Below are 56,771 nucleotides of genomic sequence, written 5' to 3'. Positions count from 1 at the left end.
AACGCGGGCGAGATGATCAAGAAGCAGACGCTGATCTACAACCGCACGCGTCAGGCCATGATCACCAAGGAACTCATTGAGATCATCTCGGGCGCGGAAGCCCTCTGAGGCTCCGCGACCGGAACGCACAGCTTGAAGGGTAGGTTTACGATGGCGAACACCGCAATCCCCGGCGCCGGCTCCAACAAGGTCGGCAAGATCACCCAGGTCATCGGCCCCGTGGTCGACGTGCAGTTCGACGGCCACCTGCCGGAGATCCTGAACGCCCTCGAGACCAAGAACAACGGCGCCCGCCTCGTCCTCGAGGTCGCCCAGCAGCTCGGCGAGAGCACCGTCCGCTGCATCGCCATGGACACGTCCGAGGGTCTCACCCGCGGCCAGGAGTGCACGGATACCGGAGAGCCGATCAAGGTGCCGGTCGGCATGAACACCCTCGGTCGCATCATGAACGTCATCGGCGAGCCGATCGACGAGGCCGGACCGGTGGTGTGCGACACCTATCGCGCCATCCACCAGCCGGCCCCCTCCTACGCCGACCAGTCGACCGAGGCGCAGATCCTGGTCACCGGCATCAAGGTGGTGGATCTGCTCGCCCCCTACGCCAAGGGCGGCAAGATCGGCCTGTTCGGCGGCGCCGGCGTCGGCAAGACCGTGCTGATCATGGAGCTGATCAACAACATCGCCAAGGTGCACTCGGGCTACTCGGTCTTCGCCGGCGTCGGCGAGCGGACCCGCGAGGGCAACGACCTTTACCATGAGATGATCGAGTCGAAGGTCAACATGGATCCGAAGGAGCATGGCGGCTCGGCCGAGGGCTCCAAGTGCGCGCTGGTCTACGGTCAGATGAACGAGTCGCCGGGTGCCCGCTCGCGCGTTGCGCTCACCGGCCTGACCATCGCCGAGCAGTTCCGCGACGAGGGCCAGGACGTGCTGTTCTTCGTCGACAACATCTTCCGCTTCACCCAGGCGGGCTCCGAGGTGTCGGCGCTTCTCGGCCGCATCCCGTCGGCGGTGGGCTATCAGCCGACGCTCGCCACCGACATGGGTGCGCTGCAGGAGCGCATCACCACCACCAACAAGGGCTCGATCACCTCGGTCCAGGCGATCTATGTGCCCGCCGACGACCTGACCGACCCGGCGCCCGCTGCTTCGTTCGCCCACCTCGACGCCACGACCGTGCTGTCCCGCTCGATCGCCGAGAAGGGCATCTACCCGGCCGTGGATCCGTTGGACTCGACCTCGCGCATGCTGTCGCCTGCCATTCTTGGCGAAGAGCACTACGATGTCGCCCGCCGCGTGCAGCAGACCCTGCAGCGCTACAAGGCGCTCCAGGATATCATCGCGATCTTGGGCATGGACGAGCTGTCCGAGGAGGACAAGCTGACGGTCGCCCGCGCCCGCAAGATCGAGCGCTTCTTCTCCCAGCCGTTCTCGGTGGCCGAGGTGTTCACCGGCTCGCCCGGCGTGCAGGTGCCGCTCGAGGACACGATCAAGGGCTTCAAGGGCTTGGTGAACGGCGACTACGACGACCTGCCCGAGGCGGCCTTCTACATGGTCGGCACCATCGAGCAGGCCCAGGAGAAGGCCAAGAAGCTGAAGGCGGCCTGACGCGCCGTTAAGCCCCTCCCCTTGCGGGGAGGGGCCGGGGTGGTGCCGAGCGAGGCCCGGCGGTTCCTTCTGCACCACCCCCACTCCTAACTTCTCCTCGCGACGGGGAGGAGCATGTGTCGCGGTTCCGGGATCGTCCTGAGATGGCCACCTTCCACTTCGATTTCGTCGGCCCCGAGCGGACGCTGTATTCCGGCGAAGTCTCCGCCGTTCAGCTGCCCGGTACCGAGGGCGAGATGACCGTGATGCCGGGCCATGCGCCCGTGCTGACCTCCCTGCGCGTTGGTGTCATCGTGGTCACCGAGAGCCAGGGCAACGGCAAGCGCATCTACGTCCGCGGCGGCTTCGCCGATATCGGCCCGACCGCCGTGACCGTGCTCGCCGAGCGCGCCGCGCCGATCGAGGAACTGACGCACGAATCCCTCGACAAGGACATCGAAGCCGTCGAACTGCAGCGCGACGCCACCGAGGACCTGCAGAAGCGCGAGGAGTTGAACGGCCAGATCGTCCAGCTCCAGGAGACCAAGGCGCTCCTGAAGCTCTGAACCGAGCGTCCGTCGCCGATTCGGCGGCGAGAATGCCGCGGCATCGAGGATCGAGGCGGGACTGCCGTCTGCAGGTCTTCTCAGGGATCACGTGCGCCGGCCAGTGCCCGAGCCACCAGATCCGCCCGTGACGCTGGTCCTGCCGGGCATCCGCGTTCCAGCCAGAGCTTCCGCGCCGCAGCCAAGCCGCGGCCGATGGCCGGACCGGGGGGCATGCCCGCCGCAACCAGGTCCGCCCCCGCGAGCGGAAAGCTCGGCGCACCGCCCTCCCTTCTCAGCTCCTGAAGCGCCCGTCGCGCGTCATGCGTTACCGCCGGTCGCGGCTCGCCATCCAGGATCGACAGCGCCGCGGTCAGGAGCTGCAGGCCATGCTCGGCGGTGAGCGCCCGCGCCGCCCCGGCATCGATCACCGCGCGACCGTGGAGATCCGCCAGCGCGTCCGCATAGTCGGTCAGCAGGCCGTGCTCCTGCTTCGACAGGCGCAGCCGCCCGCGCAGCCGATCCGCGTCGTGCCGGCTGCCGACCGAGAGCGCCCCGAGACGCATTACCGGCGGCAGCGCTGCGGCCTCGGCGCGCTCGAGCCGCCCGAGTTCGGCGACACCCCCGGTGATCCGCTGGAGCAGGCCGGTCGCGCCGAGGATCGCGATCATCGGCGGTCCTCCGGCAGCGGCCAGCAGCTTGAGGAATTCGGCGCGCACACGCTCGCGGGACAGATTGTCCAGGGCATCCCGGGCGGCCACACAGGCGGCGAGTGCCGCGAAATCCGGCGGCCCGGCGCCGAACCGCGCGTGGAAGCGGAAGAAGCGCAGGATCCGCAGGGCATCCTCGCGGATGCGGGTCGCGGGATCGCCGATGAAGCGCACCCGCCGCGCCTCCAGGTCGGCGAGGCCGCCTACCGTGTCGTGAAGTCGCCCGTCGGTCCCCAGCGACAGCGCGTTCACAGTGAAGTCCCGCCGCTCCGCATCCCGCGCGAAGTCACCCCCGAATCGCACGACCGCGCGGCGCCCGTCGGTCTCGACATCCTCCCGCAGGGTCGTGACTTCGATCGGTCCCTCTTCGGTGACCAGGGTGATGGTGCCATGCTCGATCCCGGTGGGCACCACCTTGAGATCGGGCACCTTGCGGGCCGCGGCCATGACCGCCTGCGGCAGCAGCGTCGTGGCCAGATCGATATCGGCCGATTGCGTCCCGAGCAGCGCGTCGCGCACGCAGCCGCCGACAAGGCGGGTCTCCGCGCCGGGCACGTCGAGGACCGACAGGGCCACGCGCACGCCCGGGCGATCGAGCAGCTCCGACAGCGCGCTTGGATCGACCGCCCGGGTCATCGGAAGCCGCCCGGCACGAGGCGGCCGTTCTCCATATGCGCAGGCACGTAGCCGCCGGCCCTGCGCTCCGAGAACAGGCCTTCGTAGACGAGGGTGCCGATCACCACCGCGAGGCCCGCGAGGACCAGTCGCACGAGGTGCGGATCCCAATGGACCCGGCGCAACGGGTTGCGACCCACCAGCACGAGGTAGACCAGGAACAGCGCGAAGGGGATGAGGAAGAGGCCGAACTCTTCGAGGATGCGGCGCAGCATGTCGATCCGTATCCTCAAACCACCGAGCGGCGGGCGTTCACCGAATCGGGCTCCGCATCCGGGTAGAGCCGCTCCCGTAGGTTGTTCAGGATTCCGGCGGTGACACCCCAGATCAGGCGCTCGCCGAAGGTCAAAGCGTAGAACCAGCGGGTGCGCCCCTGCCATGCCCGCGAGCGCAGGAGGTAGCGATCCCGGTCCATCAGCACTGAGAGCGGCACCTCGAACACGTCCGCCACCTCGGTGGGATTAGGCCTGAAGGTGGCCTCGGACGCGACCAGGCCGATCACTGGCGTGACCAGGAAACCGGTCCCGGACAGGTAGGGGTCGAGATAGCCGAGGAGGCGCACGGCCGCCGGAGGAAGCCCGATCTCTTCGTGGGCCTCCCGCAAAGCGGCGTCCGCGGGTCCGGGATCGGACGGATCGATCTTGCCGCCCGGCAGCGCGACCTGCCCGGAATGGTCGCGCAGGTTGGCGGCGCGCTGCGTCAGCACCAGGGTGGGGCCGTCCGCGCGGAACAGCACCGGCACGAGTACCGCGGCCTGCCGGTGCGGGGGCTGCGGGATCAGTTCCGCGCCATCGGGGTCGAGGCTGTGGTCGCCGCGTGGGTTCGAGGTCGGATCGTCCGGGCCCGGCGGGTCCGGCGACAGGCTGGACGCGGCGCGGGCGAGGAAATCGGCGAGCGGGTCGCTCACGCGGCTTCGGCCGGCGCGATGGTGTGGAACGTGCCTCCGGCCCATAGTCCGAGCCAGCGCCGCCCTGCGACGGTCCGTTCCTCGGCCAGTTCGACGAGATCGTAGGTGAGCGCGCGGGTCACGAGCGCCCAGAGACTTCGGCGGACGTGGAGATAGGGCTTCAACGCACCGTCCGCGCCCTTCTCGAAGCGCAGCGCGTGCTCGGAATCGACGCTCACGAGATCGTCGACATTGGTCCGGAAAGAGATCCTGCGCCCCTCCCCGGTACCGTCAACGGCCATCTCCACGGCGACGAAGGCCGCGTCGTCGACCGTAATGCCGACACTCTCAACGGGCGTGACGAGCACGGTGCGCCCGTCCGGCTCATGTCGAAGGATGGAAGCGAACAGCTTGACCATCTTCTCCCGCCGGATCGGAGATCCGTTATGGTGCCATGTGCCGTCCGCGGCGATACGGATGTCGATGGGTCCGCAATACGGTGGATTCCAGCGCTCCACCGGCGGGAGCCCGCGTTTCGGCAAGTCGCCCAGGGCCGCGCCGAGGCGGCTCAAGGTCGGGTCGGGGGCGGGATCCTCGCTCATGCGCCATAGATAGCGCCCTGCGGTGCCGGCAGCCACGGCCGGAGCGCCGCTTGAGCCTCCGTTGTCGCCCGCGCTCCGAATCGGGTAGAGGCCGGAACGACCCGCCCCGACGTGCGCCCGGCCCACTGCAGAGACGCGCAGGAGATCGAGGATCCTGGGCCGGGTCCGACGGCACCGCGATCGGGAATGGCCTTATGCCGGCCCGGCGCCCTGCGTGTTCACGTAGACCGCGTAGAGCGACTGGCTGGCGGTCATGAACAGGCGGTTCCGCTTCGGGCCGCCGAAGGTGAGATTGGCGCAGACCTCAGGCAGGCGGATCCGCCCGATGAGCTGACCTTCCGGCGACCAGACCGTGACGCCGCTATAGCCGACGGTCCGGCCCGCGTTGCTTGCCGCCCAGAGGTTGCCGTCGACATCAGCCCGCATGCCGTCCGGCCCGCACTTCACATCGTCCACCATGCAATCCGAGAACAGGCGCTTGTTCGCGAGCGAGCGCCCGTTTTCGACGTCAAAGGCGTAGATCTCCCCCTTGCCGCCGGGGCCGGTATCGCCCGGGCCCTTGCCGGTGGACGAGACGTAGAGCGTCTTGTGGTCGGGCGAGAAGCACAGGCCGTTCGGGTCCGGCAGCTGATCCTCGGTGAGCACCCGGTCGATCCGGCCGGTCGGGTCGATGCGATAGACCGCGTTGGGCAACACGCGCCGCGCGGTCGGGAAGCCGGCCGGTTGTCCGAGCCGTGGGTCGAGGCGTCCCTGCGCGTTCGACGGGCCACCGGCTTCGTCCGGCATACCCTCGTACAGGAACCCGCCGTAGGCGGGATCGGTGAACCAGTACGATCCGTCCGCATGCTGGACGATATCGTTGGGTGAATTGAACGGCGTGCCGTCGAAACGATCGGCCAGGACCGTCGCGGAGCCGTCGAGTTCGTAACGCACCACGCGCCGGGTGACATGCTCGCAGGAGAGCTGGCGCCCCTGCCGATCGAAGCTGTTGCCGTTCGCATTGTTGCTGCGCACACGGAAGATGCCGACGTGGCCATCCTCCTCCAGCCATCGCATCTGGCGGTCATTCGGGATGTCGCTCCAGACGAGGTACCGGCCGACGCCGTTCCAGGCGGGTCCCTCCGTCCAGAGGCCGCCCGTCCAGAGGCGGCAGATTGCGCTGTTGGGAACCACGTAGGATCCGAAGGCCGGATCGACGGAGATCACGTCGGGATCCGTGAAGTAGGTTGTCGGCGCAGCCCCGGGCCGGAAGTCGCGCGGCGGCTTCGTCACCGTGCTCGGCGGTTCGTGCTGCCCGAATGCCCTGGTGGACGTCGCCAGGACGGCGCCCGCCCCTGCGAGGATCGCGCGGCGCGATAGGGGTGCTGACCCGGCGAAGGCCTCGACCGGCGGCGCATCGTCCTGCCGCTGCAGCATTGTCTCTCCCCCTTACTCGAAGGCTTCTTCCCCCGGCGGAGGGACGTTTTTGGGGCAATATGTCGCGTGACGCTGCGCGATCAACCGGGTCGTCGTCTCAAGATCTTCCAGACGCCGTCTGCCGACGCCACGAGGCGTTCCCCGTCCCGGACATCGCCGCGCATGAAGACCATGGACCCGGTGCGCTTGACCACCTGCGGGCATATCGCGATCCAGTCGCCGAGGCGGCCGACGTCGATGAACTTCATCTCCAGTTGGATCGTGACGCAATTGGCCCCATCGGCGGCGCGCATCGCGGTCTGGCCGAGGGCGCGGTCGGCGAAACTCATGACCATGCCGCCATGGACCACGCCGATCAAGTTGGCGTGCTTCTGTTCCGCTCGAAACGCGTAGGCGCCGTCCGCGGCGCGAATATACAGCGGTCCGACATGGGCGATGAAGCCACTGTCCTCCACCGGCGCCCAGCCCTCTGCCGCGGGATCGAAGGCCTTCGTGTCGGTCGTCATCACGTTCCGTCCCTATTGCCGATGCGGTTGCGGTCGGTTGTGGGGTGCTTCAAATCCGGCGGAGTCTCAGGTCCCGCGCGGCTTGACCCGCCGCGTCGGCGCCTCGGCGAGCGGGTCCTCCGGCCAGGGGTGCCGGGGGTAGCGCCCCCGCATCTCCGCCCGCACGGCTGCCCAGGAACCGCGCCAGAAGCCCGGCAGATCGCGGGTGATCTGGATCGGGCGCTGAGCCGGCGAGAGCAGGTGCAGGACGAGCGGACGGCCCCCGGCGGTCGGATGCCGGTCGAGCCCGAAGAGTTCCTGCACGCGCACGGACAGGACCGGCTCGTCTGCATCGTAATCCACCGGGATGCGCGAGCCCGTGGGAACCTCGACATGGGTCGGCGCCTGCGCGTCGAGCCGGGTGCGGAGTTGCCAGGGCAGCGAGTCCTGCAAGGCCCGGGCGAGGTCGTCGGCGGTGACGGCCGCCAGCGAGGTGCGGCCCTGGATGGTGGGCGCGAGCCACGCCACCGCGATGTCGGCGAGGGCAGCGTCCGTGAGGTCCGGCCAAGCATCGCCCTCGGCGGCGTGCAGGAACCGCACCCGGGCACGCCATTGCGACAGCGCGGGCGTCCAGGGCAGTCGGTCGATGCCGAGCCCAATGATGCCGCGGACCAGGATCTCAGCGCTCGCCGGATCGGCCGGGACCGGCAGCGGCCGCTCTCCGAGATTGACCGACCCGAGCCGGCGGACTGCTCGGGCGCGCAGGGCTGCGGCCTGCGGATCGAAGGTGACTTCGGTGCGGGCCTCGATCCGATCCGCGAACAGCCGCTCGATCGCCTCGGCGTCGATGGCGGCCGCCGCCAGAATGCGGGCGTTCCCGGCTGCGCCCACGAGATCGGCGATCACCAGGTAGCTCTCGCGGGCGAGCGGGCTCGCCGGGTCGAGGCGCCCGGCCCGGCCGTTCGCCATCACGAACTCGCCCTCGCGGCCCCGGGCCCGGGCGACCCGGTCCGGATAGGCGAGCGCCAGCAGCGGGCCGGCTGCGGCGGGCCCGGCTTCCTGTCCGCCCCCCGCGATCCGCGCCCAGTTCTGCGCGAGGCGGCGCATGTCCATGGCCCGGCCGCCCCGGTCCCGGCGGAAGCGCGCGGCACGCTCATCAAGGTCGATGCCGTCACCCCCGAGGCCGCGCTCCACCAGGACCGCCGCGAGGTCCGCGGCCGCGCCGGCTTGGCCGGTCCCGGCCGCGACCGTCACCATCCGGGCGAGCCGCGGGGGCAGCGGCAGAGCGCGCAGGCGCAGGCCGGTCTCGGTCAAGCGCCCGTCGGCATCGAGCGCCCCCAGGGCAGCGAGCATCGTGCGGGCCTCCGCGAGCGCGGGGGCCGGTGGCAAGTCCAGGAAGGCGAGCGTTCCCGGGTCTGGCACACCCCAGGCCGCGCAGTCGAGAAGCAGCCCGGCCAGGTCGGTCGACAGGATCTCCGGGCGGGTGAACGGCTCAAGGGCGTTGGTGCCGGCCTCCGACCACAGCCGCCAGCACAGGCCGGGCTCGGTCCGGCCCGCGCGCCCCCGGCGCTGGTCGACCGAGGCGCGGGAGGCCCTGGCGGTCACCAGCCGGGTCAGACCGAGGCCGGGCTCGTAGACCGGCACCCGCGACAGCCCCGAATCGACCACGATCCGGACGCCCTCGATGGTCAGCGAGGTCTCGGCGATGCTCGTGGCGAGCACGACTTTGCGGGTGCCGGGCGGGGCCGGGGCGACGGCACGGTCCTGCTCGGCCGGAGTGAGCGCACCGTAGAGCGGGGCGAGCTGCACCTCCGGGCCGACCTTCTCGGCCAGGAGGTCGTGCGTCCTGCGAATCTCGGCCTGTCCCGGCAGGAACACCAGCACCGACCCCGGATCCGCCCGCAGGGCGCGCAGCGTGACGTCGGCCACCGCCTCCTCGATCCGCCGGTTCGGGTCGCGCTCGAGATAGCGGGTCTCCACCGGGAAGGCCCGGCCCTCGGACGCGACGACCGGCGCATCGCCCATCATCCGCGCGACGCGGGCGCCGTCGAGGGTCGCCGACATGACCAGAAGACGCAGATCCTCGCGCAAGCCGCCCTGCGCGTCGAGGGCCAGGGCGAGGCCGAGATCGGCATCGAGGGAGCGTTCGTGGAACTCGTCGAACAGGACCGCGCCGACACCCGAGAGTTCGGGCTCTTCGAGGATCATGCGCGTGAAGACCCCTTCGGTCACCACCTCGATGCGCGTGCGCGCCGAAACCTTCGAGCCGAGCCGCACGCGCAGGCCGACCAGGCCGCCGACCGGCTCGCCGAGCGTCTGCGCCATGCGGGCGGCGGCGGCCCGGGCCGCGAGGCGGCGCGGCTCCAGCAGGATGATCTTGCGCCCTTCGAGCCAAGCCGCCTCCAGCAGGTCGAGGGGCACCCGCGTGGTCTTGCCGGCACCGGGGGGCGCCACCAGCACGGCAGCGTTCCGGGTGGCGAGAGCGCGGCGCAGGTCGGGAAGCGCCGCCTCGATCGGAAGCGCGATGGAAGGGGCGGACATCGCATCCGCTGATGGCCCGGCCGGGCGCCGGGCGCAACCACCCGGGCTGAATGGTGACGCTCGCCCGCGATCGATACCGATCTGGTACCCGAGGCCCTGGCTCTCGGGGCGCGCAGCCGCGATCGTGATCCCAACAACCTGGGAGTGAAACGATGAGAGTTTGCCGCGCCGTGATCGTCGCAGTGCTGGCTGCCCTGCCGGCCGCCGCGATCGCGCAGGACCGCCTGCCGACCATTCCGCCCCAGGACTACACCCCCGAGCAGAAGCAGGCGGCGGACGCGTTCACGCAGGCCCGCGGCAAGCCGCCGTTCGGCCCGTTCGAGCCGCTGATGCACTCGCCCGAGGTGATGACCCTCGCCCGGTCGATGGGTGACTACCTGCGGTTCAAGCCGAAGATCGGCACTACGCTCTCGGAGCTGGTGATCCTGCTCACCGCCCGCCGCTGGACGCAGGATTACGAGTGGTACGTCCACGCTCCCATCGCCGAGAAGACGGGGATCGCCCCCGCGATCATCGCGGCGATCCGCGACGGGCGCCGGCCCGCGCAGATGAGCGAGGACGAGACGATCGTCTACGATTTCACGACCGAGTTGCAGGAGTCCAAGCGCGTCTCGGACGCGACCTTCGCCCGCGCCGAAGCGCGTTTCGGCAAGAGCGGGATCGTCGATCTGGCGGCGATCTCCGGCTACTACACCCTGCTGGCTATGGAGCTGAACGCGGCGCGCTATCCGATTCCCGCGGATGGACAGCGGCTGCCCCGAATGCCCGAGTGAACCGCGCTATCCACAGCCTGCGCGCAGCCCGATCCTCGTTATCCACAGGGTTGGGCGGTTCGTGAGGGCGTGCCCGCGGGGGCGTTGACCAAACGTTAACCATTATGGCTTGTTCTCTTTTCGTTCCAGGGCGCAACGAAGGAGACCTTGATGCTGACCCAGGCGATTGCCACCCGAGAGGATCACGCCTGCCCCGTGGAGGCGATCAGTGCTGCCTATCTCGGCTTCGCCGGCGGCGACGCCGGCATCGCGCTCCGTTGCGCAGTCGCCGATGCCCTGTCGGACCTGATGGATGCCGAACGGCGCACCCGCGAGCGCAGCCGTCTCATCTCGCGCGGCTATGTCCGGGAGGCGCCCGGTACGGAAGACGACCGCGCGAGCTGAACGAGCGCTGCAGACGCGCTTCAGGTGCCGTGCAGCGCGGCTGTGGGATGTTGTCTCCCGTGATCCGGGGCGCCGCGGCGACCCCGCGCTTCATTCGGAGACAGGTCATGAAACGCATCGCTCTGCTCTCGGCCGCCGCGCTGGTCGGCGCGGGCACCCTGGCCTCCTCGGCCGCCGAGGCGCGCGGCGGCGGCGCCATCGCGGCAGGCCTCATCGGCGGCTTTGCGGCCGGCGCCCTGCTCGGGGCCGCGGCTCAGGCCCACGCGGCGCCCGCCTACGGCTATGCCGATTATGGCTACGCGCCCGCGCCGGTGGTGGTGCGGCCGGCCCCCGTCTATCGCGCCTTTGAGGACGACGGCCCGGTCTACGCCACCCGGCGGGTCGTCACCTACGATCGGGTGCCGGTCGGCTACGGCTACGGCTACGCCCGCCGGGCGTGGCATGACGATTGGGGCTACGACCACGGCTACGGCGGCCGCCGCGACTGGTGAGCGTGACCGGCTCGCGCGCCTGTACGGGGACGCGAGCCGTTCTTCGACGCGGGCGTCACCGCGCGCAACGGCGTGTTCATTCCTAGCGCGCTAATGTCCCGTAGGTTGTGACGGGATCGCGGACGGATGTCTCTGGTACTTTGCGAAGTCGACCGCGGCGCTTCGAACGATCTTCGCCTTTCCGACATCCTGGCGGCTCTGAGCCATGCCCTCGATCTCACGGAGGGACAGCCGGCGGGCCACTGCGTGCGCGCGACCTTCATCGGGATGCATGTCGGACGCGCGCTTGGCCTCCCGACCCGTGAGCTGTGGGAGCTCTACTACACGATCATGCTGAAGGACCTGGGCTGCTCCAGCAACGCGGCTCGGATCTGCGCCCTCTACCTGTCCGACGACATCGGCTTCAAACGCGACTTTAAAACTGTCAGCGACAGCCTGCCGAAGGTGCTTGGCTTCGTGTTCTCGCATACTGGACTCAAGGCCGGCTTGGCCGAACGTTTCCGGGCCGTGCTCAACATCCTCCAGAACGGCGGCACGATCGTCGACGACCTGATCCAGACCCGCTGCCAGCGCGGCGCCGAGATCGCCGCGCGCCTGCGCTTTCCGGCCGCCGTATGCGCGGCGATCCACGGGCTGGACGAGCACTGGAACGGCAAGGGACGCCCGGATCATCGCGCCGGGCCGGAGATCCCGCTCTACGCCCGCATCGCCCTGTTGGCGCAGGTGGCGGACGTATTCCACACCGCTGCCGGCCCCGCTGCGGCCCTTGCGGAGATCCGCAGCCGCTCCGGCACGTGGTTCGACCCGCATGTCGTCGCGTGCTTCGTCCGCGCCACGGCTGCGCCGCACTTCTGGGAAACGCTCGGCTCCGGGGACGTCGAGGCGGCGGTCTCGGCGCTAGAGCCGGCGCAGAGCCTCATCGTGGTCGACGAGGACTATCTGGACGACATCGCCCGGGCTTTCGCCCAGGTGATCGACGCCAAGAGCCCCTTCACCTCCGGTCATTCCGAGCGCGTCGCCGTCTATGCCGACATGGTGGCCGCCGAGCTCGGCCTCGACGGGCAGCGCCGGCGCTGGCTCCGGCGGGCCGCGCTCCTGCACGACATCGGCAAGCTCGGCGTCTCGAACGCGATCCTCGACAAGGCCGGCAAGCTCGATGACGACGAGTGGCGGGACATGCGCGCCCATGCGCTCCTTTCGGAGACGATCCTGACCCGCGTACCGGCCTTCCGGGACTTGGCACGGATCGGCGGCGCCCATCACGAGCGCCTCGACGGCCGGGGCTATCCGAGAGGGCTCAAGGCGGAGGAGATCGCCCTGGAGACCCGGATCGTCTCGGTCGCGGACGTGTTCGACGCGCTCACCGCGGACCGGCCATACCGGGCGGCGATGCCGCTGCCGAAGGCGCTGGGCATCATGCGCGCCGACCTCGACACGGCCTTCGACCCGTTCTGCTTCGCGGCGCTGGAGCGGGCGCTTGCCGCGATCGAGGGCGATCTGGCACGGGCGGCCTGACGGCGATCCTGACACCGACCATCGACGATCCCATGCTTGTTCACGACGGCGAGACCCGCACTCCCAAGGCCGACCGAAACCTTGCGCTGTCCCTGGCGGCAGTGGCCGGCGCGCTGAACACCGCAGGGTTCTATGCCGCCGGCCTCTATGCCTCGAACATGACCGGCAACGTCTCGGCGATCTCCGACCGGATCGGAACGGGCGATCTCGCCCTGGCCGCGCAGGCTCTGCTGCTCGTCCTCCTGTTCGTCCTGGGATCCGCGTCCTCGACCCTGCTGATACGCCGTGGCCGCCGCCGCGCCCGCCAAGGGGCCTACGCATACAGCGTCTGCACCGAGCCAGCCCTCCTCGCCGTCATCGGGCTCGTCGCGCTGCCGCTACAGGAGCCGGCCCGGGGGCAAGCCCTCGTGCTCGGCCTGAGCTTCGCCCTCGGGCTTCAGAACGCAGCGGTGACGAAGATCTCGGTCGCCCGCGTCCGGACCACGCACGTCACCGGCATGATCACGGACATCGGCATCGAGCTTGCGCGCTGGCTGGACGATGGCGCGCGCGATCCCGGCGGACTGAAGCCCCACGATCCCCAGAAGCTGCGGCTTCATCTGCAGACGGTGGGGGCGTTCCTCGTCGGCGGGCTTGTGGGGGTCGTGGCCTATCGCCTGATCGGCGTCACGCTGCTGTTCGCGGCAGCTGCGATCCTGACATGGCTCGCTGTCCCCGCGATCGGAGCGGCCGATTCGGTGCGCGCGGAATAGGGTCTGTTTCTCAAGCGCTGATGTCGAGGAGCTTACCGGTCATGCGGTCGGCGGTGCGCGCCACGGCGGCATTCAGCGCGAAGGACGTCTGCGACCCGATCAGGTCCGCGGCGGCGCTGGACAGGTCGACTTGCGCAGCCGGCGGCAGGGCGGTGTCGCCGACCCGGGCGCCACTGGCGGCGATGGTCCGGGCGGCCGTCCCCAGCCGGTCGGTCGCCCGGGTCATGCCGGCGGTCGCGGTCTGTAGGGCGTCGATCATCGTGGCATCTCCCGTCACGGACGCTGCCACGGAAGACGGGAAGCAGAGGTTTCGGGTTTCGCTCGCATTCGAGCGATCGCGGCCTTTCCGGCGCTTCGATCGCCGCAGAGGCCGGAGCGGTCAGCGGGCGCCACGGTTGGTGCTGGGCTGGTGCGGACGGCGGGACTCGAACCCGCACGGCCTTGCGGCCGCAAGATTTTAAGTCTCGTGCGTCTACCGGTTCCGCCACGTCCGCCCGCGGCCTTCGGTACCCGCGCAGCCCTGCGCGATCAAGCCGGAGGCGTCCAGCCGTAGAGCCACGCGTAGCGGTCGCGCATGCCCTCGGGGCCGAGGCGGGCCATCACGGCGTTGCGGGCGAAGCCGACGAGGCGTCCGGCATGATAGGTCCGGCCATTGGCGCGGGCGGACTTCTGCACGCGCCGCACCCGGGCCGTCCGGCTCTCCGCGAAGGTGGCGAGCGCCGCGGGCACGTTCGCGTGGTCGGCGAGGGCGCCTGTGAGAGCGGCGGCATCCTCGATCGCCAGGGCGGCGCCCTGGGCGAGGTAGGGCAGGACCGGGTGCGCGGCGTCCCCGATCAGCGCGACCCGGCCGCGGGCGAGCGGGCGGGCCACGGCCCGGTCGGCCAGCGACCAGACCAGCCAGGAATCGGGCAGACCCAGGAGATCGCGCAGCGGCCCGGCGCAGCCGCGGAAATGGGCTCGCAGGACAGCGGGCTCTCCGAGCCGGCCCCAATCCTCGTCGCCCACCGCCTCGGGTACCACCGCCACGACGTTGAGGGCGCGGCCACCCCGCACAGGATAATGCACCACGTGCCTGCCTCGCCCGAGCCAGAGGCCCGTCGCCGGGCCGCGCAGCGCCTCCGGCACCGCCTCGCTGGGCACGAGCGCCCGCCAAGCGGCGGCGCGGCCCGGCCTGAGCGGCGCCGCATCGAGATGGGCGCGCAGACGCGAATGCAGCCCGTCGGCGCCGACCACGAGGTCGAAATTCGAATTCTGCGCACCGCTGCCGCTCTCGGCCGTCAGGACGATGCCCGTCTCTCTCTCGGCAAGGCCGGTGACGGCACGACCCATCATCAGGCGGATGGCCGGGCGACTGCGCAGCGCGTCGAGTAGTAGGGTCTGCAGGTCGGCGCGGTGGATCACATAATAGGGCGCGCCGAAGCGCTGCTGCGCCTGTGCGCCGAGGGTCACACCGCCGATGCGGCGGCCGCTGTCGAGCGCGCGCACGTCGACGGCCGGCGGCTCGCTCGCGGCCCGGCGCAGGGCGGCCGAGAGGCCGAGACCGGCGAGCACACGGCTCGCGTTCGGCGAGATCTGGATCCCGGCACCGACCTCGCTGAAGCCGGTCCGGCGCTCGATCACCGTGACGGCGTGACCGGCATCCGACAGCGCCAGAGCGGCCGTGAGGCCGCCGATCCCGGCTCCGACGATTCCGATATCCAAAGGAGGTCGACTGTCGGAGGGCAAGGGCGGACGCGCTACTCCGCCGCGGCCGGGGCGGCGTCGTGCCAGACGCAGGCCTGCGGATCCGCCTCGTCGGCCTTGAGGCCGGCACGGTAGCGATACAGCGTCGAGCAGTACTGGCAGATGATCTCGGTCTCGGCGCCCATGTCGAGGAACACGTGCGGGTGGTCGAACGGCGGCAGCGCGCCGATGCACATGAATTCCTTCACGCCGACCGTGATCACCGGCACGCCCGGCTCGTTGTGGAAGTGCGGTACCGCCTTGCCTGCCATACGGCCCTCGCCTGCCCCGCATCCGACCGCAGGGCGAATCTGCCCGGCGTTCCCGGGCGCCTCGCGGCCGCTTATGCCGCCAGCCCCGCGGCCGGCGCAAGCCTCACCCGACCGGCCAGATCCGACTCCGGCCCGCGCGCCGCTTGGCCTGCCGCGCCCCGCACCGTACATAGAGCGGGCACCCGATTTACGACGCCGCAAAAAGTCCCGCCGATGCAACAGGAACAGGCCAGCGCGCAAGGCGCGCGCCGCGCCCCGGAGCCGCCGATCTACGGCCCGGAGGGCTTCGAAGGCATGCGCCGGGCCGGCCGCCTCACAGCCGAGGCCCTGGACGTTCTGATGGAGGCGACGCAGCCCGGCGTCACCACGGAGGAACTCGACCGCCTCGCCTACACGTTTGCCATGGACCACGGCGCCTATCCGGCGTCGCTGCTCTACCGCGGCTATCCGAAGTCGATCTGCACCTCGATCAACCACGTGGTCTGCCACGGTATCCCGAACGACAAGCCCCTGCGCGAGGGCGACATCGTCAATCTCGACGTCTGCCTGATTCTCGATGGCTGGCACGGCGATTCGAGCAGGATGGCCTATGTCGGCGAGGTTCCCCGCAAGGCGCAGCGCCTGTGCGAGATCACCTACGAGGCGCTGATGCGCGGCGTCGCGGCGGTGAGGCCCGGCGGCTCGACCAACGATATCGGTCGGGCGATCCAGACCTATGCCGAGAGCGAGCGCTGCTCGGTGGTGCGCGATTTCTGCGGCCACGGGTTGGGTCGCACGTACCACGACGCGCCCACGATCCTGCACTACGTCGAGGCGAGCTACGACGTGCCGCTCAAGCCCGGCCAGTTCTTCACCATCGAGCCGATGATCAACCTAGGACGCCCGGCGGTGAAGGTGCTGGCCGACGGCTGGACGGCGGTGACCCGCGACCGCTCGCTCTCCGCTCAGTTCGAGCACACCGTTGCGGTCACCGAGACCGGCGTCGAGATCTTCACGATCTCGCCGAAGGGGCTGCACCAGCCCGTGAACCCGGCCGCCTGATCGGCCGTGACGCCGCTCCCGGATGACGGAGAGACGGGGTCGTTCGCCGACAGCGCCGGGGCCGCTCCGGCTCCGAAGGATCCGCCGCACTATCATGGCCATCGCGAACGGCTCCGGGAGAAGTTTGCGATGTCGGGCGGCGAGGCGCTGCCCGATTACGAACTGCTCGAGCTGGTCCTGTTCCGGGCCATCCCCCGGCGGGACGTGAAGCCGCTGGCCAAGGCACTCGTCCGCAGATTCGGCAGCTTTGCCGAGGTCGTGAGCGCCGAGCCGGCGCGCCTTATGGAAGTGGAGGGCGTGAGCGCCGGCGTCGTCTCCGACCTCAAGGTGATCGAGGCGGCGGGCCGCCGTCTCGTCCGGGGCGCAATCCGCGAGCGCGAGCTTCTGAACTCATGGAGCGCGCTCAGCGAGTATCTGCGCGCCACCATGGCGTTCGCGCCGCGCGAGGAGTTCCGCGTCCTGTTCCTCGACAAGCGCAACCACCTCATCGCCGACGAGGTGCAGGGCCGCGGCACTGTCGACCATACGCCAGTCTATCCCCGGGAGGTCGCCTGCCGCGCCCTCGAACTCTCGGCGACTGCGATCATCCTGGCCCACAACCACCCCTCGGGTGACCCGACTCCCTCGGCGGCCGACGTGGCGATGACCCGCGCGATCGTGGAGGTCCTGGCGCCGCTGAAGATCGTCGTGCACGACCACGTGATCCTAGGTCGAAACGGTCATGCCAGCCTAAAAGGCATGAAACTCATCTGATCCTCCAGGCGACTTGAGCGTTGTCGAGCGCGCGTATAGCCCTGGAGGCGTGGCGCGTCTCTTGCCTCAAGAGCGGGAGCGTTAGGGAGAAGCGGAATGGCTTTGACGGCCTTCGACGAGATGAACGGGCTCGGCAACGGCGCCACCGACCCGGCTGCCGTCCGCGACGCCTACGGCAAGCTGAAGACCTGGCTGGAGACCACGCCGCCCGAGCACTTCAACACCCGCCGGAGCCAGGCGGAGCTGCTGTTCCGCCGGATCGGCATCACCTTCGCGGTCTACGGCGACAACGAATCCACCGAGCGCCTGATCCCATTCGACATCATCCCGCGTGTGATCACCAAGCCTGAATGGGATTTCCTGGAGCGCGGGCTCAAGCAGCGCGTCACCGCGATCAACCTGTTCCTGAAGGACGTCTACGGCGCCCAGGAATGCATCAAGGCCGGCATCATCCCGGCGGATCTCGTCTACAGGAACGCGCATTACCGGATGGAGATGCGCTCCTTCCGCGTCCCGCACGATCTCTACGTGCATGTGGCCGGCATCGACATCGTGCGTACCGGGGAGAAGGACTTCTTCGTCCTTGAGGACAACGCCCGCATCCCGTCCGGCGTCTCCTACATGCTGGAGAACCGGGAGGTGATGCTGCGGCTCTTCCCGGACCTGTTCTCCAAGCACCGGGTGGCGCCGGTGGAGAACTATCCGGACGCGCTGCTCGCAACCCTGCGGAGCCTCGCCCCGGTCTCGGCCACGCGCGACCCCACGGTGGTCCTGCTGACCCCCGGCCGCTACAACTCGGCGTTCTATGAGCACTCGTTCCTGGCCGACAAGCTCGGTGTCGAGCTGGTGGAGGCCTCCGACCTCTTCACCAAGGACGACGTGGTCTACATGCGCACCACCGAGGGACCGCGCCGCGTCGACGTGATCTACCGGCGCCTCGACGACGATTTCCTGGACCCGCTGGTCTTCCGTCCGGACTCGGTGCTCGGCGTGCCTGGCCTGATGAACGCCTACGAGCGGGGCTCCGTGACGCTCGCCAACGCGGTCGGGACCGGCATCTCGGACGACAAGGCGGTCTACAGCTACATGCCGGAGATCGTGAAGTTCTTCACCGGCGAGGAGCCGATCCTGCACAACGTGCCGACCTATCGCTGCCGCGAGAAGGATGCCTTCGCCTACGTGATGGACAACCTCGGCGAGCTGGTGGTGAAGGAGGTCAATGGCTCCGGCGGCTACGGCATGCTGGTCGGGCCGCATGCGAGCAAGCGCGAGATCGAAGATTTCGCCAAGAAGCTCAAGCACGCACCAGACGGTTTCATCGCGCAGCCGACCCTGTCGCTCTCGACCTGCCCGACCTTCGTGGCCTCCGGAGTCGCCCCGCGCCACGTCGACCTGCGGCCGTTCGTGCTCAACGGCGCCGATCAGATCCGCATCGTGCCCGGCGGGCTCACCCGGGTCGCGCTGAAAGAGGGGTCTCTGGTGGTCAATTCGAGCCAGGGCGGTGGTACGAAGGACACCTGGGTGCTCGACGCCTGAGGCTTACGACGTTCGAGCGATCCGCGGCGCGGCCTTCCGGGTCCGCACGACTTGGCTGAGGACAAATGCTCTCCAGGACTGCCGACAACCTCTTCTGGCTCTCGCGATACGTGGAGCGCGCCGACTTCGTCGCGCGCATCCTCGACGCGGCCCATCGCCTGGCCTCGCTGCCGACGAGCTACGGCGGCGGCGAGACCAACGAATGGGAATCAGCCCTGGCCTCGGCCGGCGATCCGGAGCTGTTCAAGCCGCATTACAGTGTGGTGAACGCCGACACGGTCTGTGACTTCCTGGCGTTCAGCCCGCACAACCCATCCTCGATCCGCTGCTGCATCGAGGCGGCCCGAGAAAACGCGCGCTCGGTCCGCACCGCGCTCACCACGGAGATGTGGGACGCGATCAATGGCGCTTGGCTCGAGCTGCGCAACTACGCCGGCAAGGAGCTGAGCCGCGACGAGTTCGGCCGTTTCCTCGAATGGGTGAAGACCGTCTCGCTGACCTTCGACGGTTCGGCCTTCCGCACGATGCTGCGCAACGACGCCTTCTGGTTCACCCGGCTCGGCACGGCGATCGAGCGCGCCGACAACACGGCCCGCATCCTGGATGTGAAGTACCAGATCCTGCTGCCCCACGACGAGACGGTGGGTGGCAGCCTGGACTACTTCCAGTGGACGACGATCCTGCGCGAGGTCTCCGCCTTCAACGCCTACCATTGGGTCTACCGCGAGAGCGTGAAACCGCTGCTGGTGGCGGATCTCCTGATGCTCAACAAGCAGATGCCCCGCTCCTTCGCCAACTGCTACGGCGTGATCGTCGAGTATCTCGACCTGATCGCCGACGCCTATGGCCGCCGGGGCCCGAGCCAGCGCCTGGCCGGGAACATGCTGGCCAAGCTGGAGAGCGAGGATATCGACCGCGTGTTCGCCTCCGGATTGCACGAGTTCGTCGAAGCGTTCATCGCCGAGAACAACAAGGTTGGCGAGGCCATCGCCAAGCAATATCTGGTCGGCTGACGAAGACGGGCAGGCACGGCGCATGCGCATCCGCGTGGTCCACGAGACAATCTACACCTATGAGCAGCCGGCCCGCGGCCTCGTCCAGGTCATGCGGCTGACGCCGCGGGACCACGACGGGCAATATGTCCGGACTTGGCGTATCGACACCTCGATCGACGGGCGCCTCACCGCGCGCGAGGACGGGTTCGGCAACATCGTCCATTGGTTCACGCCGGACGAACCCGCGGACGCGCTGACCATTCGGGTCACCGGTGAGGTCGATACCGAGCACACCCATGGAATTGTTCGCGGCACGGTTGAGCGCCTGCCGGATGAATTCTACCTCCGCGAGACGGACCTCTGTGCGGCGAGTCCCGAACTGCACGCTTTCGCCGAGGCCGTGGCGAAGGACGGCGAGCCCGCGCCGCTCGCGATCCTCCACCGCCTGCTCGGCACCGTTCCCCGGGCGGTGGTCTACGAGCCGGGCCCGGCCGCCAACGGCGTGCCCGCCGGGCAGGCGTTCGCCGCTGGTAAGGGGATCTGCCAAGATCTGACCCACGTTTTCATAGCCGCCGCTCGCCATCTCGACATCCCAGCCCGTTACGTGGCGGGCTATCGCGCGCGCGACGATGGCGAGGCGGATGTGGAGGCCCCGCACGGCTGGGCCGAGGCCCTGGTGCCGGACCTGGGCTGGGTGGCGTTCGACCCGTGCTACGAGGACGCCCCGTCGGAGGGCTACATCCGCGTCGCCACCGGCCTCGACTATCTGGGTGCGGCACCGATCCGTGGCAGTCGCACCGGAGGCGGGACCGAGACACTGGACGTGAAGCTCCGGGTCGAGCAAGGCAGGGCCGCCGTGCAATCCTGATTCCCGAGACCGATCCCCGGCTGTACGAAGGCCGGGGGCGACCCGCGAGAGCCGAAAACCCATGACCTACTGTGTCGGTGTCCTCGTCGAGGATGGGCTCGTGATGGTCGCCGACACCCGAACCAATGCGGGGCTCGACGACATCTCGACCTACCGCAAGCTGCACCACTTCAACGTGCCGGGCGAGCGCGTGATGATGCTGGCGTCGGCGGGCAACCTGTCGATCACCCAGTCGGTGCTGAGCATGCTCGAAGAGGGGGTGCCGGGCGAGGAGGGAGAGCTGGCCCAGAAGCTCATCGAGGCGCCGACGATGTTCCAGGCGGCGCAGCTGGTGGGCCGCGCCATCCGGCAGGTGCGGGCGATCGAGAAGGACGGGTTCGAGGCGGCCAACATCCGGTTCTCGATCTCGCTCCTGTTCGGCGGCCAGATCGGCGGCGACACCATGCGCCTGTACCTGATCTATTCAGCCGGCAACTTCATCGAGTGCAGCACCGACGCGCCGTTCTTGCAGATCGGCGAGCACAAGTACGGCAAGCCGATCCTCGACCGGGCGGTGAAGTTCGAGACCGAGCTCTACGACGCCCTGAAGGTGAGCCTCGTCTCGATGGATTCGACCATGCGGTCGAATCTCGGCGTCGGCCTGCCGATCGACATCGCGCTCGTGCGCCGCAATGCCCTCGACCTCGAAGTGAACCACCGGATCGAAGCCGGCGAGGGCTATTTCCACGACCTGCGCGAGCGCTGGTCGGCCGCTCTCCGGGCCGCTCACCGGGCGATCCCCCGGCCGCCCTACGGACCGGCCGCGGCCAAATAGGCGTCCGGCTGCCCTCCCGGGTATCGGTGGCGCGGGGCATGTCGATCGATTCGTGCTGCTCCCGGTCGGCCATCCGCTGACGACCAAGTAATCGGTTGTCCTCAGGGGTTTCCCGAGCGCTCGATCTCGGCAATGTCCCAGGCGCCGAGGAGGGCGCTGGCGGCGGCGGCCGGATCGGCGGCGCGCATCAGTCGGCCCATCACCGCGACGGAGGCTGCACCCGCATCCCGGCAGGCGGGTGTCCGGTCCGGCGTGATACCGCCGAGCGCGACCACGGGCAGGCCGGCGCGCCGAGCCGCCGCTATGCTCTCAGGGCCGAGGGCCGGGCCATAGCCGGGCTTGCTGTCGGTTGGATAGACGGGGCTCAACGTCACGTAGTCGGCGCCGGCCTCCGCGGCCCCGTCGGCCTCGTGCGGCGCGTGGATCGAGACGCCGATCAGCGCTCCCGGCCCGAGCGTCGTGCGTGCCGCCACGATCGCCTCGGGCCCAGTGCCGCCGCCGAGATGCACGCCGCCGGCCCCGAGAGCAAGGGCGAGGGCAACGTCGCCCCCGACCGCGAGGGTCCCGCCCGCCGCGTGGACCCGGTCGGCGATCGCCGTCGCGAGTTGCCACCGCGCCTCTGGCTCCATGTCACGGTCGCGAAACCAGACCCACCGCCCCCCGCCATCGAGGATCGCTTGCACGGTCTCTGCCAGAGGCCGCGGATGCCCGTGCCGGTCCGTCACCGCCAGCAGGCGTGACGGCAGCGTGCTCACGAGCCGACCAGCCCGAGCTGCGGGCTCGACGGGTCGGCCCGGCCGCGTCGCGGGATGCGTCCGGCGAGATGTGCGTCGCGCCCGGCCTCGACGGCATGCCGCATCGCACGTGCCATCCGTACGGGATCGTCGGCCTTGGCGACGGCCGTGTTGATCAGGCAGGCGGCCGCGCCCAGCTCCATGGCGATCACGGCGTCGGACGCCGTGCCGATCCCGGCATCCACGATCACCGGTACGCCGGCTCGGCGGCAGATCAGCTCGATATTGGCGGGGTTGGCCACGCCCATGCCCGATCCGATCAGCGAGCCCATCGGCATGATCGCGGCACAACCGATATCCTCGAGGCGCCGGCACACCACCGGATCGTCGTTGCAATAGGGCAGGACCACGAAGCCCTCGTCCACGAGATGGCGGCAGGCCTCGATCAGCTCGGAGACGTCCGGGTAGAGGGTCTCGCGGTCGCCGATCACCTCGACCTTGATCCAGGGCGTGTCGAGGGCTTCGCGGGCGAGTTCGGCCGTCATGATCGCGTCGCGGGCGGTCTCGCAGCCCGCGGTGTTCGGCAGGAAGCGCTTGCCCGCGAGGATCCGCACCGTGTCCGAGCCGTGGCCCTGGAGCGAGACTCGGCGGATCGAGGCGGTCACCACCTCGGCGCCGGACGCCTGGACGGCATCGCGCATGATCGCCTGAGTCGGATAGCCCGCAGTGCCAATGAACAGCCGCGACGACAGACTCACTCCGGCGATGGTGAGGCTGTCCTCCGCGGGCCCGGCATGCTGCGGCGTGACACTGTGGTCCATGCTCAACCTCCCTGCATGGCGCGGACGATCTCGATACGGTCGCCCTCGGCCACCGGCGTCCGCTCCCAGTCCCGGCGGCGCAGCACGCGGCCGTTCAACGCGATGGCGACCCCCTGCGGGCTCTCGATGCCGCTCTCCTCCGCCTCGACGCGGAACAGGGCTTCGACAGTCTCGACCGCGCGCTCGCGCGGCTCGCCGTTGACCATAAGCTTCATGCCGAGGCCCTCCGGGCCTCCGGGCGCTCGAAGCGCGCCCGGGTGAAGGGTCGGGCGACCTCCGGCAGGGCGCCGCACGTCACCAGTTCGGCGACCGCCTCGGCGGTGACGGGGGCGAGCAGATAGCCGTTGCGGTGATGGCCGGTGGCGGCGACGAGGCCCGGCGCGAGTTCGTCGATGATCGGCGCGTCGTCGTCCGAGGTCGGGCGGTAGCCGCTCCAGACGGCCTCCACCTCCATCTCCTCGATGCCCGGCAGCACCCGCCGCGCGCCCTCCAGCAGCGCATAGAGGCCGCCGGCCGTGACCCCCGGCCGGAAGCCGCAATCCTCCACGGTGGCGCCGACGATCAGCTGACCGTCGCTCTTCGGGGCCATGTGGACCTGCTCGGTCCAGACCATCCGGTTGAGCGTGCCGGTCCGGACGGTGGTGCGCAGCGCCAGCGCCTGGCCCTTGAGCGGACGCACCGGCAGGGCGAGCGCATCCGGGAGCAGGCCACCCTCCCCGCTCCAGGCGCCCGTAGCCAGAACCACCGTGTCGGCCACGACGGTCCGGCCCTCGGCTCCAATGCCCGTAACCCTGCCGCCCGACCAGTCGAGCCCGGTCACGGGGGTGCCCTCCACCAGGGTCACGCCTGCGCGCCGGCAGGCCTCGGCCAGCGCGGCCATGACGAGGCGCGGATCCACCTGATGATCCAGCGGGCAATGGACGCCGGCCGTGACGGACGGGCGCAGGCCGGGCTCCAGCCGCCGCACCTCGCTCCCCGGCAACCACGCGGCGTCGAGGCCGGAGCGACGCTGCAGGTCGTATCGAAAGCGCAGGCGCTCGACCTCGTCGCGGCCGATCGCCAGGACCAGGGTCCCGTCCGGCCGGTAGTCGATCGAGAGGCCCGATTCCGCCTCCAGCGCGTCGCGAAAGCCCGGCCATTGTCGGAGCGATTCGAGAGCGAGCGGCAGCAGCGGGTCCGAGCCGGGCTCGTGCTCGGCGGCCGGCGCCAGCATGCCGGTGGCGGCCAGGCTCGCGCCGGCCCCGATCGTCGCCCGCTCGATGACGACCACCGCGCGGCCCGCGCGCGCCAGCCGCCACGCGATCGACAGGCCGATCAGCCCGGCCCCCACCACGACGATGTCGGCGCGTGCAGGAAGCGCGGTCTGCAGCGCGAGGCCCGGAGGGCTGCGGCGGCGTCCGATGGGTGAATCTGGGAGGTCCAAGGACAATGTCGTCTCCGCGGGATTCCGTCGCGGAAATCGGGCCGTGCGCTTCGGTGAGAAGCTGTGGCCTGCCTCTGAGGCGGCCGCGGTCCAATCCCTACGCCGGTATGAGCCGGATCAGGTTCGAAGGATTTCCGCGCCGCAGGTCCTGACGGACGTGCCAGCGGTTTCTCAGCCCCTTGCCGGGGATCTCCCTGGAACGGAGACAGATTTGGTCTTCCGCGCCGCGTGGGTCAACCCCGGCGTTGCGCGGTTGAGCCCCGTCAGTTCGGGGGGCGGGGCCGGAGGAATTTCGGGCGGAACACCGCCATGGGCTCCCGGAACCCATCGAGTACGTGTTCACCGAGAGGAACCGGGTCCCCCCAGAGGAAATCCACGAATGGCTTTGACATCAGAAGCGGCTCGCCGAGCAGCCGGTTCAGCCGGGCGATCCGGCTCGCGAGGTTCACGTCCCGACCGATCACCGTGAAGTCGAGCCGGGAGCCGGAGCCGACATTGCCGTAGGCGGCCTCGCCGTGGTGGAGCGCGATCCCGGCGGCCACCGGCACCGAGAACTGATGCAGCGCATTGGCCTCGTCGAGGGCTGCGAGGGCGTTCTGGGCGGCCGTGAGCGCGCCCTTGGCGGCCCCGCCCAGGTCGTCCCCGGATTCACGGAAGATCGCCAGCAGGCCGTCGCCGAGATACTTCAGGACCTCCCCACCCTCCCGCTCGATCGGCGGCACCAGGCAATCGAAGAACACGTTGAGCAATCCCACCGCCTCCTCGGGGGTCATGTCGGCGGAGGTCCTGGTGTAGTCGCGCATGTCGGCGAACAGGATCGCCGAGCGGATCCGCGTCACCTGCCCACGGCGGATGTCGCCGGCTAGGATCGCCCGGTGCGGCTCGTCACCGACATAGAGCCGCAGCACATGATCGAGCTGCTTGTTGAGGACGCGCATCTCCGCCACGGCGGCCAGCGCCGGCATGACGAAGCGCAGGATCGCGATGTCCTCGTCGCGGAAGCCCTCCGGCACCTGGGTTGCGAAGGTGATCCCGTTCTTGGTGCCGTTGGTGAAGAACAGCGGTGCGACCACGTAGTGCGTGTAGCCCCCGGCCTTCAGGTCCGGGATGATCGCGTAGGCGTCGTCCGGCGTCTCGGACAGGTCGAGGATCAGCCATTCGCCGGTCTCGTGGACCGTGTGGAACGGACTGTTGAGGTAGGCCTCCTGCGAGCGGCTCCCGTGCGGGAACAGGCGCATGCTGGTGCCGCCGTCCCGGGTCCAGACCCGGCCGACCCCGGCATACTCCGAATGCAGGGTGTCGATCGCCGTGGAGGCCCGATCGACCGGCACACCGACGGCGATCAGCCGCTCGGCCAGACCGGACAGCATGTCTTCAGCGTTGGGCATCCGGGCGCCCTCGCCCAGCAGCCAGTCACGGATCCCCACGGAGGGCTGAAGCGCACCGAAGGGAACGTCGTCGGCTTCGGAGCCGTCCGCGAAGGCCGTCGGCAATCCGGGCGTTGGCGGGCGGCGTTCGAGCATGGCGCCAAGGTGGGTGCCGCGCAGCGTCCTGGCAACGCGGTCGGGGGAGAGGCGCCGCGAAAAACCGCGACGGGGGCTCAGTTGTCCAGGAAGCTCCGGAGCTTCCGGCTGCGCGAGGGGTGCTTGAGCTTGCGCAGGGCCTTGGCCTCGATCTGGCGGATGCGCTCGCGGGTCACCGAGAATTGCTGGCCGACCTCTTCGAGAGTGTGGTCGGTGTTCATGCCGATGCCGAATCGCATGCGCAGCACGCGTTCTTCGCGCGGGGTCAACGACGCCAGGACGCGGGTCGTCGTCTCGCGCAGGTTACTCTGGATCGCCGCGTCGATCGGCAGGACGACGTTCTTGTCCTCGATGAAGTCACCGAGGTGGCTGTCCTCCTCGTCGCCGATCGGCGTCTCGAGGGAGATCGGCTCCTTGGCGATCTTCAGGACCTTCCTGACCTTCTCGAGCGGCATCGCCAGCTTCTCGGCCAGCTCCTCCGGGGTCGGCTCGCGGCCGATCTCGTGCAGCATCTGGCGCGACGTTCGGACGATCTTGTTGATCGTCTCGATCATGTGCACCGGGATGCGGATCGTGCGGGCCTGGTCGGCGATCGAGCGGGTGATCGCCTGCCGGATCCACCACGTGGCGTAGGTCGAGAACTTGTAGCCGCGGCGATACTCGAATTTATCGACGGCCTTCATCAAGCCGATGTTGCCCTCTTGGATCAGATCCAGGAACTGAAGGCCCCGGTTCGTGTACTTTTTGGCGATGGAGATCACGAGGCGCAGATTGGCCTCGATCATCTCCTTCTTGGCCTGCCGGGCCTCGCGTTCGCCCTTCTGGACCATGTTGACGATGCGGCGGTATTCGCCGATCTCCAGGCCGGTCTCGGAGGCGAGGTCGAGGATCTGGGCGCGCAATTCGGCGACCTGCTTCGAGCCCCGCTCGACCAAGTTCTTCCAGCCCTTGCCGCCGAGGGTGCCGACGCGCTCCATCCAGTTCGGATCGAGCTCGTAGCCCTGGTAGTGGCGCAGGAACTCGTCGCGAGCCACGCCGTGGCTCTCAGCGTAGCGCATCAGCCGGCCCTCGTGGCCGATCAGCTGCTTGTTGATCGAATAGAGCTGGCCGACCAGCGCCTCGATGCGGTTGTTGTTGAGCGACAGCGACTTCACGTCGGCGACGACGATGTCCTTCAGCTCGATCTGCCTCTGGTCCTGGGCGGGGGTGTTCTTCTCGCCCGCCGCCTTGCGCTCGGTGCCTTCGGACTGGAATTTGCGCAGCTTGCGGTAGTTGGCGGCGATCGCGTCAAACGTTTCCAGAACGCGCGGCTTGATCTCGGCTTCCATCGCGGCGAGCGAGACGTTGTTCTCGAGGTCGTCCTCATCGTCGCCGCCCTCCGGGGGCGCCGGCGGCTCGGCATCCTCGGCCCCTTCCTCGCCATCGGCGATCTGTGGGGCGTTCTTGCCGTCCGGGCCGGCATAGGTGGCCTCGAGATCGATGATGTCGCGCAGGAGGACCTTGCCCTCCACGAGCTCGTCCCGCCAGATGATGATCGCCTGGAAGGTGAGCGGGCTCTCACACAGCCCGGCGATCATCGCCTCGCGGCCGGCCTCGATGCGCTTGGCGATCGCGATCTCGCCCTCGCGGGAGAGCAGCTCCACCGAGCCCATCTCGCGCAGGTACATCCGCACCGGATCGTCGGTGCGATCGGTCGGCTCCTTCGTGGTCGTGGCGACCGTGACGGCGCGGGCCGGCGCGACCTCGGCCACCTCGCCGCCCTCGGCCTCCTCCTCGTCGCCGTCGGCGCCGTTCGCGGTCTTCTCGCCCGCGGCTGTCTCGTCGGTTTCCTCGGCCTCGACGACGTTGATGCCCATCTCCGACAGCTGGGACAGGACATCCTCAAGCTGATCGGGGTCGGACTGACCCTCGGGCAGGACCTCGTTGACCTCCTCGTAGGTCACGTAGCCACGCTTCTTGGCGAGCTTGACCATCCGCTTGACCGAAGCATCCGTCAGGTCGAGGAGCGGCCCGTCGGTCTGCTGCTCGGGGGCAGCGTCCGTCTCGTCCCGTTCCGTTGCCTTCGTCGCCATGATCAGCCTATTGTTTCGGATGCGGCGCGCTGCGGAGGCCTGAGATAGGCCGGTCCACGCCGTTGGCGCCGCGATAGTGAGAGTGGCCCCGGATTGCTCCGGTCGCCCTGAGTCGTCGGTTTCCGTATGCAAGCCTTAGGCTTGACCGATTGTTAACTATGGCGGGTCGCTCCCCGCCGCCACCGCCATCGCACAGCCATCATGCAGCGGTCGAGTCGCTCGACACCGGCTTGTCGGCTTCAGCCTCGGCGGCGATGACGGTCTCCAGCCTCGCCTTGACTTCGCACAGCCATGCCCAACCGGCATCAGTGGGATCGTTCTCAAACGCCTGCCGTGCTTGACGAAGTTCGCTATGTAGCGCGCCAGCCTGCCGGTGCAAGATCATCGCCTGTCTGAGTGCGTCCGCACGCTGCTGCGGATCGGCGTGCGGCGACAGCGTAATCCGGTCCCGTGAACGCGCGAGGGTGAGAATTCGCTCGGCCGCCTCAGCGAGGCCCGAGCGTGTGATGCGGTTTTGCAACATCTCGACGTCCGTCTGACTATTTTCGGCGGCGCAGGCGACCAGGACCGACAGGACCGCCCGGGCATCCGAATCCTCGAAGTCGAGTTCCGCGACCTCGTCACCGAATTCTACGAGCATCTCGGGGTGGACCAGCAGTGTGCCGGCGATCACCGCCTCGCGCACCGGCGCCGCCCCGGAGAAGCCCGCAGAGGCGGTCATTGAGGCGCTGGGGCTCCCGGTGATGCGCGGTGAGACCGGCTCGCCCGGTCGGACGAAGCGGCGGCCCTGGCTTTTCCCACCTGGACCGGATGCCCGCGCGGCGCGCGGCGACAGGGTACGCAGCCGTTCCTCGATATCGTCTCGGTAATAGCGCCTCACGGTTTCGTCGCGGATCGTCGCCACCGTGGCACGGAGCGTCTGCGTCAGGCCGGCACGACGTTCAGGCGTGTCGGCCGATCCGGATTCCAGCGCGCGGCGCCAGAGAAGCTCGGAGAGCGGCACGGCGGCATGGAGCACCTGATCGATTGCCGTGGCGCCGCCCGAGCGCAGCAGGTCGTCCGGATCCTGTCCGCCGGGCAGCAAAGCGATTCGCAGCGACCGGCCGGGTTCGAGGAGCGGCAGGGCCAGATCGAGCGCCCGGAATGCCGCCCGCTGGCCGGCCTTGTCGCCGTCGAAGCATAGGATCGGCTCGTCGGCGTGGCGCCAGAGCAGAGCGAGTTGCTCCTCGGTGAGCGCCGTGCCCAACGGTGCCACCGTCTCGGGATGGCCGGCCAGCGTCATCGCGATCACGTCGACGTAACCCTCGACCGCGATGATCGAGCTGCGCTCGTGCGCTGCCTTGCGGGCGCCGTGGAGGTTGTAGAGCGTGCGGCCCTTGTGGAAGAGCGGCGTCTCGGGCGAGTTCAGGTACTTGGCGCGCACCTCCTTGGACAGCGCCCGCCCCCCGAAGGCGACGACCCGGCCACGGGTGTCGGTGATCGGGAACATCACCCGGTCGCGGAAATAATCGTACGGGACCGAGACATCCTCGCCGCCGGCCAGAAGGCCCAGCTCGAGCATGAGCGCCTTGTCGACGCCTTGCCCGGCGAGGTGGTCGCGCAAGGCATAGCGGTCGTTCGGCGCGTAGCCGAGCCGGAAAGCCCGCTGCGTCTCGTCCTTAAGCCCGCGGCGTTCCAGATAGGCGCGGGCCTCGCTGCCCCGCCCCGCCCGCAGCCGCTCCTCGAACCAGCGAGCGGCCATCTCCATGACCTCGATGGCACCGGCGCGCTTCGTCTCGGAAGCGCGGGTATCCTCCGTGGGCGCAGGCAGGCTGACGCCTGCCTCGCCGGCCAGCCGCTCGACGGCCTCGGGGAAGCTCAGACCCTCGGTCTCCATCAGGAAGGAGAAGATGTCGCCGTGCTTCGAGGACGAGAAGCAATGATAGAATTGCTTCTGGTCGTTCACATAAAAGGACGGCGTCTTCTCGGCGTTGAACGGTGACAGGCCGCGCCACTCGCGGCCGGCCTTCTTGAGCTGCACCCGTCGCCCGACCACGGAGGAGGCCGGCAGCCGGGCGCGGATCTCTTCCAGGATGTGGGATGGGTAGCGCACGGGGCCTGCGGGTCGATTGTCTGACCCCGAGATATAGCGTGTTGCGGGTACGGGAGTCCCGGATGCCTTTGCCGGCCTGAAATCCACCAGGGGATTGCGTGGAGAAATGCCGGCCGCCGATCATCCGGTTCGATGGCCACCGCCTAAGCTGCGCCGTCCAAAGCCTGGCCACGTATATGCGTTGACTGGGCCCATGCCGAGGTGGCCGTGCCTCCACGCAAGGAGCCGGCCTCGATCCGGCTGGACACCGACGTGCTCGATTTCTTTCTGGCACGTCGGTGCCGCTGCCAGAGCAGCATCGACGCGGTTTTGCACAGCGATGTAAAGGCGCGGAACGACCGCTAGCGCGGCGGCTTGAACCTCAGCCCTTGGCCGCGAGCGCCGCCTTCACCAACCCGCTCGCCTTGGCGAAATCCATGCGGCCCGCGAAGGTGCCCTTCAGCGCGGCGATGACGCGGCCCATGTCCTTGGGTCCGGCCGCGCCCGTCTCAAGGATCGCGGCTTCGACGGCGGCCCGGGTCTCGGTCTCGTCCATCTGCTTGGGGAGAAACCCCTCGATGATCGCGATCTCGGCGCGCTCGTTGCCGGCGAGTTCCGGGCGTCCGCCCTGCTCGTACACCGCGGCCGATTCGGAGCGCTGCTTGATCATCTTCTGGAGAAGCGACAGGATCTCGTCGTCCGTCGGCGGCTCCTTGCCAAGGCCACGGGCCTCGATGTCCTTGTCCTTGAGGGCGGCCTGGATCATCCGCACGGTGGCGAGCTTCTCCTTGTCGCCGGCCTTCATGGCCTCCTTCATTTCGGTCGTGAAGCGCGCGCGCAGCATCTCGGTAAACCTTCCAACGGGCTAGACGGGCTGGCCTGCGGTTTGCGGGTGTTGAGCCTTGTCGGCCTCAGGGCCACATTGACCCCATCGCGGGCCGCTCGCTAAGAGCGCCGCACACGATCATGCCGACTGCCGAGAACGCCGCACCCCGGCGCCTGCCTTCGGCCGGACATAAGCGAGACCGACCCGATGCTGCAAGACGCCGCGCACGCACCCGAGCCCTGGGCGGAGCCCGTTGCGACGGCCCTGCTCGTACTCGCCGACGGAACAATCCTGGAAGGTTTCGGCATCGGCAAGACCGGCATCGCCGACGGCGAAGTCTGCTTCAACACGGCGATGACCGGATACCAGGAGATCCTGACCGATCCGTCCTACGCCGGGCAGATCGTCACCTTCACGTTCCCGCACATCGGCAATGTCGGCACCAACGACGAGGATCTGGAGAGCCTGGAGGCGGCCCCCGCCTCGGGCGTGCGCGGTACCGTGATCGCTTCGGCGGTGACGAAGCCGTCGAACTGGCGCTCCTCGTCGCATCTTGACGGCTGGCTCAAGGCCCGGGGCATCGTCGGTATCACCGGGGTCGACACCCGTGCGCTCACCGCCCGCATCCGCGACCACGGCATGCCGAACGCGGTGATCGCCAACGACCCGGAGGGCCGCTTCGACCGCGAGGCCCTGAAGGCGCGTGCGGCGGCGCTGGCACCCATGGAGGGGCTGGACCTCGTGCCGCCGGTCACGAGCCGCGTGCGCTCGGAATGGTCGGAGACCGTCTGGGCGCTGGGCGACGGCTACGGCAAGCGCGCCGCCGGCGACGGCCTGAAGGTCGTGGCGATCGATTACGGCGTGAAGCGCAACATCCTGCGCCTCCTCGCCCAGGCCGGCTGCGATGTGACCGTGGTGCCGGCTACCACCAGCGCCGAGGAGATCCTGGCGCTGAAGCCGGACGGCGTGTTCCTCTCAAACGGCCCCGGCGACCCGGCCGCGACCGGTGCCTATGCGGTTCCCGTGATCCGCAGGATTCTCGACGAGAAGGTGCCGACCTTCGGCATCTGCCTCGGTCACCAGCTCATGGGCCTCGCCCTCGGGGGCCGAACCGTGAAGATGGGTCAGGGCCATCACGGCGCGAATCATCCGGTGAAGGACAAGACCACCGGCAAGGTCGAGATCGTCTCGATGAACCACGGCTTCGCGGTGGATCCCGCGAGCCTGCCGGCCAGCGCGGTGGAGACCCATGTCTCGCTGTTCGACGGTTCGAATTGCGGCCTGACGCTGACCGATCGACCGGCCTTCTCGGTACAGCATCACCCGGAGGCCTCGCCGGGCCCTCGGGACAGCCACTACCTGTTCGAGCGCTTCGTCGCGCTGATGCGCTCGGGTGAGCCGGAGACGGCCAGAAACGCCTGATCGTGAACGCCCGATCGGCCGGCGTGATCCCAATCGGGCCGCGCCGTAGTCACAAAATCCGCGGAATCGGTCGGCTTAAGATCCCCTCTGACGGCCCGTGAACGGTGGCGCATCCGCGCTCACCGGCGGCGGCTCCGTCGCAGGGGATTGCCGGATGACCATCGACGAGGCACGCGACGACTTCTCCCGCCTGCATCGGACTTTCACCTTCCATCTCGGCGTCGCGGCCGGCCTTTCGTGGATGACCGCGCTCTACGCAGCGGTCTACGCACCCTGGGTGCGCAACATCCGGGCGCTTATCGATCCGGCGGGCGGCCTCGATCGTGTCGAGAGCACGGTGTCCTACCTGTTCGCGATGCCCGCCGTCCTCGCGCTGGCCTGGGTCTCCCTGTATTTCGGCCGCGAGATGCTGCGCCGGGCGCAGACGCTCTCGAACGTCGCCCTCGAATTCGCCGCCGCCGCCCTGGTCGCCTTCGGGATTTTCTATCTCTCCATCGATCGCGCGATGGCCGCCCTCCACGCGGGGTTCTGAGGCGCGACGGCGCATTCGAGATCTGTCCGACCGTGATCTTCCATTGATTGCTGCGGGCGTGTAAACGCAGGGCTCAACGACAATCCCGCCACGCGCGTCCGAGAGCAGGGCCGATCAGACCCGTGCCCGATCGGGCGCGCTTGGCCTGACAAGGCCACAGATGCCCAAGCGCACCGACATCTCCTCGATCCTCATCGTCGGTGCGGGGCCGATCATCATCGGGCAGGCCTGCGAATTCGACTATTCCGGGACCCAGGCCTGCAAGGCGCTCCGCGAGGAGGGCTACAGGATCGTCCTGGTGAACTCGAATCCTGCGACCATCATGACCGATCCGGACATGGCGGACGCGACCTATGTCGAGCCGATCACCCCGGAGATCGTCGCCAAGATCATCGAGAAGGAGCGCCCCGACGCGATCCTGCCCACCATGGGCGGCCAGACTGCGCTGAACTGCGCCCTGTCGCTGCAGAAGATGGGTGTGCTCGCCAAGTACGGCGTGCAGATGATCGGCGCCACGGCGGAGGCCATCGACAAGGCCGAGGACCGGAGCCTCTTCCGCGACGCCATGACCAAGATCGGGCTCGACACCCCGAAATCGGCCCTGGCCAACGCCTCGGCCGCCAAGAAGGCGGATCGGGAGAAGTACCTCGCCGAGATTGCCAGGATCGAGGCGGCCCAGTCCGAACCGAAGGCGCAGAGCGAGGCCCTCGCGGCCTTCGAGCGCAAGTGGCAGGCTGGCGAATCCGAGCGGCGCAAGCGCTACGGCGAGCACGCCCTCGGCCAGGCCCTGATCGCGCTGGCCGAGATCGGATTGCCGGCGATCATCCGTCCGTCCTTCACCATGGGCGGCACCGGCGGCGGCATCGCCTACAACCGCGAGGAGTTCCTCGACATCGTCGAGCGCGGCATCGACGCCTCCCCGACCAACGAGGTGCTCATCGAGGAGAGCGTGCTCGGCTGGAAGGAGTACGAGATGGAGGTCGTTCGCGACAAGAACGACAACTGCATCATCGTCTGTTCCATCGAGAACATCGACCCGATGGGCGTGCACACCGGCGACTCGGTCACCGTGGCCCCGGCCCTGACGCTCACCGACAAGGAATACCAAGTGATGCGCGACGCCTCGCTCGCGGTGCTCCGCGAGATCGGCGTCGAGACCGGCGGCTCGAACGTACAGTTCGCGATCAACCCCGAGAACGGGCGCATGATCGTGATCGAGATGAACCCGCGGGTCTCGCGCTCTTCGGCGCTGGCCTCGAAGGCCACAGGTTTCCCGATCGCCAAGGTCGCGGCCAAGCTCGCCGTGGGCTACACCCTCGACGAGATCGCGAACGACATCACCGGCGGTGCGACCCCGGCCTCGTTCGAGCCGACAATCGACTACGTCGTCACCAAGATCCCGCGTTTCGCCTTCGAGAAATTCCCTGGCGCGGAGCCGACGCTGACCACCGCCATGAAGTCGGTGGGCGAGGCCATGGCGATCGGCCGCTGCTTCGCGGAATCGCTGCAGAAGGCGCTACGGTCGCTCGAGACCGGCCTGACCGGTCTCGACGAGATCGAGATCGAGGGCCTCGGCCGTGGCGACGACCACAACGCTATCAAGGCCGCTCTGGGCGTGCCGACGCCGGACCGGCTCCTCAAGATCGCCCAGGCCCTGCGGCTCGGGGTGAGCCACGAGGAGGTCCACGCCTCCTGCAAGGTCGATCCGTGGTTCCTGGAACAGATCCAGGCGATCGTGGACTTGGAGAACCGCGTGAAGGCGCACGGCCTGCCGGCCACCGCCGGCGCGTTCCGGCAACTCAAGGCCGCGGGCTTCTCCGATTCGCGCCTCGCGGTGCTCGCCAAGATGGAGGAGACCCAGGTGCGGGCCAAGCGCCGCGCACTCGGCATCCGCCCCGTGTTCAAGCGCATCGACACCTGCGCCGCCGAGTTCAAGGCGCCGACGGCCTACATGTATTCGACCTACGTGGCCCCGTTCGCCGGCACCGTGGCGGACGAGGCGCGGCCGACGGACGCCAAAAAAATCATCATCCTTGGCGGCGGCCCGAACCGGATCGGCCAAGGCATCGAGTTCGACTATTGCTGCTGCCACGCCTGCTACGCGCTGTCGGACGCCGGTTACGAGACCATCATGGTCAACTGCAACCCGGAAACGGTCTCGACCGACTACGACACCTCGGACCGGCTCTATTTCGAACCGCTGACCGCCGAGGACGTGCTCGAGATCATCGAGACCGAGCGGCAGGCCGGCACGCTCCACGGCGTCATCGTGCAGTTCGGCGGCCAGACGCCGCTCAAGCTCGCCCGCGCCCTCGAAGCCGCCGGCGTGCCGATTCTCGGCACCTCCCCGGACGCGATCGACCTCGCTGAGGACCGGGACCAGTTCAAGCGGCTCCTCGACAAGCTCGGGATGAAGCAGCCGAAGAACGGCATCGCCTACTCGGTGGAGCAGAGCCGGCTGATCGCCTCGGAACTCGGCCTGCCTTTCGTGGTCCGCCCGAGCTACGTGCTGGGCGGACGCGCGATGGCGATCATCCGCGACGAGAGCCAGTTCGCCGACTACCTGCTGGGCACGCTTCCGAGCCTGATTCCGTCCGACGTCGTCGCCCGCTATCCCAACGACAAGACCGGGCAGATCAACACGGTGCTGGGCAAGAACCCGCTGCTGTTCGACCGCTACCTGTCGGACGCGGTGGAGATCGATGTGGATGCGGTCTGCGACGGCCAGGACGTGTTCATCGCCGGCATCATGGAACATATCGAGGAGGCCGGCATCCACTCGGGCGACTCGGCCTGCTCGCTGCCGCCGCGCTCGCTGTCCCCGGAGACCATCGCCGAGCTGGAGCGGCAGACCACCGCGATGGCGCTGGCCCTCAAGGTCGGCGGCCTGATGAACGTCCAATACGCTATCAAAGACGGCGACATCTATGTGCTGGAGGTGAACCCACGAGCCTCCCGGACAGTGCCGTTCGTCGCCAAGGTGATCGGCGAGCCGATCGCCAAGATCGCGGCCCGGGTGATGGCCGGCGAGAAGCTCGCGAGCTTCGGCCTCAAGCGCAAGGAACTCGCGCACATCGCCGTCAAGGAGGCGGTGTTTCCCTTCGCCCGCTTCCCCGGCGTCGACGTCCTGCTCGGACCGGAGATGCGCTCCACCGGTGAGGTGATCGGGCTTGATACCGGCTTCGGCGTCGCCTTCGCCAAGAGTCAGCTCGGCTCTGGCACGCAGGTCCCGCGCTCAGGCACGGTTTTCGTGTCGGTGCGCGACGCCGACAAGTCCCGGATCCTGCCGACGATGAAGCTCCTGTCCGATCTCGGCTTCTCGATCCTGGCGACCGGGGGCACGCAGCGCTTCCTGGTCGAGAACGGGGTTCCGACCGAGAGGATCAACAAGGTCCTCGAAGGACGACCGCACGTGGTCGACTCGATCAAGAACGGCGATATCCAGCTCGTGCTCAACACGACCGAGGGTGCCGGCGCGCTCTCGGACTCGCGTTCTCTCCGGCGCGCGGCCCTCTTGCATAAGGTGCCGTATTACACCACTCTAGCCGGCGCGATGGCGGCAGCCGAAGGGATCAAGGCCTATCTAGAGGGCGATCTCCAGGTCCGTGCGTTGCAGGAATACTTTGCGGCCTGAACCTCAGGGGTCCGCTGACTTCATTTCGTGGCCCGGAGGGAGTGCTACACTCTCGGCCGGGCCTCTTCATTGTGGCGCGAGACGATGACCATAGACAAGGTTCCGATCACGGTGCGCGGCTTCGCAGCCCTCGAAGAAGAGCTGAAGCACCGCCAGCAGGTGGAGCGCCAGCGCATCATCCAGGCGATCGCGGAAGCCCGCGCACTCGGCGACCTCTCCGAGAACGCCGAGTATCACGCCGCCAAGGAGGCGCAGTCCCACAATGAGGGGCGCGTGATGGAGCTGGAGAGCATGATCGCGCGCGCCGAGATCATCGATGTCTCGAAGCTCTCGGGCAACAAGATCAAGTTCGGCGCCACCGTGAAACTCGTCGACGAGGATACGGAGGAGGAGAAGACCTACCAGATCGTGGGCGAGCCAGAGGCGGACGTACGCTCCGGCCGGGTCTCGATCACCTCTCCGATCGCCCGCGCGCTCATCGGCAAGGGCGTCGGCGACACGGTCGAGGTCACGACGCCGGGCGGCGGCAAGTCCTATGAGGTCGTCGGCGTCCGGTACGGCGGCTGAACGCAATGGCATCGCGTTCCTGGAGCCGGCTCGCCGGTCTCCTGCTCTGTGCGTGCGCGGGTGCCGCCGCGGCCGAGGATTTTCCGCCGACCGCGCAGTTCTCGGACGTCCGCGTCGACGTGCGGCCGCTGCTCGACAAGGGCGCCGGCCTGCAGGCCGAGGCTCTGGCCGCCGACCTGACCGAAGCCCTGCGCAAGAGCTTCGCTGGCCGGATCGGCGGGCGCGGCCCCCGTCTGGTGGTCGTGGTCAGCGGCCTGTCGCTGCGGCCCTATGTCGGCGGGGGCGGTCGGCTGGGCATCGGCGGCAATGTCCAGACCGATTATCTGGAGGGCGAGGCGCTCCTCGTCGGCGGGAACGGGCAGGTGCTCGGGCGGCATCCGCAGATGACCGCCACGCCGGCCAGCTACGGCGGCGCCTGGTACGACCCGCAATTCGAAGCGCGGCGTCTGGCAGCCATCGCCGATATCTACGCCCAGTGGCTCGCCCGCGACCTGCCGCGGGATTAGCCCCGGCTCATCCGCTGTGTAAGGCGTTTCCGGTGAGGAGCATGCGAAGCATCGACGCGTCGGAGGTGGGATCTGCCCCGCTCGCCCGCGCTACCCCACAGCAGGAGACCCTTCCCGAACTCTCCCGGGCTCGCGCCTGGATCGTCACCGACGGCAAGGCCGGTGACGAGAACCAGTGCGTCGGCATCGCCGAGACGCTGGGACTGACTTTCGACATCCGGCAAATCCCCGCCTCCGGCCCGTTCGGCTGGTTTGCCCCCTGGGGACCGATCGATCCGCGGCAGGGCCCGCGCCGCCGCGGCGGCGCCCTCACAGGCCCATATCCGGACCTGCTGATTGCCTCGGGCCGCCGGGCGGTGCCGTATCTCCGGTCCGTGCGGCGCGCCACCGGCGGCCGGACCTTCACGGCGTTCCTGAAGGACCCGCGTACCGGCGAGGACAGCGCTGACTTCATCTGGGTGCCGGACTACGACGATCTGCGCGGCCCCAACGTCTTCACAACCCTGACCGCGCCGCACCTCGTGACCGCAGCCCGCCTCGCCGCGGCGCGGGCCCGGCCCGATCCGCGGCTCGCAAGTCTCGACGGACCCCGAGTGGCGGTGTTGGTCGGCGGTGACAGCCGACACCTGAGCTACCGCAAGACCGACATGCTGCGCCTCGTCGAGGATCTGCGCGGCTTGGTCGATCAGGGCTGCCGGCTCATGGTGACGATTTCCCGTCGGACGCCGAACCCGCTCCGCGACGCGGTCAAGGCGCTCGCGGCCGAGACCGGGGGGTTCCTCTGGGACGGCTCCGGCGAAAACCCCTACGTGGCCATGCTGGCGCTGGCCGAGGCGATCGTGGTGACCTCGGATTCGGCCAACATGGTGAGCGAGGCGGTGGCCACCGGCGCGCCCGTGCTGCTGTTCGACCTGCCGCGCACCTATATCCGGCACCGGCGGATGTTCGCCGGTCTGGCGATCGCCGGTGCGCTGCGGCCGTTCACCGGCCGGTTGGTCGATCTGCAGTACAAGCCGATCGATGCCACGCCGGTGATCGCGCGGGCGCTCGCCGATGCCTATGATGCCCGCCGTGCGGCCGGACCGGCCTGAGGGGACGAGAGAGATGGCCCATACCCACGCCAAGCTGGTGATCATCGGATCCGGACCCGCCGGCTACACGGCTGCGATTTATGCGGCCCGCGCCATGGTCGAGCCGCTGCTGATCTCTGGCTTCCAGCCGGGCGGCCAGCTGATGATCACCACCGACGTGGAGAACTATCCCGGATTCGCCGAGGCTATCCAGGGTCCGTGGCTCATGGAGCAGATGCGGCTCCAGGCCGAGCATGTCGGCACCCGGATCGTCTCCGAATACATCACCCGGGTCGATCTCAAGCAGCGGCCGTTCCGGCTGGAGGCCGATTCCGGCGAGACCTATTCCTGTGACGCGTTGATCATCGCCACCGGGGCTCAAGCGAAGTGGCTCGGCCTGCCCTCCGAAGCAGCATTCCAGGGTGCCGGCGTCTCGGCCTGCGCGACCTGCGACGGCTTCTTCTTCCGCGGCAAGGAAGTCGTGGTGGTGGGCGGCGGCAACACAGCGGTCGAGGAGGCGCTGTACCTCGCCAACATCGCCAGAAAGGTCACGGTGGTCCATCGTCGCGACAGCTTCCGGGCCGAACGGATCCTGCAGGAACGGTTGTTCAAGCATCCCAATGTCGAGGTGCTGTGGCACCGCGAGGTCGCGGAGGTCTGCGGCGTGCAGAAGCCCGCACCGACGGTCACCCATGTCCGGCTCAAGGATCCGCGCTCGGGCGACCTCAGCGAGGTTCCGGCCGACGGCGTGTTCGTGGCGATCGGGCACCAGCCGGCCACCGCGATCTTCGAGGGTCAGTTGCCAATGCGTCATGGCGGCTACCTGTCCGTGACGCCCGGCACCACCGAGACCGACGTCCCGGGCGTCTTCGCCGCGGGCGACGTCACCGATGATGTCTACCGGCAGGCGATCACGGCCGCCGGCATGGGGTGCATGGCCGCCCTTGAGGCCGAGAAGTTTCTCGCCAACCTGGAGATCGGCGAGAGTCCCGCGCGGGCCGCCGCGGCCGAATAGGATCCCGCCTCAGCCAGACAGGGGCCGAAGGGCAGGACCGTCAACAACTTCCGAAAGCGAACGCTTGCGTCCGACCATGCGCCGGGCGCATAGGGGTTCTGACTGGGCGGGGTTGCGGCGGTTGCATGCCTATCCGGCGCCGGACGCGTCTGCTCGACGGCGATGCGGTGCAGTCCGCTCGGTGCTTCGCCCGAGGCGCGGCGCAGGTGATCCGTGCCGGGCATGGGGTGCGGGTTCGCGGTGGTGGGGGTTCTCGCCTTGGATTGGGACAAGATCCGGATTTTCCTGAACGTCGCAGAGGCGGGCAGCTTCACCAAGGCGGGCGACGATATCGGGCTCAGCCAATCGGCCGTAAGCCGCCAGATCAGCGCCCTCGAGCGTGAACTGAAAGCGCCCCTCTTCCATCGCCATGCTCGTGGCCTGATCCTGACCGAGCAGGGCGACCTTCTGTTCCGGGCCGCCCGGGACATGAAACTGCGTCTGGAGAACACCCGGGCGCGTCTGGTGGAGACATCAGAGCGGCCGACCGGCGACCTGAAGGTGACGACGACCGTGGGACTGGGCACGTCCTGGCTGTCGCAGCGGGTCGGCGAGTTCCTCGACCTTTACCCGGACGTGCGCATCGAGCTGATCCTGACCAACGAGGAACTCGACCTCGCCATGCGCGAGGCGGACGTGGCGATCCGCATGCGTCGACCGGCCCAGCCGGATCTGATCCAGCGCCGGCTGTTCACCGTGCACTACCATGCGTTCGCGAGCGTCGATTACGTCAAGCGATTCGGGGAACCCAAGAGCATCGACGATCTCGACGATCACCGCCTCGTCTCGTTTGGAGGCAATGAGCCGTCCTACCTGCTGGCCGCTCACTGGCTGGCCGATGCCGGGCGTGAGGGACGCGAGCGGCGCAACGTCCACCTGACCGTGAACAACATCGGCGCACTCCAGCGCGCCATGGAGGCCGGCGCTGGAATCGGCATCCTGCCCGATTATGCGGTGGATGGCGGCCAGCAACTCACGCAGGTGCTGCGCGATACCGAGATGCCGAGCCTCGAGAGCTATCTCGTCTATGCCGAGGAGATGCGCTCGGTTGCCCGGGTGCAGGCGTTTCGCGATTTTCTGGTCTCGAAGGCGCAACGTTGGACGTACTGAGCGTGAGATGATCCTCTCCGATCCTCCTTCGGAGACGGATCGATGGGCGCAGCGGTCCTGCTCACGATTCCTGTCGCCTCCTCCGCCACCGTGGGCGCCCGGGCGTCTGACTGCGCGGACGCTTGGTCCCGGCGAAACCTGATCGCCAAGCGAAGGACGATCGGCCGAGCTATTCCACCGGACACCAAAACAGGCGGCCAAACGGTCGCGCAAGCGCCACGCCCGCTTTGGCTGTCGTCCCGGAATCGGTTTCATCGCCGAGTCGTTGAGCGCTTCGGTGGACGATGCGCTGCCAGGGCCGTCTGTCGAGCCGCATCTGGCGGATCACACGAACAGCCGCTCGCCCTCCAGGCCCTTGTAAAGCCCCGCCACCTGCTCGCCGTAGCCGTTGTAGATCAGCGTCGGCACGCGTTCGTCGCTGCCGAGCACGCGCTCGCTGGCCTGGCTCCAGCGCGGATGCGACACCGCAGGGTTCACGTTGGCCCAGAATCCGTACTCGGACGCCTGAAGTCCCTCCCAGAAGGTCTTCGGGCGCTCAGCGGTGAACGAGACCTTCACGAGCGATTTGGCCGACTTGAAACCGTATTTCCACGGCACCGCGACGCGGATCGGCGCGCCGAACTGGTTGGGGAGCGGCTTGCCGTAGACCCCTGTGACTATGAAAGCCAGATCGTTGGCCGCTTCTGCCAGCGTCAGCCCCTCGGTATAGGGCCAGGGATAGAAGAACGCCCGTTGGCCAGGCGCCATGGCCTTGTCCATGAAGGTTTCGAAGCGAATGTACTTCGCGCCCGACGTCGGCTTGGCGAGTGACACCAGCTTCGAGAGCGGAAAGCCTGTCCACGGCACGGCCATCGACCAAGCCTCGACGCAGCGATGCCGATAGAGCCGCTCCTCCAGACCGACTTTCCGGATCAGGTCGTCGACGCCGATCTCGAACGGCTTTTCCACGAGGCCGTCGATCTTCAGGATCCAAGGCTTTGTCTTGAGCGCATTCGCGGCCGGCAACACGGACTTGGATGTTCCGAACTCGTAAAAGTTGTTGTAATCGGCGCTGAAGCGCTCGGGCGTGACTGGACGGTCGAGCGTATAGGTGGAATTGCGCTCTGCCGGATAGAGCGCTGTATCTCCAACGGCCGCGATGGCGGCCCGATTGCCGAGGAGGGAGCCGGCGGCCAGTCCGGCTGCTGCGCCGATCAGGGCGCGCCGGCTCAGGAACACGGCCTCGGGGGTGGCCAGATGCTCCGGAATCTCCCATCCGTGCCTGCGCCTGATCAACATGGCTCTCTCCTCGCCTACCACATGCGCACAACCCACAGATCGGCACGTGCCGACGGGGGTGCAAGCGTCGCAACCTCACCATTCGGCGATCGGAGCCGCTCGGTTACCGAACGCGCTGGCGCGATCGGCCGCGTCCCCGGTTACGGAGATCAGGCCTGAGGGGTTTCGTCGCGCAGGACGCGGCGCAGTACCTTGCCGACATTGGTCTTGGGCAGGGTGTCGCGCAGCACGACGCGACGCGGCACCTTGTAGCCGGTGAGTTGCGTGCGGGCATACGCCCGAAGGGCGTCCGTCGAAACGGTTGGATCCTTCAGGACGACGTGGGCCACGACCATCTCGCCGCTATCCTCGCTCGGCGCGCCCACCACCGCGCATTCGAGCACGCCGGGATGAGCGGCCAGAACATCCTCGACCTCGTTCGGATAGACGTTAAATCCAGAGACGAGGATCATGTCCTTCATCCGGTCTACGATGCGGATCTGCCCATCGGGCTCCATCACAGCGGCGTCGCCGGTGCGGAAGAAGCCGTCCGGCGTCATGGCGCGCGCCGTCTCATCCGGCCGGTTCCAATAGCCGCTCATCACCTGGGGGCCGCGTACGCAGATCTCGCCGGGCTGGCCCTGCGGCACCGGCCGCCCGGTCAGGTCCCGGATCGAGACCTCGGTGGACGGAAGCGGAAACCCGATCGTACCGGAGAAGGCCTTCAGTCCGACCGGGTTTGCGCTCACCACCGGCGAGGTCTCAGACAGGCCGTAGCCCTCGACGATGGTGTTGCCGGTCAGCGCCTTCCAGCGCTCGGCCACCGCCCTTTGCACCGCCGTTCCACCGCCGACCACGAAGTCGAGGTTCGAGAAGTCCACCGTGTCGATCTTGGGGTGGTTGATCAGCACGTTAAACAGCGTGTTCACGCCCATGAGATGCGTGAAGCGATGCCGGCTGAGGGTCTTAACCATGCCGTCGCAATCGCGCGGATTGGGAATCAGCAGGCACGATCCCCCGTTGCGCATGAACTGGAAGAAGCAGGCCGTGAGCGCAAAGATGTGATAGAGCGGCAACGCCGTGACGGCGCAGCGCCGGATGCTCGGGTCCTTCGAGTTGAACCAGACCTGCGACTGCTCGACATTGGCCATGATGTTGCGGTGGCTCAGCATCGCAGCCTTGGCGATGCCGGTGGTTCCCCCCGTATATTGCAGGAACGCCAGATCCGCTGGAGCGACCGTGACGGCGGCCTGAGGCATCCCGCTGCCCCGGCGCAGGACCGCCATGAACGGTACCGCGAGGTGTTCCGGCAGCCGAAACGGCGGCACAGCCTTCCGCACGTGGCGGCTGGCGAGGTTGATGACGCGCCCCTTCACGCCCAACCCGTCGCCCGGACCCACGAGGAGCACGCGATCGAGCGCCACATCCGCCAGAGCCCCCGCGACGGTCGCACCGAAGTTCTCCAGAACGATCAGGAACCGCGCGCCCGAGTCGTTGATCTGCTGCGCGAACTCCCGCGGCGTGTAGAGCGGGTTGACGTTGACCACCGTCCCGCCGGCCGAGAGCACGCCGAAGATCGCCACCGCATAAGCCGGCACGTTGGGCAGCATGATCGCGACCCGGTCGCCCTTCGCCAAGCCCTGCGATCTCAACCAAGCCGCGAGCGCGCGCGCCTGCCGGCCCAGGGTCGCGTAGGACATGGTCGAACCGAAGCAGAACATCGCCGGCCGGTCCGCGAATGCGGACATGCTGGTCTCGAACAGGTCGACCAGGGTCCCGAGGCCCGCGACGTCGATCTCGGCCGGGACCCCGGGGGGATAGGACGCGAGCCACGGACGCTGCGAACGGCGCTCGGACGCTTGATCCGCCGCCGACACGTGCGGATGTGCCGCCACACCGTGTTCGACTACACTGGCCTCGCGCATCGCGTCGACTCCCGCGGGCACGGCTCTCGTCGGCCGGGTCCCGTCCCTACGCAGAACGGCCCAAGTCTGGGCGAACGGCCCTCCACTAGCAAGGCGGGCCCTCACGCCCCCCGTTGAAGCCGGCTAGATGTCGCCAGCACCGCATGCGGCAGGGCCCCTGCGACGAGCAGCAGCGCGGCGAGGCCGGCCTCCGCGGGCCAGAAGGCACGATGCGGCCACGGTCCCAAGCCGAGATCGCCTGCGAGGCCGATCACGGCAGCCCCGAACCACAGGGTCAGGAAGGCCAGCGCGCCGAAACCGATTCGCCTGAGGGTCGGCCGAATCGGACGGTTGGCGGCGAGGACGAACAGGCCGAGGACACCACCGAAGATCGCCGCCGCAACCCCCGCCCCGAGCCCGTAGGCGAGCCACAAGGGTTGGTGCGTCAGGAACGCCATCCCGCCGGTGGCGAAGCCGCCCCGCAGGATCAGGCCGCCGAAGGTCGGATAGAGCCCGGCCAGAAGGAGCGCGGCGGTGCCGACGAGTCCGAACAGGATCCGGCGCGGGGTTGAGGCGGGTCCGGGGCCAGCCGCGACCGTGACGAGATGCGCTATCCCGTAGACAAGCGCGAAGGCGAAGAGCGGGTAGCGCGCGATGAAATAGCCGTAGATCCACGGCTCGAAGGATTCCGGCACACTTGAGCGCTGGCTGAAGCCGCTCGCGACCACCAGAACGAGCGCAAGCAGCATCGCCGCCATGGGAGCCGCCGCCGCGAGATGCGTACGCCGTGCAGCTCCGCTGGCCGGGTCGCGGGTGGCGGACGGTGGCGCAAGCTTCATGCGTGCTCCTTGGCCGAGCGCACTGTCAGACCGGCTAGGCCGGGCCGCCCAGCGGGCCCGGTCTCGCGCAGGACCGGCGCGCGGCGTCGTGCCGGGTGCGGTCGGTACCAAGTCTTCGATTTCACGCGCTCGCTTTCGCCGAGCCGGTATCCAATCCGACGGCGGGCGCTCTAGCGCGCCTCGTAATGGTCCCGGACCAGTCGGTCGAGCAGGCGCACGCCCCAGCCGGCGCCCCAGCTGCGGTTGATCTCGCTGGCGTTCGACGACATCGCCACGCCCGCGATATCGAGATGCGCCCACGGCAAATCTTCGACGTAGCGCTTGATGAACGAGGCCGCCGTGGCGGCGCCGCCGTGGCGGCCGCCGGTATTCTTCATGTCGGCGAACTTGGAATCAATCGCCTTGTCGTAGGCGGGGATCAGCGGCATCCGCCAGACCTTCTCGCCGGTGGCCTCGCCGGCGGCGTGGATGTTGCCCGCGAGCGCGTCGTCGTTCGAGAACATCCCGGCGATGTCCTGGCCGAGGGCGACGATGATCGCCCCCGTCAGCGTCGCGAGATCGACCATCGCCTTCGGCTTGGCGCTGCGGACGACGTGGGTGATCACGTCGGCCAGCACGAGCCGGCCTTCCGCGTCGGTGTTGATCACCTCGATGGTCTGGCCGGACATCGAGGTCAGGATGTCGGAGGGACGGTAGGAGCCGCCATCCGGCATGTTCTCGACGATGCCGATGGCACCCACGACGTTGCAGCGGGCCTTGCGGGCGGCGAGCGCGTGGAGCGCGCCGACCACGGCGGCCGCGCCGCCCATGTCGCCCTTCATGTCCTCCATGCCGCCGCCGGGCTTGATCGAGACGCCGCCGGAATCGAACACCACGCCCTTGCCGATGAAGGCCAGGGGCGCCTCGCCGGCGGGACCGCCGTTCCAGCGCATGATCACGATCCGCGGCTCGCGGGCCGAGCCCTGTGCCACGGCGAGCAGCGCGCCCATGCCCAGCTCGCGCATCCGCGCGGGTTCGAGCACTTCGATCTCGACGCCGAGCTTGTCGAGTTCCGAGGCCCGCCGGGCGAATTCCTCAGGGAAGAGAACGTTCGGCGGCTCATTCACGAGATTGCGCGCGAGGATAACGCCCTCGGACAGCGTCCGGGCACCCTCGCCTTCACGCGTCGCCGCGCCGTGGTCCGCGAGCAGCAGGGTCAACGCCGTCCCGCCGTTGTCTTCAGCATCGGGCTTCTTCTTGGTCTTGTAGCGATCGAATTTGTAGGTGCGCAGGCGCGCGCCCAGCGCGAACTCACCGGCCTGCGCCGCGCTCACAGTCGTGCCCGGCCAGTCGAGCACGACCCGGGCCGAGCGGCCCGAGACCTTGCTGGCGGTGAAGCCGCCGAGCGCCGGCCAATCGGTCTTGGCGCGATCCTTGTCAGAGCCGAGACCGACCACGACGAGCCGGTCGGCGCCGACGCCTGCCGGCGCCGGCAGGCTCATGGCGCTGAGCGAGCGCCCCTTGAACCGCTCCGATGCCGCGGCTTTCGCGACGAGATCCGCTCCAGAGGCTCCCAGCGCGCTCCGGGCCGCTGATCCCAGGGTGAGATCGTCGCCGACGAAGACCACGAGATCGCCGGATCCCCCCGGGCCCTGGCCACTCTGCTCAAGGGGGCCGAAACCGATCTCGATACCGTCCGCCATACCTGTCGCCCTGCCCGCCGTTCCGGAGCCGTTGACCGCGCCCGCACCGTGCCGCGGGGCGCTGTCCGTCCTGTGTAGCCGTTGAGGCAGAGAACGCAACGCGGCGCAACAGCCCTGGAATCGCCCCTTTTGTCGGTTCCCTGCCGTCCCCGGGGCGTGAGCGGACGAGCGGGACTGCCGGGCCGATGAGGCAGATCGAGCGCTACATCTTTCGGATCGCCCTGGGTGCAACTGTCGCGTGCCTAGTCGGCCTGACCGGCACGATCTGGCTGACGCAGGCCCTGCGCGAACTCGATCTCGTGACCGCCAAGGGGCAGACGCTCGTGGTGTTCCTGTTCGTGACCGGCCTGTCGCTGCCGACACTGATCGTGGTCATCGCCCCCGTGGCGCTCTTCATCGGCACCGTATACGCGCTGAACAAGCTGAACGGCGATTCCGAGCTGATCGTGATGTCGGCGGCCGGCATGCCGCCGCGCTCGCTCCTGCGCCCGTTCCTGACCCTGGCGCTGATCGTCAGCTTCCTGATCGGATTCCTGGTGGTGGTGGTGATGCCCGCAAGCTTCCAGGAGTTGCGCGACGTGATCACCCGGGTGCGGGGCGACTTCATCGCGAACGTCGTCAAGGAAGGGCAGTTCACCCAGCTCGACAACGGCATCACCTTCCATTTCCGCGAGCGCGGACCGGGGGGCGTCCTCAAGGGGCTGTTCATCCAGGACCGCCGGGAGGCTGGAAAGATCAAGGTGTATCTCGCCGAGCGAGGCAACGCCGTCGACATCGACGGGCAGAGCTACCTCATCCTGGAGAACGGCAGCGTCCATCAGCAGCAGAAGGACTCCCGCGATTCCTCGATCCTGACCTTCGAGCGATACACGATCGACCTGGCGGCCTTCGCGCCACCGGATTCCGACACGATCTACAAGCCGCGCGAGCGCTCGACCTCGCAGCTCCTGTTCCCTGATCAGACCGAGGGCTACTACAAGCTTCAGAAGGGCCGCTTCCGGGCCGAGCTGCACGACCGTCTCTCGGCCTGCCTCTACCCACTGGCCCTGGCCTTCATCGCCTTCGCGGCTCTCGGAGATCCCCGCACCACGCGCCAGGGACGCGGGCTGGCGATCGCCGGCGCGATCCTCGCCGTGGTCGGTCTGCGCATCGCGGGCTTCGCCGCGGTGAGCGCCGCCGCGCGCAGCGTCGGGGCGGTGGCCGCGGTCTACGGCGTGCCGCTGCTGGCGATCGCGCTGTCGTGCCTCGTGATCTTCTTCGGGCCGCGGGTGCGTGCCTTCAACGCCGCCATCGGCCGCGGATTGCGGACTCTGCTGCGCGTTCCCCGCCTCGCGCCGGCGGCCTGACCCGCAGATGCTGATCGGTCCGACCCTGGGGCGGTACTTCGCCGCCCGGTTCGCGCGCACGGTGCTCGGCGTGTTCGTGACCGTCTTCGCTCTGGTCTACACCCTCGACTTTGTGGAGTTGCTGCGCCGCGCCGGCGAGGCCGAGGGCGCCTCCACCGGGCTCATGGCGCAGCTCTCGCTCTATCGCACCCCCGCGGTCGCGGAGGGCGTGCTGCCGTTTGCGGTCCTGTTCGGCTCGATGGCGTCCCTGCTCCAGCTCTCGCGCAAGCTGGAGTTGGTGGTCGCCCGGGCAGCCGGGATCTCGGCGTGGCAGTTCCTGCAGCCGGGCTTCTTCGTCGCGCTGGCCCTCGGCGCGGTGGCGGTCGGGGTCTACAATCCGGTCTCGGCGTTGCTGAAGCAGCGCTCCACCGAGATCGAGGCCAGGATCTTCGCCAAATCGACCAAAACAGGCTCGGGCAAGGATCTGTGGATTCGCCAGAAGGGTCTCGACGGCGAGGCGATCCTGCGGGCCGAAACCGCGGTCGAGGGCACGACGACGCTCGCCGGCGTCTCGGTCTTCACCTTCGACGAGTCCGGCAAGTTCGCCGAGCAGCTCGTGGCAGCCCGCGCTACGCTCCACGACGGCTACTGGGAGCTCTCAGATGTGCGTTTGCTCACACCGGACGCGCCGCCCGAGTCGTTCGATACGTATCTGATCGCGTCGAATCTCGATCCCGGACAGGTCCGCCAACGGTTCACGCCGCCGGAATCTGTGCCTTTCTGGCAACTTCCCACAACCATCGCGCGGACAGAGCGGGCGGGCCTCGACGCTACCCGATACCGACTTCAGTACGATGTCCTGTGGGCACGACCCGTCTTGTTCGTGGCGATGGTCATCGTGGCCGCAACCGTTTCCTTACGGTTCTTCCGCTTTGGTGGCGTTGGTAAACTCGTCCTCGGCGGCGTCGCGGCCGGCTTCGCTCTCTACGTGATTCGCCAGGTCATGGAGGGGCTCGGCGCGTCCGGACTCGTGGCCGCACCGGTGGCGGCCTGGTTCCCGGCCGTGGTAGGCAGTCTTCTCGGTACGCTCACGCTTCTGTACCAGGAAGACGGCTGACGCCCGCGATCCGTTGCGGGCCGGGAGACGGGTTTTGAGGGTCGTGGCGGGACACGTCACAGGGGTTGGGACACGCGTTGCGTAAGGTCGCCGACATCCTGCGGAAGACAGCCTTCCTGGCTGCGCTGGCCTGTGCCGCGCCGCTGGCGGGAGGCGTCTTGGCGCATGCCCAGGGTCTGCCCGCCGTTAAGGCCGGCAAGCCCGGCGACAAGCTGCTCGTCGAGGCCGATGAGCTGATCTACGACAACGATCACGGCACCGTGACCGCCCGGGGCAATGCCGAGCTGCATTACGGCCCGCGGACGCTTCAGGCCGACCGCGTGCGCTACGATCGGAACAATGGCCGCGTCTTCGCCGAGGGCAACGTCCGCCTCACCGAGGCCGATGGCGGGGTCGTGACCGGCGAGCGCATGGAGCTCACCGACGATTTCAAGACCGGCTTCGTCGACGCCTTCCGGGGCCAGCAGACGGTTCAGCGGCGGTTCGAGACCGTGCGCACGCGGTTCTCCGCGCCGCGGGCTGAGCGCCTGAACGGCGAGCAGACGAGCTTCGATGCCGGCAGTTACACCGCCTGCGAGCCGTGCAAGGATCATCCGGAGACGCCGCCGCTGTGGCAGATCCGCGCGAAGAAGATCATCCACGACAACCAGACCCACACGATCTACTTCGACGACTCGACCCTGGAGATCGCCGGCATTCCCGTGGCGTATCTTCCCTACTTCGAGGCGCCGGACCCCACGGTGAAGCGCAAGACCGGCTTCCTGACGCCGCGCTTCATCTCGACGACCGCCCTCGGCCGGGGCGTGTCGCTCCCGTATTTCGTCGATCTCGCGCCGAACTACGATCTTACGCTGACGCCCACCGTGCTGAGCCGCCAGGGGCTACTCGCCCAGGGCGAGTTCCGCCAGCGGATCGACAACGGCTTCTACGACGTGCGCCTGTCGGGCATCTCGCAGACGACGCCCTCGGCGTTCCTGCCGAGCCCGCTCGGAGCCGGCGAGCGCGACTTCCGTGGCTCCGTGGAGTCGCAAGGCCGGTTCTACATCAATGACCGCTGGCGGACGGGCTGGGACGTCGTCGGCGTGACCGACAAGTGGTTCCTCGACAATTACCGGATCCGCAACCAGAACATCACGACAGACTATTTCCGCGAGGCGACGTCTACTGGCTACCTGGTCGGCCAGGGTGACAGGTCGTGGTTCGAGGCGCGAGGCTACTACTTCAAGGGCCTGTCGAGCTTTGACTGGCAGAAGCAGCAGCCGATCGTCGCGCCGGTGATCGACTACGACAAGCGTGTCAACGGTCCGGCGGAGATCGGCGGCGAGGTCCGGTTCCAGGCCAACATCACCAGCCTGACCCGTGAGACGACGCAGTACCAGGGCCTGCCCCGAACCTCGAGCTACCTGTTTTCGCCGAGCGTCAACGGCGTCAGCTTCCCGCTCTACCAGACCTGCACGGTGTTCCAGCGCGGGACCTGCCTGATCCAGGGACTCGCCGGCACCAACACGCGCGCGTCCGCCGAACTGTCCTGGCGGCGCAGCTTCATCGACGATTTCGGCCAGAAGTTCACGCCGTTCGCCTATCTGCGCACCGACGCCTTCTTCACCAATCCGAGCTTCTCCGGCTACCAGAATGACCTCGCACCCCAGGTCGCCAAAATCGACGACGGTTTCGCCGGCCGGGTGATGCCGGCGGTCGGACTCGATTACCGCTACCCGTTCGTGGCCAATTTCGGTGCGCTGGGCGTCCACACCCTCGAACCGATCGGCCAGATCATCGCGCGCCCCTCCGAGACGCGGATCGGCCGGCTGCCCAACGAGGACGCGCAGAGCCTCGTGTTCGACGACACGTCACTGTTCGAATGGGACAAATTCTCCGGCTACGACCGGGTCGAGGGCGGCGTCCGCACCAACCTCGGCGGTCAGTACTCCATCGTCACGCCGTCCGGGTGGTACGCGAACGTGATGTTCGGCGAGTCCATCCAGCTCGCCGGTGTCAACTCCTTCCGCCGCGGCGACATCGCCAATGTCGGCCTGGATTCCGGGCTGGAATCGCAGCGGTCGGACTTCGTCGGCCGGTTCCAGGTCTCGCCCAACCAGAACATCACCTTCATCAGCCGGGCTCGGTTCGACCACGCGGATTTCCACGTGGCGCGCTTCGAGACCGGTGCGACGGCTCGGTTCGCTCCGTTCCTGCCGCTGACCGTGTCGGCCTTCTACTCGTACTATGAGGCGCAGCCGCTCCTCGGCTACAGCCACTATCGCGAGGGGATCACCGCGACGGCAACCTACAACATCACGCCGAACTGGTTCCTGTCGGGCTCGTTGCTCGTGGACCTCACCCACTATCTGGATGTCCGCAACACCTACACGGATGCGCTGGCGTCCTATTTCACCAACCCGATCGGCATGGTCCCGGTCTACCAGAATCCAGGTCGCTTCTACCTCTCGGGGGCAAGCTTCGGCGGCGGCTATCAGGACGAGTGCACGACTGTTTCGCTCAACTACATCAGCTCGCCGATCGCCACCGCAACGGGGGTGCGCGAGCGCAACCAGACCGTGCTCCTCCGCGTGGAGTTGAAGACGCTGGGCGAAGCCGATCTTCGCCAGAACGTCGGAACCGCCACGACCGCCGACGGCATCGCGTCGGTGCGGTGAATTTTTTGCCCGGGGCGCTCCGCGGTGGCGGCCGGTCATCCCGGTGCCCGCTTGCGGATCCGCGGATTGCCGGACGCCGCGCACTCTCCTCCCCGCGCCAGCGACGCCAGTGGGGCACGTCCCCCAGCGCCAGACGCCTGCGCGCCGAGGATGCGCCCTCGCCGCACCGGCGCTATAGACCACCGATGCCGCCGCTCGCCCTCACCCTCGGAGACCCTGCCGGGATCGGCCCGGAACTGGCGCTGAGCGCCTGGCTCGCGCGTGGCGGTGCCGATCCGCTGCCGCCGTTCTTCCTCGTGGCCGATCCGGACTTCATCGAGCGCTTGGCGAACCGCCTCGGCCACCCCGTGCCGGTGGCCGAGGTCGATCCCGAGACCGCCGCCGAGGTGTTCGCTCGGGCGTTGCCAGTCGTGCCGCTCCCGAGCGGTGCACGCGTCGCCGCCGTGCCCGGCGTCCCGGATTCCGCCAACGCCGGCGCGGTGATCGAGTCGATTACCGCCGCGGTCGGCTTCGTGACGGCCGGGCGCGCTGCCGCCGTGGTCACCAGCCCGATCGCCAAGTTCGTGCTCACCCGGGCCGGCTTCGCCCATCCCGGACATACCGAGTTCCTAGCGGCCCTGTCGGTGCCGCCCGGCCGCACGCCGCCGCGGCCGGTGATGATGATCTGGAGCGAGGGACTCGCGGTCGTTCCGGTGACGATCCACGTGCCGTTGAAGGACGTGCCGAGCCTCCTCACCCAGGACCTGGTCGAGGAGACCGCCCGCATCGTCGCCCGCGACCTGCGGGACCGTTTCGGGCTGCCGGAGCCGCGCCTCGTCCTGGCCGGCCTCAACCCACACGCGGGCGAGGCCGGAACGATCGGCCACGAGGACCGCGACGTGCTCGCGCCCGCGGTTGCCCGCCTGCGCGCCGCCGGCATCGACATCCGCGGCCCCCTGCCGGCCGACACCCTGTTTCACGCTCGCGCCCGGGCGACCTACGACGCCGTCCTGGCGCCGACCCACGATCAGGCGCTGATCCCGATCAAGACCATCGCGTTCGACGAGGGCGTCAACGTCACCCTCGGCCTGCCCTTCATCCGCACCTCGCCGGACCACGGGACCGCCTTCGACATCGCCGGGACGGGCGTCGCACGTGCCGACAGCCTCGTCGCCGCCCTGCGGCTGGCGCAGCGGCTGGCCGCAACCGAGGCCGGGCGCGCCGGTTCGGCGCCCGGGGGGGCCGACATAATCGCGTTCAATTTGTATGCCGGCCGGCCGCGGCCGTCAGGTGCCAAGCACTTCGATCCTGAGGACGAGTTGTGAGGAACGAGCTGTGAGCGATGCAGACGGCCTGCCGCCGCTGCGCGAGGTCGTCGCCCGGCACGGCCTGGAGCCGAAGAAGACTCTTGGCCAGAACTTCCTCTTCGATCTCAACCTCACCGGGCGGATCGCCCGGGCCGCGGGGCCGCTCGACGGCGTCACGGTGGTGGAAGTCGGTCCCGGCCCCGGGGGCCTGACCCGGGCGCTCCTGGCCGAGGGCGCGGCCCGGGTCGTCGCGATCGAGCGTGATCCGCGCGCGCTGCCGGCGCTCGCCGAGATCGCCGCGCATTATCCCGGCCGCCTGGAGGTGATCGACGCCGACGCGCTGGCCTTCGATCCGCGGCCGTTCATCGGCACCGGTCCGGCGCGAATCGTCGCGAACCTGCCGTATAACGTCGGCACGGCGCTGCTCACCGGCTGGCTCGAAGGGGAGGCCTGGCCGCCCTGGTGGGATCAGGCCGTGCTGATGTTCCAGCGCGAGGTCGCCGAGCGCATCGTCGCCGGGCCCGAGCGGCGGGCCGATTACGGTCGGCTCGGTGTGCTGTGCGGCTGGCGCACGCGGGCCGACATCCTGTTCGACGTAAGCCCCTCGGCCTTCGTCCCCCCACCGAAGGTCACGTCGAGCGTGGTCCGGCTGGTGCCGCGCCCGCAGCCGCTGCCCTGTCGGGCCGGGGCGCTCGAAGCCGTGACCCGCGCGGCGTTCGGACAGCGCCGCAAGATGCTGCGCCAGAGCCTGAAGGCGCTCACGCCGGAGGCGGGAGTTCTGCTGGGGGCAGCCGGGATACCGGAGACCGCCAGGGCCGAAGAGGTGCCGGTCGAGGGTTTCGTCACCCTCGCCAATCTTTGGGACACACACAGAAAAGCCGGCGCCGTCGAGACGGCACCGGCCAGATCGAAGCAAGCGGGATAATGTCCCGGCCGGAACTGCCGGGACATCATATTTGGGAATCGATCAGCGGGTCTGCTGGATCGCCGAGAGCACCCAGCCGCGGCCGGGCTGACGCTGGAAGGTCCACAGCTCGACAGCCTCCGAGGCCTCGGTCTGCACGACCCGTCCGCTGGCGCGGTCCGCCATCACGTCCTTGAGGGCGTAACGCATCGCCACGGTGGCGTAGTCGGTGCGGTCCTCGCCCCACGATTCCGACAGGTCGCCCTGCAGCAGCTTCACGTCCGAGATTTTGTTCACCACGCCGCGGGCCGCGTTGTTGCGCAGCTCCTCGTCGAAGTAGCCCGCCATCTCAGGCGTCGTCAGGTTCCCCAGCGTCACACGGTCCTCACGGGAATAGGCGTCCTGGATGTCGCCGAGCAGGCGCTCGAAGGCTTGGTAGTCGGCCGGGCCGATCTGCACCGGCCGCGCTTGCGCGGGCCGCGGCCCACCGAACATGCCGCCTGCCGGCCCCTGGCTGCCCTTCGGGCTTCCCGGACCCTGCACGCCGTCGAGGTTCGAGCGCGCGTAGGGGGCGCCGGCGCCGGCCGGCTCGTTTCGGCGTCGGAAGAAGCGCAGGACCATCATCACGACCAGCACGACGAGGCCGACCTGGAACAGCAGGCCGATCATCGAGGCGAGCCCGCCCAGACCACCGAAGAAGCCGCCGCCGAGCAGCGCTCCGAGCAGGCCGGCGCCGAGAAGGCCCGCGAAGAAGCCACCGCCGAACCGGCGCCCCGTCGCCGCGGGAGCCTGCATCCCGGGATTGGTCATGCCGGGGGACGGCGCGGTCTGGGACCGCTGCATCGTCATGCCGCCGCCCGGGGCGGTCGGCGTGGCGGACGGGGCCGAGAAGGTTCGCGAGCCACGCGAACCGAAGGACCCGCCCCCACCCGGACGGGCTTCGGCGACGGGAGCCGCGACTGTCAGCGCAGCGGCCACCGCCAGAAGGGCGGCCGTGCGCCGGCGGCGCGAGGAAAGGGTGAGCATGTACGCGCCTCTGAGGACGAGAACCGAGTGGCGAAGATCGCCGACGACTATATGGGGACGGCTCAGCACGGGTTTTAGTCCGGCCCGCGCGATGCCCGGATGACGATTTTCGCCGGCTGTGTCGTCAGTGCAGCGTGCGCTCCGGCGCAGCGGGAAACGCCAGCCGGACCTGGGTGCCCTCCCCCGGCCGGCTGTCGAGCGTGATCGTGCCGTTCTGGCGCTTCATCAGCCCGTGCACGATCGCGAGGCCGGCTCCACGGCCAGCCTCCCGGCTGGTCTGGAAGGGCGCGAGGGCGCGGGCGAGCATCTCGGGCGACATGCCCTGGCCGGTATCGCTGACGAGGATGCCGACGGTGCCCTCACCCGGCTGGTGCATGGCGCGGTCGTTGGGATCGACCCGGAAGGTCGAGAGCGTCAGTGTGCCACCGGCCGGCATCGCCTCGCAGGCATTGGCAACCAGATGCCGCAAAGCGAATTCGATCTGCGTCGGGTTGCTGATCGCCCGTTGCATGCCGGGCGTCGTGCGGACCGTGAGATGGATCCCGGCCGGGAGGTCAGGTGCGAGGCGGCCGGCGAGATCGGCCACGATGGCGTCAAGGTCGACGGGCCGCACATCCGGAGCGATGCGCCGGGAATAGGCCAGGAGCTGGCGCGTGAGGATTGCGGCTCGCTCGGTGGCGTCGGCCGAGCGGGTGAGCGCCCGCTGGATGAACGGCTCGGGTCGGTCTCCGAGCCTGCGCTTCAGTCCGTCGATGTAGCCGATCAGGATCTGGAGGAAATTGTTGAACTCGTGCGCCACGCTGTTGGTGAGGAGACCCAGCGCCTCGCGCTGCCGTGAGAGCGCGAGCGCCCCTTCGGCCTCGCGCTGCGCCGTCACGTCCAGGATCTGGCAGACCCGGTCTGCCGCGCCGGGCAGCTTTGCGGTGGTGAGGCATGCCCAGAAGCTGGTCCCATCCGGACGTGCGGCGAGGAATTCCTGCGGCGCGTCGCGGGACAGGTCGGGCGCCGGCGATCCTCGGGCGGCCAGGATTAGGTCGAGGCCGCGTTCCACCAGCGCCCGGGCCGTCTGGCCGGTGAGGCGCTCGAAAGCCGGATTGACGTGCCGGATGCCGCCGCGCGCATCGACGAGAAAGCTCGGCGTGGGTAGCGCGTCGAGCAGTGCGCGGGCCTCGCCCGAGAGCGGCTCCCCATCCGCGCCGTGTTCCGTCCCAGGCTGCGCCATGCTGCGTCCGAGCTGAGCGGGTGCGGGAAGCCCGCGACGTCGTCAGCGATAGCGACGAACGGCGCCATGGCCAAGCCTCGGGCCGCCCGCGTCCGTCGCGTGGGGCGCAGCCGACTATTGGCGCACCCACATCACCCGGGCCATCCAGGCGACCTCGCCAATATTCAGGACGCGGTCCTCGTGCTCCGGGTTGAGTGACGCCAGCTCGATGGTCCGGGCCGTGCGCCGCTTCAACTCCTTGGCAAGCACCTCGCCGCCGTGCAGCCGAACCACGATACGGTCGCCCTTACGCACACTGGCGGTGGGCGAGACGATCAGCACGTCGCCGTCACGGAACAGCGGCTGCATGGAATCACCCTGGATTTCCAGGGCGAAAGCGCGCTCCTCACCGAGATCGGGGAACTCGATCTCCTCCCAGCCGGCACCGCCGGTAGGCATGCCTTCGTCGGTGAACAGCCGCCCCGCGCCCGCCTGCGTCAGCCCGATCAGGGGAACCATGGTGCGGGCTGGGATCTCCCGGGCCTCAATGAGCCTCAGGAACTCGTCGAGGCTGGCGCCGGTCGCAGCCAGAACCTTCGAGACCGATTCGGTCGAGGGCCAGCGCTTGCGACCGTCGGCGCCGATGCGCTTGGACCGGTTGAAGCTCGTCGCGTCGAGGCCGGCGCGGCGCGCAAGCCCGGAGGCGGAGTAGCCGTGGCGCTCCGCCAAGCGATCGATGGCGTTCCAGATCTGCTCGTGAGACAGCATATCGGGCTCGGGGGCTCAACCTGAGCGGGCCAGAACCCCCGTCTCGCCAGCCGGCATCCGGCTGCCTCGGAGGCATT

General features: G+C 68.8%; 53 protein-coding genes, 1 tRNA gene and 1 riboswitch (1 of these 55 running past the window's edge). Of the genes, 28 read left to right on the top strand and 26 right to left on the bottom strand.

All coding sequences use genetic code 11. The features are described from left to right. The 3 genes from Q8W67_RS03745 to Q8W67_RS03735 form a co-directional block, all read left to right on the top strand. A protein-coding gene (locus tag Q8W67_RS03745) for a F0F1 ATP synthase subunit gamma (protein WP_305540925.1) crosses the window boundary here: on the top strand, positions 1 to 108 show its 3' end. Its footprint begins 783 nt before the window's first position; only the last 108 of its 891 coding nucleotides appear in the window; the start codon falls outside the window, past its left edge; it ends in the stop codon at positions 106 to 108. A gap of 42 nt (positions 109 to 150) precedes the next feature. Next, positions 151 to 1,608, top strand: a complete 1,458-nt coding sequence (atpD, locus tag Q8W67_RS03740; RefSeq protein WP_305540922.1) for a F0F1 ATP synthase subunit beta — start codon at positions 151 to 153, stop codon at positions 1,606 to 1,608. A 143-nt stretch (positions 1,609 to 1,751) separates the two neighbouring features. Next, complete coding sequence (locus tag Q8W67_RS03735; protein WP_305540919.1) at positions 1,752 to 2,153, top strand: F0F1 ATP synthase subunit epsilon; 402 nt, start codon at positions 1,752 to 1,754, stop codon at positions 2,151 to 2,153. An 80-nt stretch (positions 2,154 to 2,233) separates the two neighbouring features. On the opposite strand, the gene Q8W67_RS03730 is transcribed toward Q8W67_RS03735, so the two are convergent. The 7 genes from Q8W67_RS03730 to hrpB form a co-directional block, all read right to left on the bottom strand. After that, positions 2,234 to 3,478: a CCA tRNA nucleotidyltransferase gene (locus tag Q8W67_RS03730; RefSeq protein ID WP_305540916.1), complete on the bottom strand. Its 1,245-nt coding sequence runs from the start codon at positions 3,476 to 3,478 to the stop codon at positions 2,234 to 2,236. Then, entirely contained in the window at positions 3,475 to 3,732 is a 258-nt protein-coding gene (locus Q8W67_RS03725; RefSeq protein ID WP_305540913.1) for a DUF6111 family protein, read from the bottom strand. The genes Q8W67_RS03730 and Q8W67_RS03725 overlap by 4 nt, the downstream gene beginning before the upstream one ends. A 14-nt stretch (positions 3,733 to 3,746) precedes the next feature. After that, on the bottom strand, positions 3,747 to 4,424 hold the full coding sequence (locus tag Q8W67_RS03720) for a CoA pyrophosphatase (RefSeq protein WP_305540911.1): 678 nt from the start codon (positions 4,422 to 4,424) through the stop codon (positions 3,747 to 3,749). Continuing rightward, positions 4,421 to 5,005 (bottom strand): DUF1285 domain-containing protein, encoded by a 585-nt coding sequence (locus tag Q8W67_RS03715; protein ID WP_305540908.1) that lies wholly within the window; start codon positions 5,003 to 5,005, stop codon positions 4,421 to 4,423. The genes Q8W67_RS03720 and Q8W67_RS03715 overlap by 4 nt, the downstream gene beginning before the upstream one ends. Positions 5,006 to 5,197: 192 nt before the next feature. After that, entirely contained in the window at positions 5,198 to 6,421 is a 1,224-nt protein-coding gene (locus tag Q8W67_RS03710) for an SMP-30/gluconolactonase/LRE family protein (RefSeq protein ID WP_305540904.1), read from the bottom strand. Between the two features lie 80 nt (positions 6,422 to 6,501). Continuing rightward, on the bottom strand, positions 6,502 to 6,927 hold the full coding sequence (locus Q8W67_RS03705) for a PaaI family thioesterase (RefSeq protein WP_305540901.1): 426 nt from the start codon (positions 6,925 to 6,927) through the stop codon (positions 6,502 to 6,504). 66 nt (positions 6,928 to 6,993) lie between these two features. Continuing rightward, positions 6,994 to 9,447, bottom strand: coding sequence for an ATP-dependent helicase HrpB (gene hrpB / locus Q8W67_RS03700; protein WP_305540898.1), 2,454 nt, complete (start codon positions 9,445 to 9,447; stop codon positions 6,994 to 6,996). 152 nt (positions 9,448 to 9,599) lie between these two features. On the opposite strand from hrpB, the gene Q8W67_RS03695 reads away from it, so the two are divergent. The 5 genes from Q8W67_RS03695 to Q8W67_RS03675 all read left to right on the top strand — a co-directional run bounded on the left by Q8W67_RS03695 (position 9,600) and on the right by Q8W67_RS03675 (position 13,362). After that, positions 9,600 to 10,220, top strand: a complete 621-nt coding sequence (locus Q8W67_RS03695; RefSeq protein WP_305540895.1) for a carboxymuconolactone decarboxylase family protein — start codon at positions 9,600 to 9,602, stop codon at positions 10,218 to 10,220. Positions 10,221 to 10,370: 150 nt separating this feature from the next. Next, positions 10,371 to 10,604, top strand: a complete 234-nt coding sequence (locus Q8W67_RS03690; protein ID WP_305540891.1) for a hypothetical protein — start codon at positions 10,371 to 10,373, stop codon at positions 10,602 to 10,604. Between the two features lie 107 nt (positions 10,605 to 10,711). Then, positions 10,712 to 11,095 carry a hypothetical protein gene (locus tag Q8W67_RS03685; protein ID WP_305540888.1) on the top strand — a complete coding sequence of 128 codons (384 nt, stop codon included), beginning with the start codon at positions 10,712 to 10,714 and terminating at the stop codon, positions 11,093 to 11,095. A 126-nt stretch (positions 11,096 to 11,221) separates the two neighbouring features. Then, positions 11,222 to 12,610: an HD-GYP domain-containing protein gene (locus Q8W67_RS03680; protein WP_305540885.1), complete on the top strand. Its 1,389-nt coding sequence runs from the start codon at positions 11,222 to 11,224 to the stop codon at positions 12,608 to 12,610. 32 nt (positions 12,611 to 12,642) lie between these two features. After that, complete coding sequence (locus Q8W67_RS03675; protein WP_305540882.1) at positions 12,643 to 13,362, top strand: YoaK family protein; 720 nt, start codon at positions 12,643 to 12,645, stop codon at positions 13,360 to 13,362. Positions 13,363 to 13,372: 10 nt separating this feature from the next. On the opposite strand, the gene Q8W67_RS03670 is transcribed toward Q8W67_RS03675, so the two are convergent. The 4 genes from Q8W67_RS03670 to Q8W67_RS03655 all read right to left on the bottom strand — a co-directional run bounded on the left by Q8W67_RS03670 (position 13,373) and on the right by Q8W67_RS03655 (position 15,356). Then, on the bottom strand, positions 13,373 to 13,621 hold the full coding sequence (locus Q8W67_RS03670; protein WP_305540879.1) for a flagellar basal body rod C-terminal domain-containing protein: 249 nt from the start codon (positions 13,619 to 13,621) through the stop codon (positions 13,373 to 13,375). A gap of 148 nt (positions 13,622 to 13,769) precedes the next feature. Continuing rightward, a tRNA-Leu gene (locus Q8W67_RS03665) sits at positions 13,770 to 13,856 on the bottom strand. 34 nt (positions 13,857 to 13,890) lie between these two features. Then, positions 13,891 to 15,087, bottom strand: coding sequence for an FAD-dependent monooxygenase (locus tag Q8W67_RS03660; RefSeq protein WP_305540876.1), 1,197 nt, complete (start codon positions 15,085 to 15,087; stop codon positions 13,891 to 13,893). An 11-nt stretch (positions 15,088 to 15,098) separates the two neighbouring features. Next, entirely contained in the window at positions 15,099 to 15,356 is a 258-nt protein-coding gene (locus Q8W67_RS03655; RefSeq protein ID WP_305540873.1) for a zinc-finger domain-containing protein, read from the bottom strand. Positions 15,357 to 15,569: 213 nt separating this feature from the next. Between Q8W67_RS03655 and map the strand changes: the two genes are divergently transcribed. From map to Q8W67_RS03625, 6 genes are all read left to right on the top strand, one after another. After that, the gene (gene map, locus Q8W67_RS03650) at positions 15,570 to 16,397 is read left to right on the top strand and encodes a type I methionyl aminopeptidase (protein WP_305540869.1); all 828 of its coding nucleotides are present in this window, start codon (positions 15,570 to 15,572) and stop codon (positions 16,395 to 16,397) included. A 6-nt stretch (positions 16,398 to 16,403) separates the two neighbouring features. Continuing rightward, positions 16,404 to 17,150, top strand: a complete 747-nt coding sequence (gene radC, locus Q8W67_RS03645; protein WP_305540866.1) for a DNA repair protein RadC — start codon at positions 16,404 to 16,406, stop codon at positions 17,148 to 17,150. Between the two features lie 96 nt (positions 17,151 to 17,246). Continuing rightward, positions 17,247 to 18,686: a circularly permuted type 2 ATP-grasp protein gene (locus tag Q8W67_RS03640; RefSeq protein WP_305540863.1), complete on the top strand. Its 1,440-nt coding sequence runs from the start codon at positions 17,247 to 17,249 to the stop codon at positions 18,684 to 18,686. 65 nt (positions 18,687 to 18,751) lie between these two features. Next, positions 18,752 to 19,699: an alpha-E domain-containing protein gene (locus Q8W67_RS03635; RefSeq protein WP_305540860.1), complete on the top strand. Its 948-nt coding sequence runs from the start codon at positions 18,752 to 18,754 to the stop codon at positions 19,697 to 19,699. Positions 19,700 to 19,721: 22 nt separating this feature from the next. Further along, positions 19,722 to 20,549 (top strand): transglutaminase family protein, encoded by an 828-nt coding sequence (locus Q8W67_RS03630; RefSeq protein WP_305540857.1) that lies wholly within the window; start codon positions 19,722 to 19,724, stop codon positions 20,547 to 20,549. 61 nt (positions 20,550 to 20,610) lie between these two features. Further along, a complete protein-coding gene (locus Q8W67_RS03625; RefSeq protein WP_305540854.1) occupies positions 20,611 to 21,363 on the top strand; it encodes a peptidase in 753 nt (250 codons plus the stop codon). A gap of 101 nt (positions 21,364 to 21,464) precedes the next feature. Here Q8W67_RS03625 and Q8W67_RS03620 read toward each other — a convergent pair whose 3' ends face one another. From Q8W67_RS03620 to dnaG, 7 genes are all read right to left on the bottom strand, one after another. Then, positions 21,465 to 22,118, bottom strand: a complete 654-nt coding sequence (locus tag Q8W67_RS03620) for a thiamine phosphate synthase (protein ID WP_305540851.1) — start codon at positions 22,116 to 22,118, stop codon at positions 21,465 to 21,467. Beyond that, complete coding sequence (locus Q8W67_RS03615) at positions 22,115 to 22,918, bottom strand: thiazole synthase (RefSeq protein WP_305540848.1); 804 nt, start codon at positions 22,916 to 22,918, stop codon at positions 22,115 to 22,117. Before Q8W67_RS03615 ends, Q8W67_RS03620 begins: the two co-directional genes overlap by 4 nt. Before the next feature lie 2 nt (positions 22,919 to 22,920). Further along, the gene (thiS, locus tag Q8W67_RS03610) at positions 22,921 to 23,133 is read right to left on the bottom strand and encodes a sulfur carrier protein ThiS (protein ID WP_305540845.1); all 213 of its coding nucleotides are present in this window, start codon (positions 23,131 to 23,133) and stop codon (positions 22,921 to 22,923) included. Further along, entirely contained in the window at positions 23,130 to 24,347 is a 1,218-nt protein-coding gene (gene thiO / locus Q8W67_RS03605; protein WP_370693805.1) for a glycine oxidase ThiO, read from the bottom strand. The genes thiS and thiO overlap by 4 nt, the downstream gene beginning before the upstream one ends. 70 nt (positions 24,348 to 24,417) lie before the next feature. Continuing rightward, a riboswitch (TPP riboswitch) is annotated at positions 24,418 to 24,546 on the bottom strand. A 58-nt stretch (positions 24,547 to 24,604) separates the two neighbouring features. Then, on the bottom strand, positions 24,605 to 25,864 hold the full coding sequence (locus Q8W67_RS03600) for an adenylate/guanylate cyclase domain-containing protein (protein WP_305540842.1): 1,260 nt from the start codon (positions 25,862 to 25,864) through the stop codon (positions 24,605 to 24,607). 77 nt (positions 25,865 to 25,941) lie between these two features. Further along, positions 25,942 to 27,936, bottom strand: a complete 1,995-nt coding sequence (gene rpoD, locus Q8W67_RS03595) for an RNA polymerase sigma factor RpoD (protein WP_305540839.1) — start codon at positions 27,934 to 27,936, stop codon at positions 25,942 to 25,944. Between the two features lie 199 nt (positions 27,937 to 28,135). Further along, entirely contained in the window at positions 28,136 to 30,028 is a 1,893-nt protein-coding gene (dnaG, locus tag Q8W67_RS03590; RefSeq protein ID WP_305540836.1) for a DNA primase, read from the bottom strand. Between the two features lie 201 nt (positions 30,029 to 30,229). On the opposite strand from dnaG, the gene Q8W67_RS26750 reads away from it, so the two are divergent. Further along, complete coding sequence (locus Q8W67_RS26750) at positions 30,230 to 30,373, top strand: hypothetical protein (RefSeq protein ID WP_370693804.1); 144 nt, start codon at positions 30,230 to 30,232, stop codon at positions 30,371 to 30,373. Between the two features lie 16 nt (positions 30,374 to 30,389). Here the strand turns inward: Q8W67_RS26750 and Q8W67_RS03585 are convergent, their stop codons facing one another. Next, on the bottom strand, positions 30,390 to 30,851 hold the full coding sequence (locus tag Q8W67_RS03585; protein WP_305540833.1) for a GatB/YqeY domain-containing protein: 462 nt from the start codon (positions 30,849 to 30,851) through the stop codon (positions 30,390 to 30,392). A gap of 189 nt (positions 30,852 to 31,040) precedes the next feature. On the opposite strand from Q8W67_RS03585, the gene carA reads away from it, so the two are divergent. The 8 genes from carA (at position 31,041) to Q8W67_RS03545 (ending at position 40,728) form a co-directional block, all read left to right on the top strand. Further along, the gene (gene carA, locus Q8W67_RS03580) at positions 31,041 to 32,255 is read left to right on the top strand and encodes a glutamine-hydrolyzing carbamoyl-phosphate synthase small subunit (protein WP_305540829.1); all 1,215 of its coding nucleotides are present in this window, start codon (positions 31,041 to 31,043) and stop codon (positions 32,253 to 32,255) included. Positions 32,256 to 32,409: 154 nt separating this feature from the next. After that, positions 32,410 to 32,787, top strand: a complete 378-nt coding sequence (locus Q8W67_RS03575) for a hypothetical protein (RefSeq protein WP_305540819.1) — start codon at positions 32,410 to 32,412, stop codon at positions 32,785 to 32,787. Between the two features lie 160 nt (positions 32,788 to 32,947). Next, positions 32,948 to 36,421: a carbamoyl-phosphate synthase large subunit gene (gene carB / locus Q8W67_RS03570; RefSeq protein ID WP_305540816.1), complete on the top strand. Its 3,474-nt coding sequence runs from the start codon at positions 32,948 to 32,950 to the stop codon at positions 36,419 to 36,421. 90 nt (positions 36,422 to 36,511) lie between these two features. Continuing rightward, positions 36,512 to 36,988 carry a transcription elongation factor GreA gene (greA, locus tag Q8W67_RS03565; protein WP_305541266.1) on the top strand — a complete coding sequence of 159 codons (477 nt, stop codon included), beginning with the start codon at positions 36,512 to 36,514 and terminating at the stop codon, positions 36,986 to 36,988. A gap of 5 nt (positions 36,989 to 36,993) precedes the next feature. Further along, entirely contained in the window at positions 36,994 to 37,494 is a 501-nt protein-coding gene (locus tag Q8W67_RS03560) for a hypothetical protein (protein WP_305540813.1), read from the top strand. Positions 37,495 to 37,535: 41 nt separating this feature from the next. Further along, complete coding sequence (locus Q8W67_RS03555) at positions 37,536 to 38,585, top strand: mitochondrial fission ELM1 family protein (RefSeq protein WP_305540810.1); 1,050 nt, start codon at positions 37,536 to 37,538, stop codon at positions 38,583 to 38,585. Between the two features lie 13 nt (positions 38,586 to 38,598). Then, positions 38,599 to 39,579, top strand: a complete 981-nt coding sequence (gene trxB, locus Q8W67_RS03550; RefSeq protein WP_305540807.1) for a thioredoxin-disulfide reductase — start codon at positions 38,599 to 38,601, stop codon at positions 39,577 to 39,579. 258 nt (positions 39,580 to 39,837) lie between these two features. Then, complete coding sequence (locus Q8W67_RS03545; RefSeq protein ID WP_305541263.1) at positions 39,838 to 40,728, top strand: LysR family transcriptional regulator; 891 nt, start codon at positions 39,838 to 39,840, stop codon at positions 40,726 to 40,728. 324 nt (positions 40,729 to 41,052) lie between these two features. On the opposite strand, the gene msrP is transcribed toward Q8W67_RS03545, so the two are convergent. From msrP to Q8W67_RS03525, 4 genes are all read right to left on the bottom strand, one after another. Next, a complete protein-coding gene (gene msrP, locus Q8W67_RS03540; protein ID WP_305540804.1) occupies positions 41,053 to 42,006 on the bottom strand; it encodes a protein-methionine-sulfoxide reductase catalytic subunit MsrP in 954 nt (317 codons plus the stop codon). Between the two features lie 149 nt (positions 42,007 to 42,155). Further along, positions 42,156 to 43,910: an AMP-binding protein gene (locus Q8W67_RS03535; protein WP_305540802.1), complete on the bottom strand. Its 1,755-nt coding sequence runs from the start codon at positions 43,908 to 43,910 to the stop codon at positions 42,156 to 42,158. Between the two features lie 101 nt (positions 43,911 to 44,011). Beyond that, positions 44,012 to 44,728, bottom strand: a complete 717-nt coding sequence (locus Q8W67_RS03530) for a hypothetical protein (protein ID WP_305540800.1) — start codon at positions 44,726 to 44,728, stop codon at positions 44,012 to 44,014. Between the two features lie 170 nt (positions 44,729 to 44,898). Then, a complete protein-coding gene (locus Q8W67_RS03525) occupies positions 44,899 to 46,410 on the bottom strand; it encodes a leucyl aminopeptidase (RefSeq protein WP_305540798.1) in 1,512 nt (503 codons plus the stop codon). A 185-nt stretch (positions 46,411 to 46,595) separates the two neighbouring features. On the opposite strand from Q8W67_RS03525, the gene lptF reads away from it, so the two are divergent. From lptF to rsmA, 5 genes are all read left to right on the top strand, one after another. Continuing rightward, positions 46,596 to 47,756 (top strand): LPS export ABC transporter permease LptF, encoded by a 1,161-nt coding sequence (gene lptF / locus Q8W67_RS03520; protein WP_305540795.1) that lies wholly within the window; start codon positions 46,596 to 46,598, stop codon positions 47,754 to 47,756. Between the two features lie 7 nt (positions 47,757 to 47,763). After that, entirely contained in the window at positions 47,764 to 48,852 is a 1,089-nt protein-coding gene (lptG, locus tag Q8W67_RS03515) for an LPS export ABC transporter permease LptG (RefSeq protein WP_305540793.1), read from the top strand. A gap of 77 nt (positions 48,853 to 48,929) precedes the next feature. Continuing rightward, positions 48,930 to 51,509, top strand: coding sequence for an LPS-assembly protein LptD (locus Q8W67_RS03510; RefSeq protein WP_305540790.1), 2,580 nt, complete (start codon positions 48,930 to 48,932; stop codon positions 51,507 to 51,509). Between the two features lie 185 nt (positions 51,510 to 51,694). Then, a complete protein-coding gene (gene pdxA, locus Q8W67_RS03505; protein WP_305540788.1) occupies positions 51,695 to 52,813 on the top strand; it encodes a 4-hydroxythreonine-4-phosphate dehydrogenase PdxA in 1,119 nt (372 codons plus the stop codon). A gap of 10 nt (positions 52,814 to 52,823) precedes the next feature. Then, positions 52,824 to 53,720, top strand: a complete 897-nt coding sequence (gene rsmA, locus Q8W67_RS03500; protein ID WP_305540785.1) for a 16S rRNA (adenine(1518)-N(6)/adenine(1519)-N(6))-dimethyltransferase RsmA — start codon at positions 52,824 to 52,826, stop codon at positions 53,718 to 53,720. A 42-nt stretch (positions 53,721 to 53,762) separates the two neighbouring features. Here the strand turns inward: rsmA and Q8W67_RS03495 are convergent, their stop codons facing one another. The 3 genes from Q8W67_RS03495 to Q8W67_RS03485 form a co-directional block, all read right to left on the bottom strand. Beyond that, the gene (locus Q8W67_RS03495) at positions 53,763 to 54,725 is read right to left on the bottom strand and encodes a TIM44-like domain-containing protein (protein ID WP_305540782.1); all 963 of its coding nucleotides are present in this window, start codon (positions 54,723 to 54,725) and stop codon (positions 53,763 to 53,765) included. A gap of 124 nt (positions 54,726 to 54,849) precedes the next feature. After that, on the bottom strand, positions 54,850 to 55,947 hold the full coding sequence (locus Q8W67_RS03490; RefSeq protein ID WP_305540779.1) for a nitrogen regulation protein NR(II): 1,098 nt from the start codon (positions 55,945 to 55,947) through the stop codon (positions 54,850 to 54,852). 114 nt (positions 55,948 to 56,061) lie between these two features. Beyond that, complete coding sequence (locus tag Q8W67_RS03485) at positions 56,062 to 56,694, bottom strand: helix-turn-helix transcriptional regulator (protein WP_305540776.1); 633 nt, start codon at positions 56,692 to 56,694, stop codon at positions 56,062 to 56,064. Positions 56,695 to 56,771 lie beyond the last annotated feature (77 nt).

The sequence above is a fragment of the Methylobacterium sp. NEAU K genome (assembly GCF_030700285.1).
In the GTDB taxonomy this organism is placed as follows: domain Bacteria; phylum Pseudomonadota; class Alphaproteobacteria; order Rhizobiales; family Beijerinckiaceae; genus Methylobacterium.
This window is presented reverse-complemented; position numbering and strand designations above follow the sequence as displayed.

Coding starts and splice junctions, on each gene's coding strand:
- atpD (WP_305540922.1), top strand. CDS start 151: ATGGCGAACACCGCAATCCCCGGCGCCGGCTCCAACAAGGTCGGCAAG.
- Q8W67_RS03735 (WP_305540919.1), top strand. CDS start 1,752: ATGGCCACCTTCCACTTCGATTTCGTCGGCCCCGAGCGGACGCTGTAT.
- Q8W67_RS03730 (WP_305540916.1), bottom strand. CDS start 3,478: ATGACCCGGGCGGTCGATCCAAGCGCGCTGTCGGAGCTGCTCGATCGC.
- Q8W67_RS03725 (WP_305540913.1), bottom strand. CDS start 3,732: ATGCTGCGCCGCATCCTCGAAGAGTTCGGCCTCTTCCTCATCCCCTTC.
- Q8W67_RS03715 (WP_305540908.1), bottom strand. CDS start 5,005: ATGAGCGAGGATCCCGCCCCCGACCCGACCTTGAGCCGCCTCGGCGCG.
- Q8W67_RS03710 (WP_305540904.1), bottom strand. CDS start 6,421: ATGCTGCAGCGGCAGGACGATGCGCCGCCGGTCGAGGCCTTCGCCGGG.
- Q8W67_RS03705 (WP_305540901.1), bottom strand. CDS start 6,927: ATGACGACCGACACGAAGGCCTTCGATCCCGCGGCAGAGGGCTGGGCG.
- hrpB (WP_305540898.1), bottom strand. CDS start 9,447: ATGTCCGCCCCTTCCATCGCGCTTCCGATCGAGGCGGCGCTTCCCGAC.
- Q8W67_RS03695 (WP_305540895.1), top strand. CDS start 9,600: ATGAGAGTTTGCCGCGCCGTGATCGTCGCAGTGCTGGCTGCCCTGCCG.
- Q8W67_RS03690 (WP_305540891.1), top strand. CDS start 10,371: ATGCTGACCCAGGCGATTGCCACCCGAGAGGATCACGCCTGCCCCGTG.
- Q8W67_RS03685 (WP_305540888.1), top strand. CDS start 10,712: ATGAAACGCATCGCTCTGCTCTCGGCCGCCGCGCTGGTCGGCGCGGGC.
- Q8W67_RS03680 (WP_305540885.1), top strand. CDS start 11,222: ATGTCTCTGGTACTTTGCGAAGTCGACCGCGGCGCTTCGAACGATCTT.
- Q8W67_RS03675 (WP_305540882.1), top strand. CDS start 12,643: ATGCTTGTTCACGACGGCGAGACCCGCACTCCCAAGGCCGACCGAAAC.
- Q8W67_RS03670 (WP_305540879.1), bottom strand. CDS start 13,621: ATGATCGACGCCCTACAGACCGCGACCGCCGGCATGACCCGGGCGACC.
- Q8W67_RS03655 (WP_305540873.1), bottom strand. CDS start 15,356: ATGGCAGGCAAGGCGGTACCGCACTTCCACAACGAGCCGGGCGTGCCG.
- map (WP_305540869.1), top strand. CDS start 15,570: ATGCAACAGGAACAGGCCAGCGCGCAAGGCGCGCGCCGCGCCCCGGAG.
- Q8W67_RS03640 (WP_305540863.1), top strand. CDS start 17,247: ATGGCTTTGACGGCCTTCGACGAGATGAACGGGCTCGGCAACGGCGCC.
- Q8W67_RS03635 (WP_305540860.1), top strand. CDS start 18,752: ATGCTCTCCAGGACTGCCGACAACCTCTTCTGGCTCTCGCGATACGTG.
- Q8W67_RS03630 (WP_305540857.1), top strand. CDS start 19,722: ATGCGCATCCGCGTGGTCCACGAGACAATCTACACCTATGAGCAGCCG.
- Q8W67_RS03625 (WP_305540854.1), top strand. CDS start 20,611: ATGACCTACTGTGTCGGTGTCCTCGTCGAGGATGGGCTCGTGATGGTC.
- Q8W67_RS03615 (WP_305540848.1), bottom strand. CDS start 22,918: ATGGACCACAGTGTCACGCCGCAGCATGCCGGGCCCGCGGAGGACAGC.
- thiS (WP_305540845.1), bottom strand. CDS start 23,133: ATGAAGCTTATGGTCAACGGCGAGCCGCGCGAGCGCGCGGTCGAGACT.
- Q8W67_RS03600 (WP_305540842.1), bottom strand. CDS start 25,864: ATGCTCGAACGCCGCCCGCCAACGCCCGGATTGCCGACGGCCTTCGCG.
- rpoD (WP_305540839.1), bottom strand. CDS start 27,936: ATGGCGACGAAGGCAACGGAACGGGACGAGACGGACGCTGCCCCCGAG.
- Q8W67_RS03585 (WP_305540833.1), bottom strand. CDS start 30,851: ATGCTGCGCGCGCGCTTCACGACCGAAATGAAGGAGGCCATGAAGGCC.
- carA (WP_305540829.1), top strand. CDS start 31,041: ATGCTGCAAGACGCCGCGCACGCACCCGAGCCCTGGGCGGAGCCCGTT.
- Q8W67_RS03575 (WP_305540819.1), top strand. CDS start 32,410: ATGACCATCGACGAGGCACGCGACGACTTCTCCCGCCTGCATCGGACT.
- carB (WP_305540816.1), top strand. CDS start 32,948: ATGCCCAAGCGCACCGACATCTCCTCGATCCTCATCGTCGGTGCGGGG.
- Q8W67_RS03560 (WP_305540813.1), top strand. CDS start 36,994: ATGGCATCGCGTTCCTGGAGCCGGCTCGCCGGTCTCCTGCTCTGTGCG.
- Q8W67_RS03555 (WP_305540810.1), top strand. CDS start 37,536: ATGCGAAGCATCGACGCGTCGGAGGTGGGATCTGCCCCGCTCGCCCGC.
- trxB (WP_305540807.1), top strand. CDS start 38,599: ATGGCCCATACCCACGCCAAGCTGGTGATCATCGGATCCGGACCCGCC.
- msrP (WP_305540804.1), bottom strand. CDS start 42,006: ATGTTGATCAGGCGCAGGCACGGATGGGAGATTCCGGAGCATCTGGCC.
- Q8W67_RS03535 (WP_305540802.1), bottom strand. CDS start 43,910: ATGCGCGAGGCCAGTGTAGTCGAACACGGTGTGGCGGCACATCCGCAC.
- Q8W67_RS03530 (WP_305540800.1), bottom strand. CDS start 44,728: ATGAAGCTTGCGCCACCGTCCGCCACCCGCGACCCGGCCAGCGGAGCT.
- Q8W67_RS03525 (WP_305540798.1), bottom strand. CDS start 46,410: ATGGCGGACGGTATCGAGATCGGTTTCGGCCCCCTTGAGCAGAGTGGC.
- lptF (WP_305540795.1), top strand. CDS start 46,596: ATGAGGCAGATCGAGCGCTACATCTTTCGGATCGCCCTGGGTGCAACT.
- lptG (WP_305540793.1), top strand. CDS start 47,764: ATGCTGATCGGTCCGACCCTGGGGCGGTACTTCGCCGCCCGGTTCGCG.
- pdxA (WP_305540788.1), top strand. CDS start 51,695: ATGCCGCCGCTCGCCCTCACCCTCGGAGACCCTGCCGGGATCGGCCCG.
- Q8W67_RS03495 (WP_305540782.1), bottom strand. CDS start 54,725: ATGCTCACCCTTTCCTCGCGCCGCCGGCGCACGGCCGCCCTTCTGGCG.
- Q8W67_RS03490 (WP_305540779.1), bottom strand. CDS start 55,947: ATGGCGCAGCCTGGGACGGAACACGGCGCGGATGGGGAGCCGCTCTCG.
- Q8W67_RS03485 (WP_305540776.1), bottom strand. CDS start 56,694: ATGCTGTCTCACGAGCAGATCTGGAACGCCATCGATCGCTTGGCGGAG.